The organism is Ramlibacter paludis, from assembly GCF_022012305.1.
GTDB classification, from domain to species: Bacteria; Pseudomonadota; Gammaproteobacteria; order Burkholderiales; family Burkholderiaceae_C; genus Ramlibacter; species Ramlibacter paludis.
In genome coordinates, this window is record NZ_JAKLTM010000005.1 from 1 (window position 1) to 55158 (window position 55158).

Consider the following 55158-nt stretch of genomic DNA (forward strand, 5'->3'; position numbering starts at 1 on the left):
CGCGAAGCCGAACCGCGGCCCCCACCGTAGGCCGGGGTGGCAACCCCGGCTTGCGACGCTTCACCTCAGCGCCACCCACAGGCCATAGGCCAGCGCCGCCACCATCGGCAGCACCAGCGCCGCCCACCGCCAGTGCGGCAAGCGGCGCATGCGCTCGCGCCCGAGTTCCGCCAGGGTCACGCGCTGGCCAGGCTGCAGATGCGCCAGCAGTTCGCGCGACAAGACCTCTTCGTCGAAGATCCAGCGTCCCGGCTTGCGCGCGAAGCCCCCACTGCGGTACTGCACCAGCTCCGTCCCCACCAGCAGGAGGCACGGCGACGCCAGCAGCGTGCCGACATCGGCCTGCGCGCGCTGCCTGCCCTGCCGCCAAAGGGAAATCCGGCCGCTGGCGAGTCGGACGCTCTGCTGGCCGAAGCGCCAGGTGGTCCAGGATCCCGCCAGGCTGACGGCCAGCGCAAGAAGCGACAGCGCCACCATACACCAGCGGAACATGATCGGAGTCTGGCCCCACCGGGGGACGATGCCGACGGCGACAGTGGCAAACAGGGACAGCAGCACGATGGACTGCGCCAGCAGGATACGCCGCACGAACCATTTGCCGGGAAGCAGTTCGAACGACCCGGTCGTCACTGCGCTGCCTTCGGCTTGCGTGCCCTGCGCCCGCGCCGGCCGCTCGCTGAAACGCCACGCCAGCACGCTGCCCACCAGCAGGGTCAGCACCAGGCCTGCCCAGGCGCCCGTCTTCCAGTGCCGCGCCGCCTGCTTCTGGCGAGCCGCCGCCGCCAGCTCCTGCGCGATGCCGCCGCTGCCGAAGGCGCCCAAGTGACGGCCATCGGGGCCTATGCGGTACAGCGCCAGCCCGTCGAAATCGGCCACCACGAGCGCGCCGACAAAGCGCTCGATCACCAGTGGATCCGAGTGCCCGCCCAGGTCGCCCACGGCGGCGATCCGCTGGTCCTTGCCATAGGCCAACACCCATCCGTGCTTCTGGCCTTGCCCCACCGCCAGGGCCCAGAGCCCGTTGCCGTCCTCCCGCAGGGCGAAGTCGGCCGCCTTGCGCGGGATGCGCAACTGCTCCCGGACCTCGAAGCCGGGCAGCGGCCCGGCCACGTCCAGCCAGACGAAGCGGTGGTGGTCGTTGTCGGCCACGACCAGTCGCTCGCCGTCCAGCCGCAACCGGTTCGGGAAGTACAACAGGCCCTCGGGCGTGCTGCTCACGGGCCGCCCGCGCAGGTCCAGCACCCGCAGGCCGCTGCCCTTGGCGTCGGCCACGTAGATGCGGTCGCGCGCCGCATCGACGGCGATGTGCACCGCGCCCGCCAGCCGCTGCACCTTCAGCTGCGGCCCGGCCATCGCCTGCACGCAACCCGCGAGGCGCAAGGGCAGGGCCTGGACGTCGCAGCGGACGACGCGCGGCGTGGTGTCCTCGAACAGCCAGGCCTGCACGCGGCCGGAGGCGTCGGTGGTGAGGTCGAAGTCGGTCGGCTCCTCGGTCAGCGCCAGGTCGGCCAGGGGCTGGCGGGTGACGGTGTTGCCGCTCGCGTCCAGCAGGTGCAGCGCGTCGTTGAAGAAGAAACCGATGAACGGTTGGCCGCCGGCGGTGGAGGCGCGCAAGGCGCCCGGCCGGGGCAAGGTGCTGGCCAGCTGCGTGGCCCACCACAAGGCCAGCAGGCTGGGGAGCAACAAGGCAAAGATGACCAGCGCGCTGCGCCGCTCCCTGGGTGTCATGGACCGCCCTACTCGTGTTTGGGGCGGTTTATACCAGCAGGGGAAGCCGGGGTTGCCACCCCGGCCTACGGGGAAGTGGCCGTCCTCGTAGGCCGGGGTGGCAACCCCGGCTGTACGTTACGCCACCACCACCGGCACCCGCGGCGCCAGCGCGCACATCAACTCGTAGCCCAGCGTCCCCGCGCTCTTGGCCACTTCGTCGATGGCCAGCAGCGCGCCGTTGGACGCCGTGCCCCACAAGGTGACCTCGCTGCCGAAGTCCGCATGCGGCACCGGCGTCAGGTCCACGGCCAGCATGTCCATGCTGACGCGGCCAACCAGCCGGGTGCGCACGCCTTCCACCAGCACCGGCGTGCCGGTGCTGCAATGGCGCGGATAGCCGTCGGCGTACCCGCAGGCCACCACGCCGATGCGCAGCGGCTCGCCGGCGGTGAAGCTGGAGCCGTAGCCCACGGTGTCGCCCGGCTGCAGGTACTGCACCGCCAGCAGCTTGCTGCCCAGGGTCATCGCCGGCCGGATGCCCCAGTGGCCGACGTCGTGCTCCGGATAGTCCGGGGCGCTGCCGTAAACCGCGATGCCGGGCCGGATCCAGTCGCCGCGCACCTGCGGGTCGGCCGCATGGCGCAGCGACGCCGCGCTGTTGGCCAGCGAGCGTTCACCGGGCAGGTCACGCGTCGTGTCCAGGAACACGGACAGCTGGTGGTCTATCCCCCGCTCGCCGTCGGCATCGCTGAAGTGCGTCATCAGCGAGATTTCCTCGACCTGCGGCAAGGCGTCGAGCCGGGTCCAGGCCGCGCGGTAGCGGGCCGGGGCGAACCCGAGCCGGTTCATGCCCGAATTCATCTTCAGGAAAACCCGGTGCGGCACCTGCGTCTTGTGCGCCGCCAGCATCTCGATCTGCTCGTCGCAGTGGATGGTGTGCCACAGGCCCAGGCGCGAACACAGTTCCAGGTCGCGCGGCTCGAAAACGCCTTCCAGCAGCAGGATGGGCCCGCGCCAGCCCAGGGAGCGCACCCGCTCCGCCTCGCCCAGATCCAGCAGGGCAAAGCCGTCGGCGCCCCGCAGGCCGTCGTAGGCCCGCTCGATGCCGTGCCCGTAGGCATTGGCCTTGACCACGGCCCAGACCTTGGCGTCCGGGGTGGCGGAACGCATGCGCGCCAGGTTGTGGCGCAGGGCTTCTACATGGATGGTGGCCTGGATGGGGCGGGGCATGAAGAGGATTTTGTCATTACCTACCGTGATATAACCCCGTGTCGCTTGGAGACAGCAGAAATTTGACGGGATCAGCCAAGCTGATCCTGCGCCCCTACGCACCCGGATGAAGCGCGGTTTCTACACCATCATGGCGGCGCAGTTCTTTTCGTCGCTTGCCGACAATGCGCTGTTCATCGCCGCCGTTGAATTATTGAAGTCATCCCGGGCCCCCACCTGGCAGGCGGCGGCACTGGTGCCGATGTTCGCCCTCTTCTATGTGGTGCTGGCCCCCTTCGTGGGTGCCTACGCGGACGCCATGCCCAAGGGCAAGGTCATGTTCGTCAGCAACTTCATCAAGGTCATAGGCTGCCTGATGATGCTGTTCGGATCGCATCCGCTGCTCTCGTACGCCATCGTCGGCCTCGGCGCCGCGGCTTATTCGCCGGCCAAGTACGGCATCCTCACCGAGCTGCTGCCCCCTTCGCAGCTGGTCAAGGCCAACGGCTGGATCGAAGGCCTGACCATCGCCTCGATCATCCTGGGCATCCTGCTGGGCGGCCAGCTGGTGGGCCACGTGATTTCCAGCCGCATGCTGTCGCTGGACTTCCCCATCATCGACACCGGCATCGACACCGCGCCCGAAGCGGCCATCGCGATCCTGATCTTCATCTACGCGATCGCCGCCTGGTTCAACACCCGCATCCCCGACACCGGCGTCGAGATGCGGCGCCTGCCCAAGAACCTGCTGGAACTGGTGCCCGATTTCTGGAGCTGCAACGCCCGCCTGTGGCGCGACAAGCTGGGGCAGATCTCGCTGGCCACCACCACCCTCTTCTGGGGCGTGAGCGGCAACCTGCGCTACATCATCCTGGCCTGGAGCGCGGCGGCGCTGGGTTACAGCACCACGCAGGCCTCGTCGCTTTCTGGTGTGGTGGCACTGGGCACCGCGGTGGGCGCGATCGCCGCCTCGATGCGCATGCGCCTCGACAAGGCCACCAGCGTCATGCCGCTGGGCATCGCCATGGGCCTGCTGGTCATCGCGATGAACTTCATCCACAGCGCCTGGGTGGCGGCGCCCTTCCTGATCCTGCTGGGGGCGCTGGGCGGCTACCTGGTGGTGCCGATGAACGCACTGCTGCAGCACCGCGGCCACAACCTGATGGGCGCCGGCCGCTCGATCGCCGTGCAGAACTTCAACGAGCAGGCCTGCATCCTGGGCCTGGGCGCGTTCTACAGCCTGTCGGCGGGCATGGGTCTGTCGGCCTTCGGTGCGATCACCGCCTTCGGCATCGTGGTGGCCGGGGTGATGTGGCTGATCCAGCGATGGCACGCCCGCAACTGCATCGTGCACAAGGACGAAGTCGACCACCTGCTGGAAATCGCGCGGCACGACAACATGCATGGTTGACCGGGCCGGCAAGGCGGCGCCGGTGCTGGCGCTGCTGGTCAACGCCTTCGTCTGGGGCGTGTCCTGGTGGCCCTTCCGGGCGCTGCAGGCGCAAGGGCTGCACCCGCTGTGGGCCACCTGCGCGATCTATCTCGTCGCCTTCGCCTGCGCCGCCGCGGCGCGTCCGCGGGCGCTGGCCGGCTTCGCGCGCCAGCCGCTGCTGTGGGGATTGTTCTTCGCCTCGGGACTGACCAACGTCGGTTTCAATTGGGCCGTGACCGTCGGCGACGTGGTGCGGGTGGTGCTGCTGTTCTACCTGATGCCGGCCTGGTCGGTGCTGCTGGCGTGGCTGGTGCTGGGCGAGCGGCCCGTGCCCGCGGCGTTCGCCCGGCTGGCGCTGGCGCTGGCGGGCGTCGCCACCGTGATGCACGAACCGGGCGCCGGCCTGCCCTGGCCGCGCAGCCTGCCCGATGCGCTGGCGCTGGTGGGCGGCTTCTGCTTCGCCCTCAACAACGTGCTGCTGCGCCGATTGCATGCGACGCCCGCCGAGTCGCGCGTGCTGGCGATGTTCGGCGGCGGCGCGGTGCTGGCAGGGAGCGTGGCGGCCTTCGGCGTCGCGCAGGGGACGGTGCCCGGCTGGCCGTCCTTGCCGCCGGCGGGAGTCGCCCTGGCCTTCGGGCTGGCCATGTTCTTCCTGGTCGGCAACCTGGCCTTGCAGTACGGGGCCTCGCGGCTCGCGGCCCACACGACGGCGCTGGTGATGCTGTCGGAAGTGGTGTTTGCCAGCCTGTCGTCCGTGGCGCTGGGTGCGGGGGAGCTCACGCCGCGTGTCTTGCTGGGCGGCGGGCTGATCCTCGCGGCCGCCGCGTGGTCGGCCTGGCCGGCGCGCACGGCGGCGGTGGCCGGGGCACAATGATTCCATGAGCACCGTTTACGACTTCGAGGCGCAGCGCATCGACGGCAGCCGCGCGCCGCTGGCCGACTACCGCGGCCAGGTCCTGCTGATCGTCAACACCGCCAGCGCCTGCGGCTTCACCCCGCAGTTCGGCGGGCTGGAGGAACTGCACCAGCGCTATGCCGCGCAGGGCCTGCAGGTGCTGGGCTTTCCCTGCAACCAGTTCGGCGCGCAGGACCCGGGCAGCAACGAGGAAATCGGCGCGTTCTGCACCAGGAACTACGGCGTGTCCTTCCCGATGATGTCGAAGATCGACGTCAACGGCGCCGAAGCGCATCCGCTCTACAAATGGCTGACCGCCGAGGCCCCCGGGCTGCTGGGCACCAAGGGCATCAAGTGGAACTTCACCAAGTTCCTGGTCGGCAAGGACGGCGCGGTGATCAAGCGCTACGCACCGCAGGACGCGCCCGCTTCGCTCGCCAAGGACATCGAGAAGGCCCTGGCCGCCTAGGAGCGCGCGCCCGAGGGCTACGCGGCCCCGCCCAGGGGGTCAGGCCAAGGCCGCGTCGAGAATCTCGACCCAATGCTTCACCGGCGTCCCCGTCCCGCTCTGCAAATGCTGGATGCAGCCGATGTTCGCCGAAATGATCGCCACCGGCTCGAGCGCCCCCAGGTGCCCCAGCTTGCGGTCGCGCAAGGCATGCGCGATTTCCGGTTGCAGCACCGAATAGGTTCCCGCCGATCCGCAGCACAGGTGCGATTCGTTCAGTGCCACGCGCACCTGGAAGCCCAGCTGGTTCATGAACTGCTCGACCCCGCCGCGCAGCTTCTGCCCGTGCTGCAGCGTGCAAGGCGGATGGAAAGCCAACAGGCCTTCGTCCGGCTTCACCCTGCCCTGCAACGCGGGAACGATCTGCGGCAGCAGCTCGCTCAGGTCGCGGGTCAACTCACCGATGCGGCGCGCCTTGTCGGCGTAGGCGGTGTCGTGCTGCAGCAGGTGCCCGTACTCGCGCACCGTCACGCCGCAGCCCGACGCGTTCATCACGATCGCCTCGACCTCGCCGCTTTCCACGTAAGGCCACCAGGCGTCGATGTTCGCGCGCATCTGCGCGCGGCCGCCGTCCTGGTCGTTCAGGTGGAACTTGACCGCGCCGCAGCACCCCGCCGCCGGCGCGATCACCGACTGGATGCCCGCGGCATCGAGCACGCGCGCGGTGGCGGAGTTGATGTTCGGCAACATCGCCGGCTGCACGCAACCGGCCAGCAGCAGCACCTTTCGTGCATGCGTACGCGTCGGCCAGCGGCCCGCGTCCTGGCGCGGCGGGACCTTCTCGCGCAGCGCCGCCGGAAGCAAGCCGCGCACGGCCTTGCCGACCTGCATCGCGGGTCCGAAGGCGCGCGACGTCAGGCCCTCCTTCAGGCTCCAGCGCAGCGCCTTCGCGCCGGCGCCGCGCGGCACCTTGCGCTCGACGATGGCGCGGCCGATGTCGACCAGGTTGCCGTAGGCAACGCCGCTCGGGCAGGTGCTCTCGCAGTTGCGGCAGGTCAGGCAGCGATCGAGGTGCAGCTGCGTCTTGCGCGTGGGCTCTTCGCCCTCCAGCACCTGCTTGATCAGGTAGATGCGCCCGCGCGGCCCATCGAGCTCGTCGCCCAGCACCTGGTAAGTGGGGCAGGTGGCGGTGCAGAAGCCGCAGTGCACGCACTTGCGCAGGATGGCCTCGGCTTCGGCCCCTTCGGCGGTGCCCTGGAACTCGGGGGAGAGGTGGGTCTGCATCAGGCCTCGGGAAAGAGCCGGCCGCGGTTGAAGATGCCGGCGGGATCGAACTGGCGTTTCAGTTCGCGCTGGATCGCCAGCAGCGCCGGCGCCAGCGGGGCTTGCCGGCCGGTGCTGGCCGCATCCGCGGCCCGAAACAGCGTGGCATGGCCACCGGCCTTCGCGGCCAAGGCGCGCAAGGCGGCACCTTCACTGGCCGGGGCGCGTACCCAGCGCTGCGCGCCATGCCATTCGACCAGCGGCGGTTGCGGCAAGTCCAGCACGGGCGCGGTCTGCGGCACCGACAGCCGCCATAGATCGCGGGCGCCTTCGAACCAGGGCAGGCGCTGCTCGCGGCAGGCGTCCCAGTCGAAGTCCGTCGTGCGTTCCCCACCCAGGCTGCGGCAGGCGGCATCCACTGCCGCCACGGCGCCGCGCAGGCGCAGGAACAGCGTGCCGCCGCCATCAGGCAGCCACAGGCTCGCGTTGAGCGGCAGGGGCTGTCCGCCCCATGCGTTCAACTGGCGCAAGGCCAGGTCCTGCGGCATGGCGAACCGGAGCGTCGCTTCGGCCGGCGCCCGGGGCAGCACCTTGAGGCTCACCTCGGTGATCAGCCCCAGCGTGCCCAGCGCGCCGACCATCAGCCGCGACACGTCGTAGCCGGCGACGTTCTTCATCACCTGGCCGCCGAACACCAGCTGCTCCGCGCGGCCGTTCACCAGCTGCAGGCCCAGAACGTAATCACGGACCGAGCCGACGCTGGCGCGCGCGGGGCCCGACAGGCCCGACGCCACCATGCCGCCGACCGTCGCGCCCGGCCCGAAGTGGGGCGGCTCGAAGGGCAGGCACTGGCCCCGTTCGGCCAGCAGCTCCTCGAGTTCCGCCAGCGGCGTCCCGGCGCGCACGGTCACCACCAGCTCGCTGGGCTCGTAGCTGACGATGCCGCGCAGTTCGCCGGTGGCGAGCGGCTCGCCGCCGGCGGGCTTGCCGTAAAAGTCCTTGGTGCCGCCGCCGCGAATGGCCAGCGGCGTGCCTGCCGCAGAGGCGGCACGTACGCGGTCGACCAGGCGGGCGAGGGCGGGATCCATGCGGGCGATGTTAAGCGGGCCTGTCGTTCCGGGCCGGAACGACAGCACTGATATTTTTTGCGTTCAGTCGATGAAGAAATTGGTGGGCAGCCCTGGCACATCCACCCGCGCCGCCAGCACGCAGCCGGACGCGGGGAATTGGCGCAGCTCCTCCTCGGGCCGGCCATGGCGGGCGCTGGTGAGGTAAAGCGTGCGGCCATCGGCGCCGCCGAAGCACGGCATGGTGGGACAGCGAACAGGCACCTCGAATTCGGCGGCGATACGGCCGTCGGGCGCCAGCCGCAGCAGCCGTCCGCCCTCGTACATCGCGCACCAGTAATGGCCTTCGGCGTCGACGGCCGCACCGTCGGGCCGCCCGCCGTAACCCGGATCGCCGGGCTTCCAGCCAGCCGGCTTGAACGGAAACTGGTGGAAGACGCGATGGTGGCGCAGCGCGTTGGATTCCGCGTCCCAGTCCCACACGCCGATCGCGTGGCTGGGCGTGTCGGTCCAGTACAGGCGATCGCGGGCCGGCGAGAAGGCCAGCCCGTTGGCGGTGGTGACATTGCCCGCCTTCAGCTGCACCACCGGCGCACCTTGGCGCGCATCCAGGCAGTAGAGATCGGCCTTGCGCGCATCCTTCGGCTCGTAGATCGTGCCGGCCCAGAACCGCCCGAGCGGATCGGCCTTGCCGTCGTTGAAGCGCGAGTGCTCCGCGTGGCCGAAGCGCGCCAGCGGCTCGAGCGGGCCGCCCCAGCTGCGCGCGCGGTAGATGCCGTCACGCAGCCCCAGCACCAGGCCACCCTGGGCCGCCGGTGCGATGCAACCGGGCTCCTGCGGCAGGTCCCACGCTTGCAGCACGCCGCTGGCGGGATGCAGGCGCCGCACGCGCCTGCTGCTGATGTCCACCCAGTAGAGCCGCTCTTCCTGCGGATGCCAGAACGGCGACTCGCCGAGCGCATCGGGCGCTGCGACCGCCACGTCCCACTGCATCAGGCGCGCTCCACGCCGATGGTCATCTGCGCCATCGTGCTTTCGCCCGGCTGCAGCACTTGCAGGCCCAGTTCGCCGGCGGTCGCGCCGGTGGCATAGAGATGCACGGCGTTGTTGACGTGGCTGACCGGCTCGATGGCGATGCTGTCGCGCGCGGGTTGGGTGAAGACGACCAGCCGCGCGAGGCTGGAGCTGAGCTTGATGGACAGCTCCTCGTCACGCAGCTGCGCCTGGCCGTTCCAGGCGTCGTAGCAATGGTCGACGTCGAGCACCGCGCAATCGGCCTCGAGGCCGCCGGAGATGCGCCGCACGGTGGGCAGGCGGTCGGCGCCCATCTCCCAGCGGCCGCCGGCGCGAAACGCGATGCGGCTCGCGGGCCGCTTGGGAAACCAAGGATGCCAGCCGAGGCCCGCGGGGGCGGGCTGCTGCGCCTGGTTGGTCAGGGCCAGCGTCAGTTCGAGCGCGTCGGGCCGCAGGCGCAAGGTGTGCGAGCAGTCGAAGGCAAAGGGCCAGGACGCGTCGGCTGCGTGCTCGTACGCGAGCATCACGGAGGCTTCGTCCGAATCGAGGACGGTCCAGGGCCGCTGCCAGCCCACGCCGTGAATCGCATGCGGCTCGTCGCCGTTGTTGCGGATCAGCGGATGCTGCGTGCCTTGCCAGACCAGCGTGGCCTGGCCGATGCGGTTGGAGAAGGGCACCAGTGGATAGCAGGCCGACTGGCGCGCGCCGGTGAGCTGCGCGGCCGGCGTGGAGCGCAGCACGGGCAGCGTGTCGAGCCACAGTCCGGCGATGCTGCCGCCGAGCTCCGGCGCCAGCTCGCAGCGCAAGCGTCCCGCCTTCAGTTCGATCATGGCGTCTCCTGGCTTCTTGTGCGGCCATTGTGCCCGCCCAAAAGAAAAAGGGGCCCGCCAAAGCGGGCCCAACATCCAAAGGAGACCTTGCTCTCGCGCCTGCCGTGGCGTGCCCCACGGCAGGCGTTGCTTCGTTCAGCGGTTGTAGGCAGTTTCGCCGTGGCTGCTGATGTCCAGGCCCTCGCGCTCTTCCTCTTCGGAGACGCGCAGGCCGATCAGGACGTCGACGATCTTGTAGCAGATGAAGGCCACGACGCCGGACCACACCAGCGTGGTCAGCACGCCCTGGAACTGGATCCAGACCTGGCCGCCGATCGAGTACTCGGGGTTCACCTTGTTGGCCACGTAGTCGTAGATGCCCGTGCCGCCCAGCGAGGGTGAAGCGAACACGCCGGTCAGCAGCGCACCCAGGATGCCGCCCACGCCGTGCACGCCGAACACGTCGAGCGCGTCGTCGGCGCCCAGCAGGCGCTTGAGGCCGTTGACGCCCCACAGGCAGACCAGGCCGGCCAGCAGGCCGATGACGATGGAGCCCATCACGCCGACGAAGCCGCAGGCGGGGGTGATGGCCACCAGGCCGGCGACGGCGCCGGACGCGGCGCCCAGCATGGAAGCCTTGCCCTTGGACAGCGCTTCCCCGGCGCACCAGGCCAGCGTTGCGGCGGCGGTGGCGAACAGCGTGTTGGCGAAGGCCAGGGCGGTGACGCCGTTGGCTTCCAGGTTGGAGCCGGCGTTGAAGCCGAACCAGCCCACCCACAGCAGCGCGGCGCCGACCATGGTCAGGGTCAGGCTGTGCGGCGTGAGGGATTCCTTGCCGTAGCCGATGCGCTTGCCCACCAGGTAGGCGCCCACCAGGCCGGCGACACCGGCGTTGATGTGCACCACGGTGCCGCCCGCGAAGTCCAGCGCGCCCTTGGCCCACAGCCAGCCGGCCGCGGCCGTGACGGTGTCGAGCGTCTTGGCGTCCGTGATCGCGTCCGGGCCGTCCCAGTACCAGACCATGTGGGCCATCGGCAGGTAGGCGAACGTGAACCACAGCGCGCAGAACAGCAGCACGGCGGCGAACTTGATGCGCTCGGCGAAGGCGCCGACGATCAGCGCGCAGGTGATGGCGGCGAACGTGCCTTGGAAGGCGACGAAGCTCAGCTCGGGAATCACGACACCCTTGCTGAAGGTCGCGGCCACCGAGTCGGGCGTGATGCCGGACAGGAACAGCTTGCTGAAGCCACCGATGAACGGGTTGCCGCCGGTGAACGCCACGCTGTAGCCGTAGATGGCCCACAGCACGAAGATCATGCAGGCCACGACCATCACCTGCATCAGCACGGACAGCATGTTCTTGCTGCGCACCAGGCCGCCGTAGAACAGGGCCAGGCCCGGCACGATCATCATCAGCACCAGCAGGGTGGCGACCGTCATCCAGGCGGTGTCGCCCTTGTTCGGCACGGGCGCCGGCGCGGCGGCCGCGGCAGGCGCGGAAGCAGCGGCGGCTGCAGCCGGGGCCGCAGCGGCGGCAGCGGCAGGCGCAGCAGCCGCGGGTGCGGCTTCGGTGGTGGTGGCTGCCGGCGCGGACGCCGGTGCCGCGGGCGCCTGTGCGAGGGCGGCCGTGCCGCCGATCGCGAGGCCCAGGGCCAGGCCCAGGGAAGCGAGAAATTTCCTCATGTCAGACTCTCTGTGTGATGGTTTAGAGGGCTTCCTTGCCGGTCTCGCCGGTTCGGATGCGCACGACTTGCTCCAGGTCGTACACGAAGATCTTTCCGTCGCCGATCTTGCCGGTGCGGGCGGCGCCTTCCACCGCTTCGATGACGCGTTCCACGAGGTCGTCGGCCACCGCCGCCTCGATCTTCACCTTGGGCAGGAAGTCGACGACGTATTCCGCGCCGCGGTACAGCTCGGTATGGCCCTTCTGGCGGCCGAAGCCCTTGACCTCGGTGACGGTGATGCCCTGCACGCCGATGCCCGAGAGGGCCTCGCGCACTTCGTCGAGCTTGAAGGGTTTGATGATGGCGGTGACGAGTTTCATGCTCTAGCTCCTCTTGCGGACTGCCTCAGAACGAATACGTGTACTTCAGGCCCAGCACCGCGGTCGCCTTGCCCAGGTCCTTGCCGCTCGGCGACAGGTAGCCGTTGGCGTTGGTGTCCACGTAGGCGAGCGAAGCGGACAGGCCGTTGCCGAAGTCCTTGCCCAGGCCCAGCGACCAGTCGGTGTACGAGAAGCTGGAGTTGTGCGACACGCGCTGGTAGCCGATGTGCGGCACGAAGGTCAGGCCCCAGAAGCCGGTGTCGAACGTGGCGTTCAGGTCGATGTAGTAGCTGTTCTTGCTGTCGGCAAAGCCGAACAGGTTGGTGACCGCGTGCGAGTACTTCAGCGTGGCCGGGCCGTAGGTGCCGGCGACGTACAGCTCGGTGGTGTCGGGATTCACCGGCAGGCTGGAGGACGGGTAGAAGTAGCGCAGCGCGCCGACGTCCACCGCCACCGGGCCGGCATTGAACTTGTAGCCGCCGTACAGGTCGACTTCCATGTTCGCGTCGCCACCCGCATCTTCGATCCACTTGATGCTGGAGCCCCAGGTGCCGATATAGAAGCCGCTCTTGTGGGCGAAGTCGGCGCCGGCCTGCAGGGCGGGCTTCAGGCGCGACTGCGAGATGCCGCGGTAGCGGTAGTCGCTCACGACACCGACGTTCACGGAGGCCGTGTAGTCAGGCTCCGGGGCCGTCGCGGCGGCTTGCGCCAGCACGACGCCGGAGGCAAGCAGGGAGGCAGCGGCGAGGACGGCTTGCTTGAGTTTCATTTCCAGGTTTCTCCGTTCGTTTGTGGGATATCGACGCAACTGATAGCAGGAGGCGTGCCATGCCCCGCCTACCCAATGGAAGGTCGGCGGGCCGCACCTGCTTTCCGTTGAGCGCGGGCGTGCCCGGCAAACGCCGGCCATGCACCTGAATAGGGAGGAAATGCCCGGTGAGGCTTTCTTTGGTGCAGAGCCGCGCCTTGCTGGGGCTGGAAGCGGCGGCGGTCACCGTGGAGGTGCACCTGTCCAACGGCTTGCCCAATTTCCTGCTGGTCGGGCTGGCCGATACCGAGGTGAAGGAAGCAAGGGAAAGGGTCCGCTCGGCCATCCTGACCTCGGGGCTGGAATTCCCGTCCAACCGCCGCATCACCGTCAACCTGGCGCCGGCCGACCTGCCGAAGGACAGCGGCCGCTTCGACCTGCCGATCGCGCTGGGCGTGCTGGCGGCCAGTGGCCAGATCGACGGCACGCAGCTGGCCGGGCATGAATTCGCCGGCGAGCTCTCGCTGTCGGGCGAATTGCGCCCGGTGCGCGGCGCGCTGGCGACCAGCCTGGCGCTGCATGGCAAGAGCAATCCGGCGCGGCTGGTCCTGCCGCCGGCCAGCGCCGAGGAGGCGGCGCTGGTGCCGGGGTCGCACGTGATCCGCGCGCGGCACCTGCTGGACGTGGTGGCGCGCTTCCAGCCGCAGCCCAACACCTGCGACATCGACCCGCAGGGCTGGGTGCGCCTGGCCTGCAGCGCACCGGTGGCCAGCGCGCACTACCCCGACCTCGCCGACGTGAAGGGGCAGGCCGGCGCGCGCAGGGCGCTGGAGATCGCGGCGGCCGGCGGTCACTCGATTCTGTTGGTGGGCCCGCCAGGCGCCGGCAAATCGATGCTGGCGCAGCGCTTCGCCGGGCTGCTGCCGCCCATGAGCATTCCCGAAGCCCTGGAGAGTGCGGCGGTCGCCAGCCTGGCGGGGCGCTTCACCTTGCCGCAATGGAGCTTGCGGCCGACGCGCACGCCGCACCACTCGTCGAGCGCGGTGGCGCTGGTCGGCGGCGGCTCGCCGCCTCGGCCGGGCGAGATCTCGCTGGCGCACCACGGCGTGCTGTTCCTCGACGAGCTGCCGGAATTTCCGCGGGCGGCGCTGGAGGCGCTGCGCGAACCACTGGAGACGGGGCGCATCACCATCTCCCGCGCCGCGAGCCGCTCGGAATTCCCGGCCCGCTTCCAGCTGGTGGCGGCGATGAACCCCTGCCCTTGCGGCTGGCTGGGATCAGGCCGCCCCTGCCGCTGCACGCCGGACCAGGTGGCGCGCTACCAAGGGAAGTTGAGCGGGCCGCTGCTGGACCGCATCGACCTGCATGTGGAAGTGCCGGCGCTGAGTCCGGCCGAGCTGCTGGAAGCACCTGCCGGTGAAGGCACCTCCACGGTGCAGGCGCGCTGCCAGGCGGCGCGCGAGCGCGCATTGGCGCGGCAAGGCAAGGACAACCACGCGCTGCAAGGCCGCGAGATCGACCAGCATGCGCGGCTGGCGGGCGAGGCCGGCAGCTTCCTGCGCAATGCCGCCGCGCGGCTGGGATGGAGCGCGCGCGCCACGCACCGCACGCTGAAGCTGGCCCGCACCATCGCCGACCTGGCGGGTGCGAACGCGGTGGCGGCGTCGCACGTGGCCGAAGCGGCGCAGTACCGCCGCGCCTTGCAGGCCGTCTAGAAGGTGCCCGTCAGGAAAGCCTGCAGGCCGCCGTAACCGAGCTTCAACCGGCCGTTGTAGTTGGAGCGGTCGACGTCGACCCGGGCGTTGAAGTGGCTGTAGCCCAGCCCGACACCGAAGTTGCGCGAGAACATCCAGGTGGCGCCCGCGCGCAGGTCGGTCCAGTGGCCGTCGTAGCCGTCGATGCTGATCTTGAACATCTGCGCCGACGCGTCGAGGTACCAGTTGGGCGCGACCACCCAGCCGCCGCGCACGCCGATCACCGGCAGCGGCGCGGGCAGCGAGCTGGTGCGCGTCTCGAAGGGACGCACCACACCGTTGACGGTGGCCGTGCCGGACAGGCGCAGCGACAGGTCGGTGTAGTGGATGCCGACGGTGCCGGCGATCTCGTAGGTGGGCGCGCGCCAGAAGGCGTATTCGTAGGCCAGCTCGATGACCTCCATCTTCATCTCGGACTCGACGTTGCTGCCCACGTTGTAGGTGGCGTCGCCCCAGTTGATGGTGCGGTCCAGCGTGCGGCTGCGCGTGTTCCTGTCGTTGAAGTACAGGAAGCGCAGATGGTGCTTGGGATTGATCCGCCACAGGGCGTCGATGCGCGCACGGGTGGAATCGGAAGCCTTGCCGAAGGTCTCGTCGAAGTCGACGTCCGGGTTGCGCGTGGACGACCCGTTCAGGGCGGCGTTGACGTCGGTGCCCAGCAGGAAGGCGCCGGCACTGAAGACGAAGCGGTTGTCGAGCAGGGCCTGGGCATTGCCCGAGGTCTGCGCGCCCGCCGCGCTTGCCGCCAGCGCGACCAGGGCCGCCGCGAGCGATTTCGCGGCCTTCGTCGAGGTTCCTGTTTGCATTCGTGTTCTCCTGCGTCCAAATCGTTGGAGCCACGAAAATAGGCCTGTAACCTCAACCGGGACATTGGACCTTGGTCAGGGGTGCGGCAGCAACACATGGGACCAAGGTCCCATGGCGCTCGCAGCGCAACATGACCCCGGCGGCAGGGTCATCAATAATCGCGCTTCCTCCGCCATCCCGTCACCCACGATGAAGCAGGCCCCACCGAAATTCCGCGCCTGGTGGCTGGCCGGGCTGCTGGCGGCGGGCGCGGCGCAGGCGCAGGCGCAGACGGTGCCGGCCAGCCTGGCCGACCTCGACCTCGAGCAGCTCGCCAGCATCCAGGTCACCTCGGTGGGCAAGCGGGTGCAGCGCCTGGCCGACGTGGCCGGCTCGGTCTCCGTGATCACGCAGGAAGACATCCGCCGCTCGGGCGCGCTCGTGCTGCCCGAGCTGCTGCGCCTGGCGCCCAACCTGCAGGTGGCGCGCGCCGACGCCAACCAGTACGCCATCACCGCGCGCGGCTTCAACAGCGTGCTGGCCAACAAGATCCTGGTGCTGGTCGACGGCCGCACGGTCTATTCGCCGCTGTTCTCCGGCGTGTTCTGGGAAGCGCAGGACCTCGTGCTGGAGGACATCGAACGCATCGAGGTCCTGAGCGGCGCCGGCGGCACGCTCTACGGCTCCAACGCGGTCAATGGCGTGGTCAACATCATCACCCGCAACGCGGCCGAGACCACCGGCGGGCTGCTGAAGGCCGGCGGCGGCAACCAGGAAAGCGTGCTGGCCGCGCGCGGCGGAGGCGGCAGCTCCACCGGCACGCCGTGGCGCGCCTATGCCAAGCGCTACACCACCGGCGCCACCACGCTGGAGTCCGGCGGCAGCACCAACGATGCCGGCGAACGCATCCAGGCCGGTTTCCGCCTCGACCAGGCGCGCGAGCGCGACCAGCTCACGCTGCAGGGCGACGTTTACCGCGGCGAATTCGACCAGGCGGCGGGCACGCGCAGCATCTCCGGCGCCAACCTGCTGGGACGCTGGTCGCGCGAGCACGGCGCCGGCCGGCGCACCCAGCTGCAGGCCTGGTTCGATCGCGCGTCGCGCCGCCAGCCGGGCAGCATCGACGACACGCTGGACACCTGGGACGTGGAGCTGCAGCAGGCCAGCCGGCCCGGTGAGGCGCACGAGCTGCTGTGGGGGGCCGGCTACCGGCTGGAACACGACCGCTTGACCAACATCGCGCCGGCGGCCCTGCTGGTCCTGCCCACCGAGCGCTGGCTGCACCTGTGGAACGTGTTCGCGCAGGACGAGATCCACCTCGCCCCAGCATTGCGCCTCACTGCCGGCCTGAAGGCCGAACACAACTCGTACACCGGGCTGGAGTGGCTGCCCAACCTGCGGCTGGCCTGGCAGCCGCTGGCCAACCACCTGTTGTGGGCGTCCGCGTCGCGCGCGGTGCGCACGCCGGCGCGGGTGGATCGCGACGTGAGCGTGCCCGGGCGGCTGCAAGCCAACCCGGCGTTCACCTCCGAGGTGGCGCAGGTGTTCGAGCTGGGCTGGCGCGGCCAGCCGCGCAGCACGCTGTCGTACACGTTCACGCTGTTCCACCACCGCTTCCAACGCCTGCGCTCGGTCGACCAACTGCCCACCTCGGTGCTGTTCGGCAACAACTACCACGGCCGCCTGAGCGGCATCGAAGCCTGGGGCAACTGGCGGCTCGCCCCGCAATGGCGCCTGAACGCCGGCTACACCTGGCAGCGGCTGCGGCTGGACGCGGAAGCAGGCAGCAGCGCCACGCCGGCCAGCGCCGCGCAACTGGGGAACGATCCGCGCAATCGCGGCCAGCTGGGTCTGGCCTGGGACCTGGCGCACAACATGGAGCTGGACCTGCAGCTGCGCCACGTCGGCGCGCTGCCCGATCCCCTCGTGCCCGCCTACACCGCGCTGGACCTGCGCTGGGCCTGGCGGGTGCGGCCCGACCTCGAACTCTCGCTCGCGGGCCGCAACCTCACCGATCCGCGCCATCCCGAGTGGGGCGCGGCCGGCAACCGCGCGGAGATTCCGCGCAGCTTCGTGCTGAAGGCGGTCTGGCGCCTGTGACCATGCCGCAGTCCCGCGCCCCTCGCCTGCCCCGCCGCCTGCTGCTGGCCGCGGCGGCTGGGTGGCTGGCGCCGGGAGTGCTGCGGGCCCAGGCGGCGCCGCCTTCGCGCGATACGCTGGTGAAGGCGGCCTTCCTGCACAAGTTCGCCAGCTTCGTCGAATTTCCGCCCGGCGCCTTTGCCAGGCCGGATTCGCCCTTGCGCATCGGTATCCTCGGCGATGATCTCGTCTACCGCGACCTCGGCGAACTGGCGCGTGACCGCGACCGCGACGGCCATCCGGTCGTGGTGACGCGCCTGGCCGCCGGCGATGCTTTGACCGGCTTCCACATCCTCTACCTCAAGGCCGGCTCGCCGGCCCGGATCACCGACCTGATTGCCACCGTGCCCGAAGGAACCTTGACCGTCGCCGACTCCGATGGCGCGCACCCGCGCGGCAGCGTGCTGAGCTTCTACCTCGACGAAGGCCGGGTGCGCTTCGGCGTCTCGCTCGAAGCGGCGGCCAGGCAGGGCCTGCGCCTGAGCCCGAAACTGATCGCCATCGCGCGTTCCATGGGATGAGCGCGGGCCACGACCGACGCCTCGTCGGCTGGCTGTCGCTCGCGCAGCTGATCACGTGGGGCAGCGTCTTCTACACGTTCGCGCTGCTGCTGGCGCCGGTGGAAAAGGAGCTGGGACTCGGCCGCGCGCAGTCCTCGCTGGCCTTCAGCCTGGCCTTGTTCGCCGAAGGCGTGTTTGCCTTCCCGGTCGGGCGCTGGATCGACCGCGGCCACGAACGCGCCGTGATGACCGGCGGTTCGCTGGTGATCGCGGCGGGCCTGGTGCTGCACGCCTTCGTCGATGGCGCCGCGGGCTTCTACCTGGCCTGGCTGGTGCTGGGCGCGGGCCTCTCGGCCACGCTCTACACGCCGGTCTTCGCGGTGGTGACACGCCGCTTCCCGCAGGACTTCCGGCGCGCCATCATCACGCTCACCTTCCTCGGCGGGCTGGCCAGCAGCGTGTTCATTCCGGTGTCGGCCTGGCTGATCGCGCACCTGGGCTGGCGCAACGCGCTGCTGGTGCTGGCGGCGATCCACCTGCTGGTGTGCGTGCCGCTGCACGCCATCTGCCTGCGCGGCGCCCCGCCGGCGCGCGCGGCCTCCACCGCCGCGTCCGGCGAGCACTCGCCTTCGCAGTTGCTGCGCAGCGCTCCCTTCCTGCTGATCCTGCTCTTCGTGATCGGCATGATGGGCATCACCGCCGCCATTCCGCCGCACCTGGTGAGCCTGCTGCGCGAAGCCGGGCTTTCCGAAGCCTGGGTGATCGCCATTCCCGCCAGCATCGGCGTGATCCAGGTGCTGGGGCGGCTGCTGCTGTTCTTCTTCGAGCACCGCTTCGACCTGCACCTGGCCAACCGGCTGATTCCCTTCCTGATCCCGCTGGCCCTCGCGGCGCTCATCGCGGGCGCCGCGCATCCGCTGGCCGGCCTGCTGTTCGTGCTGCTGTATGGCCTCGGCAACGGCATGCTGACCATCGTGAAAGGCACCGCGATCGCCCAGTACGTGAGCCGCGAACACGTGGCTTCGCTCAATGGCGCGATGGGCTTGCCGTCCGCCGTGGCGCGCGCGGTGGCCCCGGTGCTGCTAGGCGTGATGTGGACCCGCGACGCGGGCTACCGCTGGGGCCTGCTGGTCCTGCTGGGCGTCGGCATCGTCGCCGCCCTCGCCCTCGTCTTCGCCCAGCGCCGCGCCCTGTTGCCGCGCTGAAGCCTGCTCGTTCAAGGCCCGCGCGCAGGCGGCGCCGAACAGCAGGACGGCCGACGAGAAGTAGATCCACATCAGCAGCACGATCAGCGAGCCGGCGGCGCCGTACGCGGACACCACCGCCGCGCCCGCGAGGTAGGCGGCCAGCGCCTGCCGGCCCAGGGTGAAGAAGATGGCGCCCAGGCACGCGCCGGCCAGCAGGTAGCGCGCGCGCGGCTTGGGCCCGCTGGACAGGCGCATCAGGCCCGCGAACAGCACGGCGCAGAAAGCGAAGGCGACCACTTCATTGAGCACTCGCAGCGCCAGCTCCAGCGGCACGCCGCCGCTGGCCCAGCCCGAAAACAGGGAGAGCACGGTGGAGATGACCAGCGACACCAGCAGCAGGAAGCCCAACACCAGGATGTAGCCGATGCCGCGCAGGCGCAGCGCCGCCGCATGGCGCAGTCCGGCCTTGGGCCGCGGCGGCTTGGGATAGGCCCACACCTGCTCGAAGGCCGCCTGCAGTTCGTTGAAGACGCCGGTGGCGCCGAACAGCAGCACCACGAAGCCGATCAGGCTGGCGGTGATGCCCTGGGCCGGCTGCTTGGCGCTGTGCAGGGTTTGCGCCAGCACCGCGGCGCCGCGCTCGCCGATGACCATCGAGAGCTGCCCGAGCAACCCTTTTTCCAGCACCTCGCGGTCGATCCACCAGCCGAGGATGGCGACGATGGCCAGCAGCAGCGGCGCCAGGCTCAGGATGCCGTAGAAGGACATGGCCGCGCTCATGCGCATGCCGCCGGCGCCGTTCCACAGGCGCACGGCGCGCAGGATGGGTGCGACGGGTTCGGCGGCGCGCAGCAGCCAATGCGGGACACGGTCTTTCCAGGCCATGCCCCGCATCATGGGGCGCGAACCCCATGCGTGCCGTCAGACGAAGCTGATGCTTAGACCGGGGTCAGGGTGTTCTTCTGCACCTTGACGACTTCGCCGCTCTTCCAGGCCGGCTGCTTTTCCTGCTCGAAGCTGCGGACCGAGCCGTCCTTCAGCTTGACCTTGGTGACCCAGACTTCCTTGCTGGTGACGTGCTTCTGCACTTCGTTGCCGGCAAAACCGCCGGCCACCGCGCCGCCCACCGTGGCGAGCGTCTTGCCGTTGCCCTTGCCCACCTGGTTGCCGAGCAGGCCGCCGACCGCGGCGCCGCCGATGATGCCGACCGCGCCGCCTTCGCCCTTGCGCTTTTCCTTGACCACGGTCTGCACCGTGCCGCAGTCCTCGCAGGCATGCAGCTTCTTGGCGATGCCGGGCGGCAGGCCGTGGGGGTTGTCGGCCAGGGCGGCGAAGGCTGCGGTGGCGAGCAGGACGGAAACAACGACGTTCTTCATGGAGTTCTCCTCTTGGGACCTCCATTCAACGGTCGAGCTGGAAAGGCGTCTACGCCCCCTGCCCCTCCAACCGTGGCATCCGTCACAGATTGGGTGCAAGCAAGCGTTGCAATTGTTGGATATCCGCCCCACGGCGGGCCGCCTGGTCCTGCAGCTGGTCCTCGCCGATCTTGCCGACGTTGAAGTACGTGCTGTCCGGATGCGCCAGGTAGAAGCCGCTCACGCTGGCCGCGGGCGACATCGCCATCGACTCGGTCAGGCCCATGCCGATCTCCTGCGGCTGCAGCAGGTCGAACATGGCGCGCTTGACGCTGTGGTCCGGGCAGGCCGGATAGCCGGGGGCGGGGCGGATGCCGCGGTACTTCTCGCCGATCAGGGCTTCGTTGGACAAGGCCTCGTCCGGCGCGTAGCCCCACAGGTCCTTGCGCACGCGCTCGTGCAGCGCCTCGGCCAGGGCTTCCGCCAGGCGATCCGCCAGCGCCTTGAGCATGATCGCGGAATAGTCGTCGTGGTCGGCCAGGAAGTAGGCCTCCTTCTTGTCGACGCCGATGCCGGCCGTGACGGCGAAGGCGCCCACGTAATCGGCGGCCACGCCCTGGGGTGCGACGAAGTCGGCCAGGCAGCGGCTCGGGCGCATCACCCCATCGATCACCTGCTTCTCCGCCTGCTGGCGCAGGCCGTACCAGGTGAGCACCGGCTGCGTGCGCGCTTCGTCGGCATAGAGCTGGATGTCGTCGTCGTTGACCGTGTTGGCGGGCCAGAAGCCCAGCACCGCGTTCGCGGTGAGCCAGCGGTTTTCGATCAGGCGCTTCAACATACGCTGGCCGTCCGAGAGCACGCGCACCGCTTCGGCGCCCACGACCTCGTCCTTGAGGATCGCGGGGAAGGCGCCGGCCAGGTCCCAGGTCTGGAAGAAAGGGCCCCAGTCGATGTAGCGGGCCAGTTCGGCCAGGTCGTAGTTCTTGAAGACCCGGCGGCCGATGAACTTCGGCTTCGGCGCCTGGTAGCCGGCCCAGTCGACCGGCGTCTTGTTGGCGCGCGCCTTGGCCAGCGGCCACAGCGGCACCTGCTTCTTGTTGGCGTGCTGCTGCCGCACCTTGTCGTAGTCGGCCTCGACTTCGGCGATGTACCGGGCGGCCTGGTCGGACAGCAGGCTCTGGGCCACGCTCACGCTGCGCGAGGCGTCCGGCACGTAGACCACCGGGCCTTCGTAGTGCGGCGCGATCTTCACCGCGGTGTGCACGCGGCTGCAGGTGGCGCCGCCGATCAGCAGCGGGATCTTCTTCAGGCGGAAGTGCTCGTCCTTCTGCATCTCGCCGGCGACGTACTGCATCTCCTCCAGCGAAGGCGTGATCAGGCCCGACAGGCCGACGATGTCCGCGCCCTCGACCTTGGCCCGCGCCAGGATCTCGTGGCACGGGACCATCACGCCCATGTTGATCACCTCGAAGTTGTTGCACTGGAGGACGACGGTGACGATGTTCTTGCCGATGTCGTGCACGTCGCCCTTGACGGTGGCGATCACGATCTTGCCCTTGGCCCGCACGTCCTCGCCCGCCGCTTCCTGCTGTTTCTTCTCTTCCTCGATGTAGGGAATGAGGTGGGCCACGGCCTGCTTCATCACGCGCGCCGACTTCACCACCTGCGGCAGGAACATTTTGCCCCCGCCGAACAGGTCGCCGACGATGTTCATGCCGTCCATCAGCGGCCCTTCGATCACGTGCAGCGGCCGGCCGCCCTTGGCGAGCAGCTCGCGGTAGACCTCCTCGGTGTCTTCGACGATGTGGTCGGTGATGCCGTGCACCAGCGCATGCGACAGCCGCTGCGCCACGGGCAGCGCGCGCCACTCGTTCTTCCTGCCCTCGTCCTTCGCTGCGCCCTTGGCGCTTTCGGCGATCTCCACCAGCCGCTCGCCGGCGTCGGGGCGGCGGTTCAGCACCACGTCCTCGACGCGCTCGCGCAGCTGCGGCTCCACCTCGTCGTACACGCCGACCATGCCGGCGTTGACGATGCCCATGTCCATGCCGGCCTGGATGGCGTGGTACAGGAAGACGGTGTGGATCGCCTCGCGCACCGGGTCGTTGCCGCGGAAGGAGAAGCTGACGTTGGAGACCCCGCCGCTCACCTTGGCACCGGGCAGGTTCTCCTTGATCCAGCGGGTGGCGTTGATGAAGTCGACCGCGTAGTTGTTGTGTTCCTCGATGCCGGTGGCGATGGCGAAGATGTTCGGGTCGAAGATGATGTCCTCGGCCGGGAAGTCCACCTCGTCGACCAGGATGCGGTAGGCGCGCTCGCAGATCTGGATCTTGCGCTCGTAGGTGTCGGCCTGGCCCTGCTCGTCGAAGGCCATCACCACGGCGGCGGCGCCATAGCGCTTGACCAGCGTGGCCTGGCGCTTGAACTCGGCCACGCCTTCCTTCATGGAGATCGAGTTGACGATGCCCTTGCCCTGGATGCAGCGCAGGCCGGCCTCGATGACGTCCCACTTGGAGGAGTCGACCATGATGGGCACGCGGGCGATGTCGGGCTCGCTGGCGATCAGGTTGAGGAAGCGCACCATCGCGGCCTTGCTGTCCAGCATGGCCTCGTCCATGTTGACGTCGATCACCTGGGCGCCGTTCTCGACCTGTTGCCGCGCCACCGCGAGCGCCTGCTCGAACTGGCCGGCCAGGATCATGCGGGCGAAGGCCTTGGAACCGGTGACGTTGGTGCGTTCGCCGATGTTGACGAACAGGCTTCCGGGGCCGATGGAGACGGGCTCCAGGCCGGAAAGCTTCATGGGCGGGACGTTGGGCTGCTGCATTCACTCACCTCGTTGGGGGTCCGGGTGAGCGCGGTTGATTCCATCTCAAGCCTGACGGACTTGTGGGAGCGCCGCGCGGCGCATGCCGCACGGCCCACAAGTACCGCTGCAGCGCTCCTTGAGCTGCGTCAATTGTACGTGTTGCCCACAGCCCGCCGTTAAGTCAGCCTTAAGCAGGCGCGCCAACACTGGCGTCCGGTTCCACGCAGGAGCGCTTGCCATGAACACCGTCCGCGACCCGATCCCCCGTCCCCTTGTCGCCGAAGCCCGCGACGGGCCGGTGCGCCTGTCGTGCGTGGTCCCCTGCCACAACGAAGCCAGCAACCTCGACCTGCTGCTGCCGCAGCTGTGCGAACTGTTGCCCCGGCTGGCGGCGGCGTGGGAGGTGATCCTGGTGGACGACGGCAGCACCGACCACACGGCGCGGGTGATGCGCGACTGGGCGGAACTCCCCGGCGTCCGCGTGCTGCAGCTGTCGCGCAACTTCGGCAAGGAGGCCGCGCTGACCGCGGGCCTGGAAGCGGCCGCCGGCGACGTCGTCGTGATGATGGACGCCGACCTGCAGCACCCCCCGGCGCTGCTGGCCGACATGCTGGCCCACTGGCGCCGTGGCGCCGACGTCGTCTATGCGGTGCGCCAGGGTCGTTCCGACGAGCCGCTGTTCAAGCGCGCCGGCACGCGGCTCTTCTACCAGCTGCTGAATCGCTTCGACAAGGTGAAGGTGCCGGCGGGCGCGGGGGACTTCCGGCTGCTGGACCGCCGCGCCGTCGACGCCCTGCTGGCCCTGCCCGAGCGCAACCGCTTCATGAAGGGCCTGTACGCGTGGATCGGCTTCCAGAGCGTCGGCCTGCCGTACATGCCGCAGCCGCGCGCCCACGGCCGCAGCCAGTTCAGCCTGGCCAAGCTGGTGGGACTGTCGATCGACGGGCTCACGGCCTTCGCCAACTGGCCGCTGCGCATCGTCGGCGCGCTCGGCAGCGCCCTGGCGCTGGCCGCCTTTGCCTACGGCTTCTGGCTCACGCTGGCCTACATGTTCTACGGGCACCCCATCTCGGGCTGGACCACCATCGTCGTCGTGATGATGCTGTTCTTCGGCATGCAGATGATCTTCCTGGGGATCATCGGCGAATACGTGGCCCGCATCTTCGAGGAGGTGAAGGCCCGCCCGGTTTACCTGGTCAGGCGCGAGTGGGGGCGCGGCCTGGCGGCACGCGGATGATGAAGGCCTGGCTGCGGTCCCCCTGGGCGCCGCTGGCGCTCACCATCGCCTGGCTGGCGGTGACCTCCTGGGCGCGGCCGCTGACCCTGCCCGACGAAGGACGCTACGTCGGCGTCGCCTGGTCCATGCTCACCGGGGGCGACTGGCTGGTGCCGCACCTGAACGGGCTGCCCTACTTCCACAAGCCGCCGCTGTTCTACTGGCTCACCGCCACCGCGCTCTCGGTGCTGGGCGCGAACGAGTGGGCCGCGCGCTTCGCTTCCCTGGCCGGCGCCGCGGGCGGCGCCACCGCGCTGTACCTGTTCGCGCGCCGCTGGATGGGCGAGCGGCAGGCGCGGCTCGCGCTGCTCGCACTGGCGACGCAGCCGCTGTTCTATTTAGGCGCACAGTTCGCCAATCTCGACATGCTGGTCGCCGGCTGTATTGGCGCGACCATCCTCGCGTTCGCGCACGCGGCCTTGTTGCAGGCCGAAGGCCAGCCGGCCCGCGCGGCGCTGGCAGCGGGCTATGTGCTGGCGGCGCTGGGGGTGCTGGCGAAAGGGCTGATCGGGGTGGTGCTGCCGGGGCTGGTGCTTCTGGCATGGTTGCTGGCGCAAAGGCGGCCGCGCGCGGTGCTGGGCTTGCTGTGGCTGCCGGGGGTGGCCCTATTCCTCGCCCTCGCCGCGCCCTGGTTCATCCTGATGCAGCTGCGCTTTCCCGAATTCGCGCACTACTTCTTCGTGGTGCAGCACTTCTCGCGCTTCGCGCAGGGCGGCTTCAACAACGTGCAGCCTGCCTGGTTCTTCCCGGTGGTGCTGGCGGTGCTGGCCCTGCCCTGGTCGGCGTGGCTGCTGCGCGCGCGCGGACGCGATCCCCTGCACCTGCTGCTGTGGATCTGGCTGGCCGCCATCGTGCTGTTCTTCTCGCTGCCGCAGTCCAAGCTGGTGGGCTATGTCCTGCCGGCAACGCTGCCGCTGGCGCTGCTGGCCGCAAGCGCGATGGCCACCGCGAGCCGCGGGTGGCGCGCCTGTGCGCTGGGCGCGGCAGCCACTTGCGTCGTGGCCGCAGGTGTCGCCGCAACGCACTCGCAGGGTTCGGCGCGCGAACTGGGAGCGGCCTTGCGCGCGCGCGCTTTGCCCGGCGAGCGGGTCCTGTTGCTGGAGGGCTCGTACTTCGACCTCGCCTTCTACGGCCGGCTGCCGTTGCCGCCGGTGGTGGTCGATGCCTGGGACGACCCCGCTCTCACCTCGCGCGACAACTGGCGCAAGGAACTGGTCGATGCGGGCCGCTTCGATCCGCAAGCGGCCGCGCGCCTGCTGGTGCTGCCCGATCGCGCCTGCAGCGCGGCTGCGACGTGGGTCGTAGGCAACGCCAAGCTGACGGCGCGCTACCCGTGGCTGCGCGCTGCGCAGCGCGTCGCGAACCAGGGTGACACCGTGCTCTGGCGCCTTGCCACGACCAACGGCTGCCAGGGCGTGCCCAGCCAGAACCCGGTGGGGACCTCGTGACGGCAGCGCCTCGGCGGCTGGCCGTCTGTGTCGACGACTTCGGATTGGGCGAAGGCGTCAACGAGGCAGTCCTCGCCCTGGCCCACCGGGGCCGCATCAGCGCCACCAGCTGCATGGTGGGAGCGGCGCACTTCCCGACCGGCGCGCCGGCGCTTTCCGAGCTGGCGCCTGGCTCGCTCGACGTCGGCCTGCACCTGGACCTGACTGCGTTCCCCTGCGACCTGCGCCTGCGCCGGACCCTGGAGCGATGGATCGTGCTCAGCCACCTGCGCCTGCTGCCGCGCGCTGCCCTGCGGCGCGAGATCGATGCCCAGCTCGATGCTTTCGAACGGGCGTTCGGTCGGCCGCCGTCGCACGTCGACGGGCACGAGCACGTCCACCAGTTGCCCGTCGTGCGGCATGCGTTGCTTGCTGCGCTCGAAGCGCGCTACCGCGATCACCGGCCGTGGCTGCGCAACACGCGTCGGCCGCGCGGAGCCGCGCTGGGGGCGAAGGCCCGGGTGGTCGAGGCCGTCGGAGCAGCGGGCCTGGAACGGCTGGCCACGACCAAGGGATTCCGGCAGAACCGGCATCTGGTGGGGGTCTACGACTTTCGCGGCGACGCGGAACGCTACCTTGCCCTGCTGGCCGCCTGGCTTCGTGCGGCAGGCGACGGCGACCTGCTCATGTGCCATCCGGCCACGCAGTTGGTTTCCGGAGCGACCGGGACGGCGCGCTTGTGGGAATACGAGGTGCTCGCCGGTCCAGCGTTCGGGGCCTTGCTGGCGCGCGAGGGGTTCCGGGTGGTGCCGGGGTTGCCACCCCGGCCTACGGCAGGCAGCCCGTTCTCGTAGGCCGGGGTGGCAACCCCGGCTCTCCCTAGATCGGCAGGTCCGCCTTCTTCATCACCCGCAGCACGAACGAGGACTTGCTGTGGCGGATGCCCTTGATCTTGTACAGCTTCTCGCGCAGCAGCCGCTCGTAGTCGCGCGTGTCCTTCACCGCCACCCGCAGCAGGTAGTCGTATTCACCGGAGACGAGATAGGCCTCGAGCACTTCCGGAATGGTGGCCAGCACCTCGCCAAATTTCTCCAGCGTGTTGTCGGTGTGGCTGTCCAGCGTGAGCTGCACCAGCACCGTGTCGTTCAGGCCCAGCGCCTGCGCGTTCAGGCGCACCGTGTAGCCCTCGATCACGCCGGCCGCTTCCATCTTGCGGATGCGCTCCCAGCAGGGCGAGGCGCTCAGGCCCACGGCCTGGCCGACCTGCTGCAGGCTGGCCCGCGCGTCGGCTTGCAGGACCTTGAGGATTTTCCGGTCGATGGCGTCCATGCCGGAAGGTTATCGGGTCAGGCCGCTTCCTTGTAGAAGAATTCCTTGCGCAGGGAGCGCGTGGCGAGCGGCCGCACGGCGTCGCCGATGGCAGCGATGTGGTCCGGCGTGGTGCCGCAGCAACCGCCGATCAGGTTGACCAGGCCCTCGGCCGCGAACTCACGCAGCAGCCGCGAGGTGTCGGCGGGCGTCTCGTCGAAGCCGGTCTCGCTCATGGGATTGGGCAGGCCGGCGTTGGGGTAGCAGCTGATGAAGGTGTCGCCCGCCACCTTGTGCAGCTCCTGGATGTAGGGCCGCATCAGCGCCGCGCCGAGCGCGCAGTTCAGGCCAATGGCCAGCGGCCGTGCGTGGCGCACGCTGTGCCAGAAGGCGCTGACCGTCTGACCGCTGAGGATGCGGCCGGAGGCGTCGGTGACCGTGCCGCTGACGATCAGCGGCAGGCGCTCGCCCGTGTCGGCGAAGTATTCCTCGATGGCAAACAGCGCCGCCTTGGCGTTGAGCGTGTCGAAGATGGTTTCCACCAGCAGCAGGTCGGCGCCGCCTTCCACCAGGCCTTCGACCTGCTCGTAGTAGGCGGCGCGTAGCTGCTCGAAATCGACGTTGCGCGCGCCCGGGTCGTTGACGTCGGGGCTGATGCTGGCGGTGCGCGGCGTCGGGCCGAGGGCGCCGGCGACGAAGCGCGGATGGTCGGGCGTCGAGAACTTGTCCGCCGCCTGGCGCGCCAGCCTGGCCGCCGCGACGTTCATCTCGCGCGCCAGATGGCCCAGGCCGTAGTCGTCCTGCGCGATCGAATTGGCACCGAAGGTGTTGGTCTCGATGATGTCGGCGCCGGCGGCGAGGTAGCCCTCGTGGATGTCGCGGATCACGTCGGGCCGCGTCAGCACCAGCAGGTCGCCGTTGTTCTTCAGGTCCTTGGGATGGTCCTTGAAGCGTTCGCCGCGGTAATCGGCCTCCGTCAGCTTGAAGCGCTGGATCATGGTGCCCATGGCGCCATCGAGGATCGCGATGCGCTTGGCCAGCAGGTCCGGCAGGGCCTGGCCACGGGTATAGATCACAGGTTTCATGGTCCTCGAATTCTAGGGACAAAGCGTTGGATACCTGCGCTCAGGGACAATCATGGACTTGGCAAACGCTCTCTCCATCCTCAAGGACGTCTTCGGCTACGGCGCCTTCCGCGGCCCGCAGGCGGACATCGTCGACCACGTCGTCGCCGGCGGCGACGCATTGGTTCTCATGCCCACCGGCGGCGGCAAGTCGCTGTGCTACCAGATCCCGGCGCTGGCGCGCCAGCAGGCGGGGCACGGCATCACCATCGTCGTCTCGCCCCTGATCGCGCTGATGCACGACCAGGTCGGCGCGCTGCACGAGCTGGGGGTGGAAGCCGCCTTCCTGAACTCCACGCTGAGCATGGAGGAAGCCAACGCGGTCGAGCGCAAGATGATGCGCGGCGAGCTGACCATGGTCTACGCCGCACCGGAGCGCATCACCACGCCGCGCTTCCTGGACCTGCTGGACACGCTGCAGGCCAAGGGCCAGCTGAGCCTGTTCGCCATCGACGAGGCGCATTGCGTGAGCCAGTGGGGCCACGACTTCCGCCCGGAATACCGCGCCCTCGCCTTGCTGCACGAGCGCTATGCCGGCGTGCCGCGCATCGCGCTCACCGCCACGGCCGACGGCACCACCCGCGCCGACATCGTGCAGCACCTCCAGCTGCAGGAGGCGCGCCAGTTCGTCAGCAGCTTCGACCGCCCCAACATCCGCTACGCCATCGAGGAAAAGAAGGACGCCTCGCTGCAGCTGCTGCGCTTCATCGAGCGCGAGCACGCCGGCGAAGCGGGCATCGTGTACTGCCAGTCGCGCAAGCGCGTGGAGGAAGTGGCGGCCATGCTGTGCAAGGAAGGCATGGACGCCCTGCCCTATCACGCGGGGCTGGACCCCGAAGTGCGGCAACGCCACCAGGACCGCTTCCTGCGCGAGGAAGGCGTGGTGATGACCGCCACCATCGCCTTCGGCATGGGCATCGACAAGCCGGACGTGCGCTTCGTGGCCCACCTCGACCTGCCGAAGAACATCGAGGGCTACTACCAGGAGACGGGCCGCGCCGGCCGCGATGGCCTACCTTCCGACGCCTGGATGGCCTACGGCCTGCAGGACGTGGTGAACCAGCGCCGCATGATCGACGAGAGCCCGGCGCCCGACGAATTCAAGCAGGTGCTGCGCGGCAAGCTCGACGCGCTGCTGGCGCTGGCCGAGGCCACCGATTGCCGGCGCGTGCGTTTGCTCGGCTACTTCGGCGAGCCTTCGCAGCCCTGCGGCAACTGCGACAACTGCCTGCAGCCGCCGGCGGTGTGGGACGGCACCGAGGCCGCGCGCATGCTGCTGTCGACGATCTACCGCGTGCAGCAGGCCAACAACCTGCACTTCGGCGCCGGGCACGTCATGGACATCCTGCGCGGCAAGGTCACCGACAAGGTCAAGCAGTTCGGCCACGAGTCGCTGTCGACGTTCGGCATCGGTGCCCACTTTTCCGAGCAGCAGTTGCGCGGCGTGCTGCGGCAGTTGATCGCGACGGGCGCGCTGGCGGTCGATGCGTCGGCCTTCAACACGCTGCACCTCACGGCGGGCTCGCGCGCGGTGCTCAAGGGCGAGCAGCCGGTGCAGCTGCGCGAGTCGATCAGCCAGCCGGCCGGGCGCGCGCGGCGCGAGCGCGGCAGCGGCAAGTCGGCGCCTTCGGCAGCGGCGGCCAGCCTCACCGCGGACGGGCAGGAGCGCTTCGCCGCGCTCAAGGCCTGGCGCACGGGGGTGGCGAAGCAGCACAACCTGCCGGCGTACGTCATCTTCCACGACGCGACGCTGGCGGCCATCGCGGCGCTGGACCCGAAGTCGCTGGGCGAGCTGGAAGGCGTCAGCGGCATCGGCGCAGCGAAGCTGGACAAGTACGGACCAGGCGTGCTCGACGCGCTGCAGGCCCTGGCTTAGTCGGCGTAGTCGAGCGGCAGCTCGGTCGTTGCCTTGAGCACTTCCATCGCGAAGCCGGAGCTCACGTCCTGCAAATCGACCGCGGCGATCAGGCGCTTGTAGACCTTGTCGTAGCCCGCGATGTCGGGCACCACCACCTTCAGCAGGTAGTCGACGTCGCCGCTCATGCGATAGATCTCGATGATCTCGGGAATGTCCCTGGCCGCGCGCACGAAGCGCTTCATCCAGGCGTCGCTGTGCTCGCCCGCGCGCAGCGAAACGAAGACGGTGACCGGCACATTGAGCTTGCGCGGATCGCACAGCGCCACCTGCTTCTGGATCACGCCCGATTCGTACAGCTTCTGCACGCGGCGCCAGCAGGGCGTGGACGAGAGGTTCACCGCCTGCGCGAGCTCGGCCAGCGGGGTGGCCGCGTTCTTCTGCAGGAGGGCAAGGATTTGCAGGTCTTTCTTGTCCATGGCGAGCATTTTCCACGGATTGATGAAACCGAAGCAATCATTGCTCTTGGGTGGCGCGGGCGGCGCGCGATTTCGCAAGCAATTTCCACTGGACCTTGCCTAGACTTGGCGGCCATGAAGCCCTTGATCGCACCGTTCACCGCCCATCCGCGCAGCGTGGGCGAAAGCTACTGGGAGCACATGGGTGTGTCGCTCTCGTTCGCGGGCACCATGCTGCTGGCCGCCGGGGCGGCGCTGGTGCATGCGGTGCTGCCCTTCCTCTTCGTGCGCACCGGCAGCGGCATCATCGACCGCCTGCACCAGCGCATGGTGGCGCAGCGCGCGCGCCGCTGAACGGCCCTTATTGCAGGAAGCCGATGCCGCGCGATTCGCGCACTTCGGGCTTGATCCGGTGCTCCGCTTCCAGCTGCTCGAGGAATTCCTCGGGCGTGAAGCTCGCAGCCAGGATGTCGACCTGGCGCTTCACCGCGGCGAAGTCGCCGGGACAAAGCTGGTCGAGCTTGTGCAGGCGCTCCGCCAGTGAAGGAGTGAGTGCGGCGGCATCGCCATCCAGCGCCTCGGTGGCGAACATCCGCTCGCGCTGCTCCACCGTCAGCGGCCGGAACCTGATCTTGAAGGCAAAGCGCCGCAGCGCCGCCTGGTCGATGCGGTCCATCAGGTTGGTGGTGCAGACGAAGATGCCGTTGAAACGCTCCATGCCCTGCAGCATCTCGTTGACCTCGGTCACCTCGTAGGTGCGCTGGGCGCCGCGCCGGTCCTGCAGGAAGGAATCGGCCTCGTCCAGCAGCAGCAGCGCCTTTTCGGCCTCGGCCTCGCGGAACATGGCGGCCATGTTCTGCTCGGTCTCGCCGACGAACTTGCTCATGAGGTCGCTGGCCTGCTTGACCAGCAGGGGCCGGTCCAGGCTGCGCGCGATGTGTTCGGCCAGCGCCGTCTTGCCGGTACCCGGCGCGCCGTAGAAGCACAGCGTGCCGTGGCCGCGCGCCTTGAGCGCCTCGACGATGCGCGGCACCTCGAAGCGCGACTCCACGTTCAGCATGCCGAGGTCGTAGGTCGTGACGCTGCGCCGGGCGCCGGCGTCGCTGCGCGTGCCCAGCGCCTGGTCGGCGTTGCGCAGCTGGCGCTCGATCAGGCCTTCCATCGCCAGCTCGCCCTCCGCCTGCGCCAGCCCGGCGAAGCGCACCGCGGTGCGGATCTGCGCCGGCGTCAGGCCCTTGCGCGAGGTGAGCTTGGCGACGAAGGCGTCGGACACCGCCACGCCTTCCAGCGTCTTGCGGACGATTCCTTCGCGCGCGCCGGGCGGCGGCGACTTCAGTTCCAGGTGGTAGGCGAAGCGGCGGCGGAACGCCGGGTCGATCTGTTCGATGCGGTTGGTGACCCACACCGTCGGCACCGGGTTGGATTCCAGGATCTGGTTGACCCAGGCCTTGCCGCTGACGCTGCCGGAAGGCGGCGCCACGATCTGCTCGGCGCGCGCCATCATCTGCGCTGCTTCGCTGGAGATCGGCGGGAAGACGTCCTCCACCTCGTCGAACAGCAGCGCGGCCTGCGCGCTGCCTTTCAGGAACACCTGGGCGATCTGCAGCGAGCGGTAGCGATCGCGTCCCGACAGCGAGTTGCCGTCGCGGTCGGCGTATTCGACTTCGAACAACTCCAGCCCCGCAGCTTGCGCCACCACCTTGGCGAGCTCGGTCTTGCCGGTGCCCGGCGGGCCGTACAGCAGCACGTTGACGCCCGGCTCCTTGCGCTCGATGGCATTGCGCAGCAGCGCGCGCAGCACCTTGGCATCGTCGGCCACGAAGCCGAAGTCGTCGAGCGTGAGCGTGCTCTTGGCCGAGGGCCGCGTGAACACCGCCATCAGCTCGCTCTGGTCGCGGTACTCGCGCATCAGCACCGGCGGCAGCTTTTCGCTGACCTTCATCAGGTCCGCCAGGTCGGTGATGTTGTGCTCGGAGATCAGGTTCTCGACCAGCCCGATGCGTTCCAGCCGCGAGCCGGCGCGCAGGGCCTCGCCGACTTCGGCGGCGTTGACGCCGGCCACTTCGGCAATGGCGGCATAGGCCTCGGGCGCGTTGTTCACCTTGAATTCGACCAGCAGGCTGCGCAGGTCGCGCTGGTAGCGCGCCAGCGTTCCGTAAAGCAGCAGCGCCCGCTCCGCCTTGTTCAATTGCAGCAGGCTGGCCAAGGCGTCGATGTTCTTTTCGACCAGGGTCGAGTGCTTCTTCAGCGCATGCGTCAGCCACTCGCCGGTGACGGTGAGCACCGACAGCAGGTCCTTGGGCTGGTCCTTGGCGTATTCGTCCAGGTAGAAGAACAGCGTGCCTTCTTCGTAGGGGCCGCGCCAGACGCCGTGCCGGTCGAGGAATTCACGCGTGGCCAGCTGCTCGTGGCCGCGCCAGAACTCGTTGTCCTTGCAGCGGCGGCCCAGGAACTCGCGCAGGCGCTCCAGCGACGGCGCCGGCCAGGCCAGGTGGCGGCCGGCCAACGACAAGAGGCCATTGAGGTCGCGGCGCACGTTGAACTTGGCGCCTTGCTTGGCCGCGAGGGTCAGCACGAAATGCGAGCACATCAGGTCCAGGACGGGAGCATCCTTGAGACCCGGTGAGGGCAGCACCTGCAGATCCAGCGAACGCTTGGCCAATCGACCTCCGTGGAGCAACGCGCCTGAACGATAACGCGGCTTGATGCTACATGGAAGACACGGCGCGGGGGACCATCCCGACCCCCCATTTCGCGGGGCGTGCAGAATTGCCGGATGATCGGCCTTCCCGAAATCCGCCAAGCCGCCCGCCGCCTGCAGGGGCAGGTGCTCGACACACCCTGCGTGGAGTCGCGCACCCTCTCGCAGATCGCGGGCTGCCAGGTCTTCCTGAAATTCGAGAACCTGCAGTTCACCGCCTCCTTCAAGGAGCGGGGCGCGTGCAACAAGCTCGTCCAGCTCAGCGATGAGGAAAAGAAGCGCGGCGTGGTGGCCATGAGCGCCGGCAACCACGCCCAGGGCGTGGCTTATCACGCGCAACGCCTCGGCTTGCGCGCGGTCATCGTCATGCCGCGCTTCACGCCGGGGGTGAAGGTCGAGCGCACCCGCAGCTTCGGCGCGGAAGTCGTGCTGCACGGCGACACGCTGGAGGAGGCCCGGGCCCACGCGATGGAACTGGCCGATCGCGAGAAACTGACCTTCGTCCACCCTTACGACGACGAAGCCATCATCGCCGGGCAGGGCACCGTTGGCATCGAGATGCTGGAAGCCGTGCCGCAGCTGGACACCCTGGTGGTGGCCATCGGCGGCGGCGGGATGATCAGCGGCGTGGCGGCGGCCGCCAAGGCGCTGAAGCCGGGCATCCGGGTGATCGGCGTGCAGACGGTGCGCTTTCCCAACATGTACAACGCGGTCAAGAAGACCGCGCTGCCGCAGGGCGGCTCGACCATTGCCGAGGGCATTGCCGTCGGCAAGCCGGGCGCCATCACCCAGAAGATGATCGAGCGCTACGTCGACGACATCGTCCTGGTCGACGAGGGCGACATCGAGCAGGCCATCGTGATGCTGCTGGAGATCGAGAAGACCCTGGTGGAAGGCGCCGGCGCGGCCTCGCTCGCTGCGATGGTGAAGGAGCCGGCGCTCTTTGCGGGCCGCAAGGTCGGGCTGGTGCTTTCGGGCGGCAACATCGACCCGATGCTGCTGTCGGCCATCATCCAGCGCGGCCTGGTGCGCGCCGGCCGGCTGACGCGGGTGCGGGTCTGCGCCCGCGACGTGCCCGGCTCGCTGGCGCGGATCACCGCGGTGGTGGGCGAGGCCGGCGCCAACATCGACGAAGTACACCACCAGCGCCACTTCACCTTGCTGGCGGCGCAGAACGTGGAGATCGAGCTGGTGCTGCAGACGCGCGGACGCGACCACATCCAGTCCGTGCTGGAGGCGCTGCGTGCCGCCGGCTTCGAGGCGGAGGAGCAGAAATGACGGACACCCGGACCCTGGACGCGGCCCTGGCCGAATATTTCGCCCCGTGGGTGCAGGAGCTCGGGTTGCGGGCCGAGGCGGTCGACGCCGAAAGCGCGACCCTGCGCCTGCCCCAGGGCGACCGCCTGTCGCGCGTGGGCGGCATGCTGTGCGGCCAGGCCATGATGGCGGCGGCCGATACGGCGATGGTGATGGCGCTGATCAACCAGTTCGGCGAGTTCCGGCCCTGCACCACGGTGCAGATGAACACCACGTTCCTGAAACCGCTGTCGGGCCAGGACGCGCTGGTGCAGGCGAAGATCGTGCGCGCCGGCAAGAGCCTGGCCTTCGGCGAAATCGACATCCGCGGGGCGCAGGACGGCAAGAGCGTGTGCCGGGCGAGCGTGACCTACGCCCTCTTGTAAAATACCCGGAACCGTCCTAGAGGAAAGCCATGTCCAGCCCGAACGAACCGCACAGCCATTACGAATCCCATGACCCGGTGGAGTCGGTCGTCCCGGCGATCCCCGTGGTGCTGCCGCTCGTGGGCGGCGCCCTGATGTTCCTGCTGGCTTTCATCGCCATCTACATGGCCTGAGCGCCCCGGTTCCACATTCCCAAGAATGCCCCCTGGCTGACCGGCCAGGGGGCATTTTGTTTTTCAGCGGCCCGGTCCAGCCCGTCCGCATAAAGTCATGCATCTTTTGCATGGCTTTCGCATGGCCCAGCAGGGGTTCTTCCTAAAATAAGCGCTCCAGCCGACCCGCATTCCAGCGTCCGCCGACTGCCAAGCCTGTTTCCAAAAGGGCGCCTGCGGCTCGCGTTCCCCGCCACAAGCTCCTTTTTGAAAACACGTTTTCAAACTCAGGAGCTTTTTCGATGAACTCTCCCGTGATGCAGGGACTGAACCTGCAGGCCCCGGCCTTCGTGAAGAACGCGAAGCTGATTGCCTGGGTGGCCGACATGGTCGCCCTGTGCAAGCCCGAGCGCGTCTACTGGTGCGACGGCAGCCAGGAGGAATACGACCGCCTGTGCCAGCTGCTGGTCGACGCCGGCACCTTCAAGAAGCTGAACCCGGCCAAGCGCCCCAATTCCTACCTGGCCTGGTCCGACCCGACCGACGTGGCCCGCGTCGAGGACCGCACCTTCATCTGCTCGCGCAACAAGGACGATGCCGGCCCGACCAACAACTGGGTCGCGCCCGATGAAATGCGCGCCACGCTGCAGCCCCTGTTCGACGGCTGCATGAAGGGCCGCACGATGTACGTCGTGCCCTTCTCGATGGGCCCGCTCGGCTCGCCCATCGCGCACATCGGCATCGAGCTTTCCGACAGCCCGTACGTGGCCGTCAACATGCGCATCATGACCCGCATGGGCAAGGCCGTGTACGACGTGCTGGGCGTCGACGGCGAGTTCGTGCCCTGCGTGCACACCGTGGGCGCGCCGCTGAAGGCCGGCGAGAAGGACCAGACCTCCTGGCCTTGCAACAAGACCAAGTACATCGTCCACTACCCCGAGACGCGCGAGATCTGGTCGTACGGCTCCGGCTACGGCGGCAACGCGCTGCTGGGCAAGAAGTGCTTCGCCCTGCGCATCGCCTCCAACATGGGCCGCGACGAAGGCTGGCTGGCCGAACACATGCTGATCCTGGGCGTGACCAAGCCGGACGGCAAGAAGTACCACGTGGCTGCCGCCTTCCCCTCCGCCTGCGGCAAGACCAACTTCGCGATGCTGGTGCCGCCGGAAGGCTTCGAAGGCTGGAAGGTCACCACCATCGGCGACGACATCGCCTGGATCAAGCCCGGTGCCGACGGCAAGCTGTACGCGATCAACCCGGAAGCCGGCTACTTCGGCGTCGCCCCGGGCACCAACACGCTGACCAACCCGAACTGCATGGCGAGCCTGGACAAGGACGTCATCTTCACCAACGTGGCGCTGACCGACGACGGCGACGTGTGGTGGGAAGGCATGAGCGACGCCCCCGCCCACTGCATCGACTGGCAGGGCAAGGACTGGACGCCGCAGATCGCCAAGGAAACGGGCGCCAAGGCCGCCCACCCGAACGCGCGCTTCACCGTCGCCGCCACCAACAACCCGGCGCTCGACGATGCCTGGGACGACCCCAAGGGCGTGGCGATCGACGCCTTCGTGTTCGGCGGTCGCCGCTCCAACACCGTGCCGCTGGTGAGCGAAGGCCGCAACTGGACCGAAGGCGTGTACATGGCCGCGACCATGGGCTCCGAAACGACGGCCGCGATCGTCGGCCAGGTCGGCGTCGTGCGCCGCGACCCCTTCGCCATGCTGGCTTTCGCCGGCTACAACATGAGCGACTACTTCCAGCACTGGCTCGACCTGGGCAAGAAGCTGGAAGCCAAGGGCGCCAAGCTGCCGAAGATCTTCACCACCAACTGGTTCCGCAAGGGTCCGGACGGCAAGTTCGTCTGGCCCGGCTACGGCGAGAACATGCGCGTGCTGAAGTGGATGATCGACCGCATCGAAGGCAAGGTGCCCGGCACGCAGCACGCGTTCGGCATCAGCCCCTCCTACGGCGAAGTGAACTGGAAGGGCCTGGACTTCACGGCCACCCAGTTCGAGCAGGTCACCAGCATCGACCGCGAGGCCTGGGCCAAGGAGCTGCAGCTGCACGAAGAGCTGTTCCAGCAGCTGGCCACGCGGCTGCCGGCGGAGCTGAAGAGGACCAAGGCGCAGATCGAGCAGCGCCTCGGCTGATGGAAACAAGGCCCGCCACCGCGGGCCTTTTCATTTCAGCAGCGGCAGCACTTCCTCGGCCGGCCGGCACAGCTTCGTGCCGCGCGCGGTGCGCACGATCGGGCGGTTCATCAGGATCGGATGCTGCTGCATGAAGTCGAGCAGCTGGTCGTCCGTCCACTTCGTGTCGGCGAGGCCCAGCTCGCCGTAGACCGCTTCCTTCTCGCGCAGGAAGGAGCGCAGCGGCTGGCCCGACTCGGCGACGATCTTGCGCATCGCTTCTTTCGACGGCGGCGTCTTCAGGTACTCGACGACGTGCGGCTCGATGCCGGCCGCGCGGATCAAGGCCAGCGTGTTGCGGCTGGTGCCGCAGGCGGGGTTGTGGAAGATGGTGACTTCGGCCATGCGCGCATTGTCCCCGCCAAAGCAAAAGGCCACCCGGAGGTGGCCTTGCTGCGGTGCGATCTCAGTCGCGCCAGGGCTTGAGCTTGTACTGCGAAAGCAGCGGGACGGCGGGCGGGGTCGCCGGCGCCTTGCGCGCCAGCCAGGCTTCCTGCCGCTGCAGCTGGCGGGACACCGCGCGGCGGTGCGACCAGCGGTCCAGGCTGCGCAGCAGCGGACCGGGCAGCAGCTGGAGCAGTCCCGCTACCAGGGAGCTGGGAGCGAGGGTGCCCATGTCGGTGCTCAGTAGTAACCGCGGACGTCGCGGGCGGCGTCACGGCTCATCGCGCGGCTGAGGTCAGCCATCACGCGGGCGTCGGTCAGCGCGACGTTCCACAGGCGCTCGTCTTCACGGCGGGCGCGGCGGGCGTCGGCCTGCTTCTCGAGCACGGCGCCAACCTTGGCGGCGGCGCGGCGCAGCGGCGCGCCGATGAAGGCCAGCGTGGCCAGGACGGCGTGCGTGGTGCTGAAATTCCCCAGGGCTTCGACGCCGCGGGAAACGCGGGTGATGCCCGGGTGTTGAATGCTGAGTTCGCTGTTGACGAAACGTGCCATTTTTCTTACCCCTTCTCAACGCTTGTGGCGGTATTGCCGGGTGCGTGGAGTGAAATATAGGGGTTACCCTGATATTTGGCCACTTTTGATTAGTGATGCCTATCATTCACTAAACGTATGACGACCAACTTCCGGACCCTGGACCTGAACCTGCTGCGGGTGTTCGACCAGGTCATGGCCGAACGCAACCTGACCCGCGCCGCCCGCAACCTGTCGATGACCCAGCCGGCCGTGAGCAATGCCTTGAACCGGCTGCGGGAGGCGCTGGGCGACCGGCTGGTGGCCCGCAGCGGCTATGGCGTCGAGCCCACGCCGCGCGCTCTGGCGCTGTGGCCCTCGATCGCCGACGCGCTGCGCCAGCTGGAAGCCTCGATCACGCCGGGCCAGTTCATCGCCTCCGAGGCCACCACCACCTTCAACCTGGCGATGGCCGACGCCACGGCAGCCGCCCTGATGCCGGGCCTCGTCGAGATCCTGGAAGCCGACGCGCCCGGCGTGTCGATGCGCACCGTGCCCCTGACCACGCGCGACCCGCGCCGGCTGCTCGACGAGGGCCAGATCGACGTCGCGGTCGGCTTCTTCCCGGCGGTGCTGGCGGCCCTGTCCGCGCAGGGCGAAGGCGCGGGCATGGCCGCCTTCGACCACCAGCGCCTGTACGACGGCGAATATGTCTGCGTGATGCGCGTCGACCACCCGCTGGCCAAAGGCCCCATGACGCTCAAGCGCTACCTCTCGGCGCGCCACCTGCTGGTGAGCTTTTCCGGCCGGCCCTTCGGCTTCATGGACGAAGCGCTGGCGTCCCTGGGCAAGAAGCGGCGCGTGGTGCTGACGGTCAACCAGTTCTTCACCGCCGGCCGGGTGGTCGCCAACTCGGATCTGCTCACCGTGCTGCCGCGGCACTTCGTCGGCGCCACCGCGCGGTCCGAGCAGCTGGCGCTGCGCGAGCTGCCCTTCGAGGTGCCGCCGGTGCACGTCGACGCGCTCTGGCACCGCCGCCAGGGCCAGCGCAGCGACCATGCCTGGCTGCGCCTCGCGCTGGCCGCCGCCGCCCGGAAGGCCTTCGACCACTAGCCGCGCGGCGGGCTTGCCGCGGGCATGGCCCTTGCGTACGCTGGGGGCACATCTTCGCGAGGAACTCCCATGGCCAGCCGCCACCATTCCACCCGCCGCCGCTTCCTGCAGGCCATGAGCGCCGGCGCCGCTGCCGCGTCCCTGCCCGCCTTTGCCGCCTGGCCGGACCGGCCGATCAAGATCGTCGTCACCTTCCCGGCCGGCGGCGCCAGCGACATCGTGGCGCGCCAGCTGGGCGAGCAGCTGGCGCAGAAGCTGGGGCAGGCGGTGGTGATCGACAACCGGCCGGGCGCAGGCGGCAGCGTCGGCGGGCTGGTCGTGCACACCGCGGCGGCCGACGGCTACACGCTGATGCTGTCGAACTCCACGCCGATCTCGATCGGGCCCTTCGCGCTGGAAAAGCAGCCTTACGACCCGGTGGAAGGCTTCACCCACATCGCCCTCATCGGTTCGGCGCCCTGCGTGGTGATGGCCAACCCGAAGGCGCCGTTCCGGACCATTCCCGAACTGGAAGCCTTCGCGAAGAAGAACGGCCGGCTCGACTTCGGCTCCGGCGGGCCCGCGTCCATCGGTCACATCTACGGCGAGCTGATGAAGACCAACCTGGGCGTGAACATGGTGCACGTGCCCTACCGCGGCGGCGCGCCGATGACGACCGACCTGATCGCCGGCGTGGTACCCGTGGGCATCGACGTGGTGACGGCCTTCGTGCCTTACTTCAAGTCGGGGCAGATCGTGCCGCTGGCCGTGACCTCGGCCAACCGCTCGCCGCTGGTGCCCGACGTGCCCAGCGTCGTCGAATCGGGCCATCGCAAGCTGGTGCTCGACAACTTCTTCGGGCTGTCGGGGCCGCCGAAGATGCCGGCGGACGTCGTCGCGCGCCTGAACGCCGCCACCAACGAGATCCTGGCTTCGGCCGACTTCAAGAAGAAGCTGGTCGACCTGGGCATCAGCGCGTCCCCGGTCAGCCAGCCGGCCTTTGCCGGCTTCGTGAAGGAGCAGGTCGCGCAACTGGCGCCCACGGTGAAAGGCGCCGGCGTCCGGCTCTGACGCACCCGGGGCCACCCGCACAATAGGCGGGTGAAATTCCAGCTGATGTCCGACCTCCACCTGGAGTCGCACCCGAATTACCGACCCCGCCCCGCGCCCGGCGCCGACTTGCTGGTGCTGGCGGGGGACATCGGCTCCTACCAGCGCGGCTCGCGCCTGGACGATGAGGAGTTCGGCTTGGCGCGCGTGGCGCCGCGCCACGGCTGGCCGGTGCCGGTGCTCTACGTGCCGGGCAACCACGAATACGACAACCTCGACTTCGACGCCACCCACGCGCGGCTGCGTGCCACCTGCGAGCGCCTGGGCATCACCTGGCTGGAGCGCGAAGAGCTGGTCATGCAAGGCGTGCGCTTCCTCGGCACCACCCTGTGGTCGGACTTCGATGCGCTCGCGCTCGCGCCCGGCCAGCCCGAGCCGACGCTCGGCCAATTGCTCAAGGCGCGCAACAAGGCTTTCCGCGCCGCCAACTACTACCTGGTGAAAGCGGCGGCGCACCGGCATGGCCAGCCCATGCTGGCCGAAGCCTGGCGCGAACAGGCGCTCGCCTGCCAGGCCTGGCTGAAGGACGCACTGGCGCGGCCGTTCGATGGCAGCACGGTAGTCATCACGCATTTCGCGCCCAGCCTGCGCAGCGCCGACCCGCGCTACGGCCTCACGCCCGGCACCGCCGGCTTCTGCAATTCGCTCGATCCGCTGCTGGCCCAGACGCAGCTGTGGGTCCACGGCCACCTGCATTGCCAGCACGATTACCTGGCCGAAGGCTGCCGCGTGGTCGCCAACACCCTGGGCTACGCGGCCAAGGGCGAGCAGGCCGATTTCCGCGAGGACTGCGTGGTGGAAGTGCCGGTGCGCACCGCGGCGTGCTAGCCTGCGGCGGCAACCACCAAGGAGGCTCCATGAAGATCCTGCTAGCCGTCGACGGCAGCGAGTACACCCGCAAGATGCTCGACTACGTGTGCACCAACCGCCCGCTGTTCGACCCCAGCCACACCTTCATGCTGTTCAACGCGCAGGCACCCTTGCCGCCGCACGCGCGCTCGGCGCTGGGTGCGAACGTGGTGAATGACTACTACGCGGACGAAGCGAGGAAGGTGCTGGAGCCGGCGATCGCCACGCTGGCCGCGCAGGGCATCCAGGCGCAAAGCCAGTGGAAGGTGGGCAACGTGGGCGACACCATCGCCGCCTTCGCCAAGGAAGGCCGCTACGACATGATCATCATGGGCAGCCACGGCCATGGCTCGCTCGCGCGGCTGGTGATGGGATCCGTCACCACGCAGGTGCTCGCGCAATGCGGCGTGCCGGTGCTCCTGATCCGTTAATTGCGCACGGGCGCGTTGCGCCATCCTTACCGCCGCAAACAAATGCGGCGGCTACTTTACGATTCCGATGTGCGCGCGCAGCGCACCTCACCGACACTGGGAGCGTTCATCACCTGATGCCGGGAGCGCCTGCCATGAAACCGCTGTGGATCCAAACGCTGGTCTGGGTCGCCGCCGTGGCTGTCGCCCTGCTGTTCGCATTCGCCGGCCCCGACGGCACGGACTTCAAGGCGCCGCAGGGCGCCGCCGTCCCGCGCTGAGCTTCTTCAGGCCAGCGCCTGCGACGCCGCGGCCGTGAGCGCCGCGCTCAGCTGGTCCAAGACTTCCGACTGCAGGTTCCAGCAGTGCCAATACAGCTGGATCGGTAGCGCCGCCTGCGGCGCCAGGTTCACCAGCTCCCCCTGCGCGATCAAGCCGCGCACCAGCAGTTCCGGCACCACGCTCACGCCCCAACCCGCCAGGACCGCGCGCACCTGGCCTTCCGAGCTGGGCACGAAGATCTGGTTCAGCGCGACGCGCCGCAGGCCGAAGGCCTTGCCGACGAACTCGGACTGCATGTCGTCCTTGCGGTTGAAGGCGATGAAGGGCGCGTCGCGGAAGTTGTGCGCGGTGAGCCCTTCGGGGAAATGCTCCTTCGCGTAACCGGGCTGCGCGATGGCGATGTATTCCATCGCGCCCAGCGGCACGACCTTGCAGCCGCGCAAGGCCTGCTTCAGCGTGGTGATGCAGCCCAGCACTTGCCCTTCGCGCAGCCACTCGTCGGTGAAGTCCTGGTCGTCGGTGATGATCTCCAGCGGGAGGCCTTGCCTCGCCAGGTCGTTCAACGCGGGCAATGTCCAGGTTGCGAGGCTGTCGGCGTTGACGGCAATGGAGATGCGTTCCTCTTCGCGCGCGCCGCCGGTGGAGCTGGGCGCCAGCTCGCGCAGGTCGCGCTCCAGGTCGGCGCGCAGCAGCCGGACCTGCTTGGTGTGCTTCAGCAGCAGGTTGCCGGCCGAGGTCGGCCGCAAGGGACGGCTGCGCACGATGAGCACGGTGCCCACCTGCGCTTCCAGGGCGCGCAACCTCTGCGATACCGCCGATTGCGTGATGTTGAGGCGCTGCGCCGCGCGCTCGAAACCGCCTTCTTCCACGATGGCGGCGAGGCATTCCAACGCGGCCTGGTCATAGGTACTCATATAAGCATTGCTGATGGAGCCCGAGACAGTTTAATTCGGCTTTTGAAAATCGGCGATCCGGACCAAACTGGGAAGCATGAAAACCTTGGTACTCGGCGCCGGCATCATCGGCATCAGCACCGCGTGGCACCTCGCCGAACGCGGCCATGAAGTCATCGTTGTCGACCGCCAGCCGGGCGCCGCGCTCGAGACCAGTTTTGCCAATGCCGCGCAGATCTCGGTGAGTTACTGCGAGCCGTGGGCCAACAAGCACGCGCCCGCCAAGCTGCTGAAGTGGATGTTCCGCAACGACGCCCCGCTGCTGTTCCGCCCGCAGCTGGACTGGCAGCAATGGCGCTGGGGCCTGCAGTTCCTGGCCCAGTGCAACGACAGCGCCTTCGAGCGCAACGTGCAGCAGCTGGTGGCGCTGGGCAACTACAGCCACGCCGCGCTGAAGGACGTCGTCGCCGCCACCGGCATCGAATACAACCGCCTGGAAAAGGGCATCGCGCACTTCTACACCGACCAGAAGGCCTTCGACGACGCCGGCGACGCCGCCGCGCTGATGCGCAAGTACGGCGTGGACCGCAAGGTCGTCAGCCGCGACGAGCTGTTCGCGATCGAACCGGCCTTCCGCAACTTCGACCGCATCGTTGGCGGCACTTACACCGCCAGCGACGAGAGCGGTGACGCCCGCGTCTTCACGCAGAAGCTGGCAGAGCTGTGCAAGGCGCGCGGCGTGGTGTTCCTGTACGGCCACGACATCGCCCAGCTGGAAACCGCCGGCGGCGCGATCGAGGCCGTGCGCATCCGCGACCGCGAATCGGGCGCCATGCAGCGCCTGGCCGCCGACCAGGTCGTCGTGGCCTGCGGCTCCTACACCGCGCCGCTGCTGCGCCAGGTGGGCGTGTCGCTGCCGATCTACCCGGGCAAGGGCTACAGCGCGACCTTCAAGCTGAAGGACGCGGCCGCCGCGCCTTTCGTGAGCACCATCGACGACGAAGTGAAGGTGGCGATGAGCCGCCTGGGCGACGAGCTGCGCGTGGCCGGCACCATCGAGCTGTCGGGCTACGACGCGACGCTGGACACCACGCTGGCGCAAGCGCGCTGCCGCATGCTGGCCGAGCGCATCGAGAAGGTGCTGCCGGGCGTGTGCGACACCCGCATGCCGGAAGAAGGCGGCCAGCCGAACTTCTGGACCGGCCTGCGCCCCGCGACGCCGACCAACATCCCGTACATCGGCCGCACCAAGGTGCAAGGCCTGTGGGTCAACGCCGGCCACGGCACGCTGGGCTGGACCCACGGCGCCGGTTCGGGCAAGGCGATGGCGGAGCTGATCAGCGGCCGCCTGCCGCGGATGGCGTTCAACTTCTACGGCTACGAGAAGAACGAGCGCGGCTTCGAAGAATCGGAGCTGTCGCTGAACACCTGAGGCGCCTGGCCTCCGGCTTCACGCCGCGTTCAACCACTCCCACACCTTCGGCGCCGTCAACGGCATCTGCAAGGTCGGCGCGATGTGCGGCTTGCCCGCCCGCGCCAGCGCATCGGCCACCGCGTTGACCACGCTCGGCGCCGCACCGATGGTGCCGAGCTCGCCCACGCCCTTCACGCCGAGCGGATTGTTCTTGCAGGGCACCGTCTCGTTCATCTCGGTCAAGAACTCGCAGGCCACGATGTCCGCGCGCGGCGCGGCGTAATCCATCAGGCTGCCCGTGAGCAGCTGGCCGCTTTGCGGGTCGTAGACCATCGCCTCGCACAGCGCCTGGCCGATGCCCTGCACCGCGCCGCCATCGAGCTGGCCGCGCACGATCATCGGGTTCACCACGCGGCCGATGTCGTTCACGCTCGAATACTTCACCACCTGCACCTCGCCCGTCGCCGGATCGAGCTCGACCTCGCTGATGTGGCAGCCGTTCGGCCAGCTGGGCCCCGCCACCGTGCTCGTGTGGTCGGTGAAGATGCGCCGCTCCGGCTGGCGCGCCGCCACCTCGAACAGCGAGATGCCGACGTCGGTGCCTTTCACCGAGAAGCGCCCGGCCGCGTAGTCGAGATCGGCAGGCGACGCTTCCAGCGCTTGGCCGGCCAGCTGGCGCGCGGAGTCCAGCGTCTTCTCCGCGCCCAGGTGCAGCGAGGAGCCGCCGGTGAACAATGAACGCGAGCCCGCGCTGCCGAAGCCGTCGCCACGATCCGTATCGCCCAGGACCACCCGCACCTGCTCCAGCGGCACGCCGAACACGTCGACCACCAGCTGCGCCAGCGTCGTCGCGATGCCCTGCCCCATCTGGTTGACCGCGGAGAACACCTCGATCACGCCGTCGGCCTTGACGTCGACGGTGACGCGCTCTTCCAGCACGTTGCCGCCGGTCCACTCGAGGAAGGTGGCGATGCCCAGCCCGCGCAGCTTGCCCGCTGCCTTGCTTTGCGCGGCGCGCTGCGCGAAGCCGCTCCAGTCGGCCAGCGCCAGCCCCTGGTCCATGATCTTCTCGAACTCGCCCACGTCGTAGACCTGCCCCATCGGGTTCTTGTAGGGCATCTGCGCCGGCTGGATGAAGTTGCGGCGGCGCAGTTCGACGCGATCGATGCCGGTCTGGCGCGCCGCTTCGTCCATCAGCCGCTCCATGATGAAGATGGCTTCCGGCCGGCCGGCGCCGCGGTACGCACCCGTCGAAGCTTCGTTGGAAAGCACCGCCTGGAAGTGGTAGTCCACCACCGGCACGTGGTACACGCTGGTCTGCACCCACGGCCCGATCAATAAGGGGATCAGCATGCCGGTGGCGGTGGCATAGGCGCCGACGTTGGCGCGCGAGCGCAGCCGCAGGCCGAGGATCTTGCCGTCCTGCGCCAGCGCCAGCTCGGCCTGCGCGCGCTGGTCGCGGCCATGGAAGGACGAGAGGAATTCCTCGCTCCGATCGGCGATCCATTTCACCGGCGCCTTCAGCGTCCAGGCCGCCCAGGCGACCGCGGCGTCTTCCGGATAGATGCCGGTCTTCATGCCGAAGCCGCCGCCGACGTCGCCCACCGTCACCCGCACTTGCGCAGGCGGCAGGCCCAGGATGTCGTTGGCCAGCGAGTTGCGCACGCCCGAAGGCATCTGGCTGCTCATGCGCAGCGTGAGGCGGCCATCGTCGGCGGTCCAGGCCAGCACCGAGCGCGGCTCGATGGAAACCGCGGCTACGCGCTGGTTGGTGATGTCCAGCTTCACCACGTGCGCGGCCTGCGCGAAAGCCGCATCGGTCGCCTTCGCATCGCCATGGCGCAGCTGCGCGGCGATGTTGCCGGTGGCTTCCTCGTGCACCAGCGGTGCGCCCTCCGCGCTGGCCGCGTCCACGCCGGTGACCTGCGGCAGTTCCTCGTACTCGACCCAAACTGCCTCGGCGGCATCGCGCGCCTGCTGCAGGGTGTCGGCCACGACGAAGGCCACCGGCTCGCCCACGTAGCGGACGCGCTCGTGCGCCAGCACGCGGCGGGGCGGGGTCCTCGGCTTCGAGCCGTCGGGCAGCGCCGGCAGGCCGGGAATCGGCTTGACGCCGGCCGCCGCCAGCTCGGCGCCCGTCACCACCTTGTGCACGCCCGGCATGGACGCCGCATTGGCCGTGTCGATGGCGACGACGCGCGCATGCGGATACGGCGAGCGCACGAACACCAGCCGTAGCTGGCCCGCGGGAGCGAGATCATCGGTGTACTGGCCGGTGCCCTTGAGCAGCCCTTCGTCCTCGATCCGCTGGACGGACTGGCCGCTGCCGAAACGTTGCGCGATGGTGGTCATGGCGCGCAGTCTCGCCGATTTCCCGGCCGCTTGCAGGCAATCAGCGCGCCACGGCGCCTTCGCTCGAGAGACGCGCCGACATCCAGCGCTGGAGGTCGATCCACATCTGCCGCATTTCGGAATCGAGCGGCGTGCGCATGGAGTTGGGCAGCTCGATGGTGACGACCGGCACGCCCTTGTGCACGCCGCCGTAGTTGCCGAGCGAGCCCGGGAAGATGCCGACCTGGTCCAGGTAGAGCCGGCCCAGGCGCGAAGGCGGCACCGAAGGACCGTCGAAATCGAGCACGCCGTACGGGGCGTGGATCGACACGATCAGGTGCGGCTTGTAGCTCTGCATCTGGTCGTGCAGGAAGCGCGACTCCGGCTCGGAGATCGGCTTGGGTCCGGGCCAGCGGCGCGGGTCCTTGCCGGTGCGCTTCTGCCAGTAGATGGCCGAGTCGCGCTCCCAGTTGGGCGTGGGGAAGTTGCGGTTGAGGTCGACGCCGCGCGCATTGGTGCGCTTGGGCGGCTGCGCCAGCAGGCCGTCGGGGTTCAGCACGGGCACAAAGCGCCAGTGCACGGTCTGCGGCAGGTCGAGCTTCTCGTCGGCCGCGAGGCGGATCCAGTGCATGGCCACCGAAGCGGAAGACAGTTCGTCGCCGTGGATCGCGCCGATCACCAGCACGCGCAGCCTGGCGTTGTCCTCGCCGACGTCACGCATGTAGAGCGGCGTGCCTTGCACCGAGCGCGCGCCACTGTCGACCAGTTCGGCTTGCTGGCACAGCGGTTTGCCCATGTTGGGCAGCTTGTGGACGAAGCGGTCGCAGGCCGTCGGCGCGACCATGGGCTCCGCCGAGGCTCCCAGCCCCAGGCCCAGCAAGGCCAGCGCGCACAGCAGCTTGTTCTTCACGCGTCCTTCTCTCCCGCTTCGTACAAGGTCTCGCGGCCCATGCGATCGAGCACCAGCTCCGCCGTCCAGGGCAGCATCAGCGCGCCGCAGCGGCTGTCGCGGTACAGCCGCTCCAGCGGCAGGTGCTTCATCATGCTCTGGCCGCCGCAGGTGCGGATGGCCAGCCGGGCGATGTCGTTGGCGCCTTCCATCACCGTGTAGTGGGCAGCGTACAGGCGCATCTTCTCGTCCTTCGTAGGATCGGGCCGCGCCTCCAGGATCGCCCGCAGGAAGATGCTGCGCATCTGCTCCAGCTGGATGCGCATCTGCGCCACCGCGATCTGCTTGGTCGGGTACATGCGGCGCTTGACCGGCGGCTCGCCCGGCACCTCGCCGCGCAGGTACTGCACCGTGAAGTCGTAGGCCGCGTTGGCAATGCCGAGGTAGGTCGGCGCCAGCGTGAAGAACATCGCCGGCCAGGTCTGCGCGCCCTTGAAGTAGACCCCGCGCGGCATGAGCTGCTCGTCGTCGCTGACGAACACGTCCTTGAACGTGAGGTTGCGGCTCACCGTGCCGCGCATGCCGAGCGGGTCCCATTCGCCGCTGATGGCAAAGCCTTCGCTGCTGGCCGGCACCGCGAGGTACAGCGTGTCGCGCGCGTCGGGATGCTGGTCGCCCTTGTCCTCGGTGCAGAGCACGCCGTAGTAGTCGGCGGCGCCCGAGAGCGAAGCGAAGATCTTGCGGCCGTTGACGAGCCAGCCGCCCTCGACCTTGCGCGCCGTGGTGCCGAAGGGCGCACGGCCCGCCGCGGCGGCGCTACCTTCGGAGAAGGGTTGCGCGTAAACGGCGCCGTCGCGCACCACGCGGCGGAAGTGCAGCTCGCGCCGGCGCGCATGCTCGCTGCGCTGCTGCTCGGTCATGGGGATGCCGTCGGCCAGCACGCCGGTCCACATCGTCGAACAGATGTGCATGTTGTAGGTGAGCGCAGTGGCGCCGCAAAAGCGCCCGATCTCGGCGCCCACCATCATGTAGGTGGCGTAGTCGGCGCCCAGGCCGCCATGGCTCTCCGGCACGCACAGCGCCAGCAGGCCGGCCTCGCGCAGGTCGTCGTAGTTGGCGAAGGGGAAGCTCGCTTCCCGGTCCCATTGCGCTGCGCGCGGCGCGAACTTGTCGCGTCCGAGCCGGTGGGCCAGCGCCAGCAGCGAGCGCTGCTTCGCGCTCAGCGCGTGGTCGCCGATGGCCGGCGTGAAGCCCAGGTCGGGCATGGCATCCATCTGATGTTTCCTCTCAATCGATTGCGCCGCCGAGCGAGCGCAGCACGCCGCGCCAGAGCGCCGCGCGTTCCTGGCTGGGCAAGGGATCCTGCTGGGCGCTGGGTTGCTGCCAGGCCGACGTCAGCACCATCACGATGCCGCTCGCGGGCTGCACGAACAGGCCCTGGCCGTAGATGCCTTGCATGGCGAAAGTGCGTTCGCGGTAGTTCAGCAGCCAGAACTGGTAGCCGTAGCCGACGTTGCGTGTGGCACCGGGACGAAACGCTGAAGGCTGCTTGGCCACATCGGTGGCTTCCAGCAGGTATTCGCGCGGCACGACCTGGCGCTCGCCGACGCGCCCGTCTCGCGCCAGCAGCAGGCCCAATCGGGCCCAGTCGCGCAGCGTGGCGTTGAAGAAGCCGTGCGCGCCTTCCTGGCCGTCGCGGCCGACGCGCCAGAATGCGTCGCGCTCCGCGCCCATGGGCTCCCACAGCCAGTCGTGGGTGAGCGCGGCGATGCTGCGCCCGGTGGCACCCACCAGCACCCGGCCCAGCACGTCGGTTTCGGCGCTGGCATAGCGGAACACGGCGCCGGCGGGGTCGTGCCTCTCCTGCACGCCGCGCAAGACCGGCAAGGTGCCCTGGGGCTCGGTGGCGAAGGCCAGCGTCATGCGGGCGATGTCGTCGTTGCCGTCGTAGCGCTCGGTGAAGGTCAGCCCCGAGGACATGCGCAGCAGGTGGCGGATCGGCGTCTCGCCATACGGCGTGCCTTGCAGTTCCTTCGCGTACTTCTGCGCCGGGTCGTCCAGCGACGCGATGGCGCCCTGCGCCTGCGCGACGCCGACCAGCAGCGAAGTGACGCTCTTCGCCATCGAGAAAGAGAGGAAGCGCGCGTCCGGCTGGCGGCCGTAGCGATAGCGTTCCGCCACCACCTGCCCGTCCTTCAGGATCAGCAAGCCGGTGGCGCGCTGCCGCTCGAGGTAGTCGTCGAGCGTGTAGTCGAGGTTGCGGAAGCGGTAGCGAATGGCCGGTGCGTCCGCCATGCGCGGCAGCGGCTGGGGCGCGGTGGAGGCATCGACGCGGCGCACGACGATGCCAGGCACCTGGTCGAGCGCGGAGAACGAGCCCACGCGATAAGGAACCTGCGCCCAGGTGGTGGCGCCGCCCAGCGGGTAGCCGCGCGCTTGGCCGAGCTGGGCCGCGTCAGGTTCGGCGTGCGCGCAGGCGCCGACCAGGAAGCCAACCAGCAGCAACGCACGCATGCGCATGGCTCAATGCAGCAGCGGCGCCGGCAGCGCCAGGAAATTGAGCAGCAGGCCGTCGAAGTCGTCCGGCGCTTCCAGGTTCTGCAGGTGGCCGATGCCCTTCATCTCGAGGAAGGTGCCGTACGGGATCGCCTCGGCCATCTTCTTCATCACGGCAGGCGGCGCGTTGCGGTCCTGCTCGCCGGCGATCAGCAAGGTGGGCACGGTGATGTTCGCCAGGTTGGCACGGCGATCGAAGGTGACCAGGCATTCGAGCGCGCGTCGATACGTAGCCGGCGGCACCATGCCCATGCAGTGCGTGGCCAGGCGCACGCCTTCGGGCAGGGAGCCGCTGCCGATCATGCGCGGCACCAGCGTCTCGGCCAGCTGCGCCATCGTCTGCCCCGCATCGAGCGGTGCGGTCCGTTCGGCGATGAAGGCGCGCTGCCAGTCGCCATCGGGCTTGCCGAAGGACGGCGAGGTGCCGCACAGCACCAGGCGCTTGACCAGGTCCGGGCGCCGCGCGACGACTTCCTGCGCCACCATGCCGCCCATGCTGTGGCCCAGCAGGATCACGTCCTCGCATTGCAGGGCTTCGATCAGCGCGATGCAGCTCTGTGCCAGGCCCTTGAAGGTGTAGGGCTCGATCGGCGCGCTGTGGCCGTAGCCGGGCATGTCCCAGGCGACGGCGCGGTAGCCGGCATTGGCCAGCGTCTCGACCTGCGGCGCGAAGGCCAGGTGGCCGCCGCCGATGCCGTGCAGCATCAGCACGGTGGGGCCGCCGCCCAGCGTCGTGAACGCGGGAACGATGCTCATGCGACGACCTTGCCCTGGTCGACGACCGTCGCGCCATCGAGCTGCACGGTGCAATGGCGCAAGGGCAGGTCGAAGTGTCCCGGCGTGTGGCGGCCGGCGACTTCGTTGGCGCCTGTGCTGTACAGGAAGTTGCCGGCAAAGGCGCGCAGCTCGGTGCCGTTGAAGTCGCGCTTGTCGTACAAGGCCATGCTGTCCCAGCGCGCCCGCGCGTTGAGGCCGTAGCCGACGTGGCTGACCGCATAGGCTTCGCGGTCGCCCCAGGCGGCGATGTAGCTGCGCATCAGGTCCGCGTCGACGCCCGCGCCTTCGATGCGGGTGACATAGTCGTTCTCCACGCGCAAGGTGACGGGCCGCTCCAGGTAGCGCTTGAAGGTGAGGTTGACGTCGCCCTCGGCCAGCACCAGGGTGCCGTTGACGCTGCCCGCGGCCGGAAAGGCCAAGGCCAGGCCACCGGGCCAGTGCGTCACCGTTCCGGGGCGGGTGGTGTAGCCCCAATTGCCGCCGCTGACGGCGTTCTGGAGCGACACGGTGAGGTCGCTGCCCGCGGGTGAAGTCACGCGCATCTCACGCGCGCCGCGCAGCCGCTTCACGTGGTCCTTTACCAGCGGCTCCAGCTTGTCGTCCGGCAGCAGGCGCACCAGCGCTTCGGGATGTTCGTTGCTCACGTAGAGGACGCGCGCGCCGCCCTTCAGGATGGCGGGCAGTTCCGGCGCATGCATGAGGCCTTCGACGGTGCAGTCCACCACCAGTGTGCTCCCCGCGAGGGCGGCGACCACGGGCGCGATCCCGCGCAGCACGGGCGAGGCGCCGGTGGAGCGGGCCACCGGCAGATCGGGACTGAATGCGCTGGGCAGGACGAGGCTGAAGGCCTCGGCGCCGAGCCGGGCCGCGGCCAGCCGCGCCAGTTGCGGCAGCACCGGCCGGCTCTGGCTTTCGCTCAGGATGGCGACGGTATCGCCGCGCTGCACGCCGCAGCGGCCAAGCACGGCCTCGAACGCGTCCAGCCACGCGGGTTCCAGGGTTTCCTGCAGCATTCCGTTCGAGCTCCGGGGTTGATTCATAATACATGAAATTTCATGCAATCCGGCTTCCCATGAACCCGCCGCTTCGCGCGTCCCCGCCCAGCTTCTCGAGCCAGGAGTTCCGCGCCGCGCTCGGCATGTTCGGCACCGGCGTGACCATCGTGACCGCCCGTTCGGCCGAGGGCCAGCTGGTCGGCCTGACCGCCAACTCCTTCAACTCGGTGTCGCTGGCGCCGCCCCTGGTGCTGTGGAGCCTGGCGCGCGCGGCGGCCTCGATGGCCATCTTCAGCGCCGGCTCGCACTACGCGATCAACATCCTGGCGGCCGACCAGAAGCCGCTGGCCGAGCGTTTCGCGCTCAAGGGTGCGGACCGCTGGAACGGCGTCGGCTGGGACATGGGCGCCGGCGGCGCGCCGCTGCTGCACGGCGCGGCCGCGACCTTCGAATGCTTCAACCGCAGCCGCTACGAGGAAGGCGACCACGTCATCTTCGTCGGCGAAGTCGAGCGCTGCGCGCACCGCGCCGGCGCGACGCCGCTGCTGTTCCACGGCGGCCGCTATTTCACGGAGCTGCCGCTGTGAGCGCGCGGTTCGTCGACGGCTATCTCGGCTACCTGCTGGGCCAGGCGAACCACGCGCTGTACAAGGACTTCGACAGCCAGGTGCGTGCCGCGGGGCTGAGCATGATCGAGTGGCGCGTGCTGGCGACGCTGCACGACAGCCCGCCGCTGACGGTGAGCCAGCTGGCGCAGGAGGTGCTGTCCAAGCAACCGACGGTGACCAAGCTCGTGCAGCGGATGGCCGACCAGGACTGGCTGGACCTGCTGGCCGATCCCATGGACCAGCGGCGCACCCTGGTGACCGTGGGCGCGGCCGGCCGCAAGCTGGTGCGCCCCTTGCTGGAGAAAGCACGCACGCACGAAGCGCAGATGCTGCGCACGCTGGAGGTGTCGGAGCAGGCGGCGTTGAAGAAGCTGCTGGCGAAGCTGGCGGGTATCGCCTCTTAACTCGCTACGATGGCTGGATGCAGGAAAGAAAAGCCCACCTCGACACCCTCGCCGTCTCCCTGCTCCTCGCCTGCTGCCTGTTCTGGGGCTTCCAGCAGATCCTGATCAAGGCCACCGTGGCCGAAGTGCCGCCGCTGTGGCAAGCCTCGATCCGCTTTGCCGGCGCCACGGCGCTGCTGTGGCTGTGGTGCGCGTGGCGCAAGGTGCCCCTGTTCGCGCGCGACGGCACGTTGCGCGCCGGACTGCTCGCGGGTGCGCTGTTCGCCACCGAGTTCGCCTGCATCTACCTGGGGCTGCGCGACACCGCGGCCTCGCGGCTGACGGTCTTCCTCTACACCTCGCCCTTCGTCGTGGCGCTGTTGCTGCCGCGCTTCGTGCCGGCGGAGAAGCTGCGGCCCGTGCAATGGACCGGCCTGGTGATCGCCTTCGTCGCCGTCGCCTTTGCCTTCAGCGAGGGCTTTGCCGGCCACAGCACGCCCAAGCAATTGCGCGGTGACGCGCTCGCGTTGGCGGCAGGCGTCTTCTGGGGCTCGACGACCCTGGTGATCCGCGGCTCGGCGCTCGCCACCGCCAGCGCGGAGAAGACGCTGTTCTACCAGGTGGCCGTCACGGCGGTGGTCGCGCCGCTGCTCTCCCTGCTGCTCGGCGAAGCGTGGTCACTGGATTATTCCGGCCAGGCCTGGAGCTCCCTGGCCCTGCAGACCGCCATCGGCGCCTTCGCCAGCTACCTCGCCTGGATGTGGATGCTGCGGCACTACGCGGCCACGCAGCTGTCGTCCTTCACCTTCCTCACGCCCATGTTCGCGCTGCTGTTCGGCGTGCTGGTGCTGCACGAAGCGTTGACGCTGCAACTCGTGCTGGCGCTGGCGGGCGTGGCCGTGGGCATCGTGCTGGTGAACCGCAAGAGCCTCAGGCCGGCATCCCGGCCTGGTGCGGCGGCCGCACCGGGATCCTGACGTCCACCGCCTGCGTCGCCGCTTCGGCCTGCTCCTGCGCCACCAGCTGCGAGAACACGCGGCGGAAGTGGGATAGCGCCGCGTCGGCGACCACCGCCACCATCTCGAACTGCGGGTCGGCGTCCAGCACCTTCTGCTGCGCTTCGATCAGGTGCTTGTCCTCCATGAAGCCTTCGATCAGGCTCTGGTGCAGCGAGCGCGAGATGTTGTGGTCCTCGCCTTCGTAGTTGTTCAGGTAGGTCCAGAAGAAGTGCGTGGTGCGGCGCGTCTCCGGCGTCATGAACTGGCAGTTGCGGTACTCGCGGCTGCCTTCGCGGTTGCCCTTCTCGGAGCCGCTGCCGGCCGGCGAGAACATCGATTCCAGGAAGAAGATGCCGGGGATGTGCATGTGGCCGATGTTGCGGCGGTCGACGTGCCTGTCCTTCTCCGCGGCGGGCAGCACCTTGCGGTGGAACGGCGGCGGCGCCGCGTCCATATGCCAGCGCTCGACGCGGAAGCCGCGCGGCAGCCGCTCCACGTTGACCGGCTTGGTGACGTACGCGTACTCCTCCGAGCCGCCCAGCGTCTTGGTGTGCACGAAGGCCAGGTGCGCGAAGTCGCTCAAGTTGTCGACGATCAGCAGCCAGTTGGCCTCGTAGTGCATGTAGTCGGGCACGCCCTTCCACTGCGGGTCACGCAGGTAGGGGAAGTCGATGATCTGCGCGGGGTCGGCCTTCTGCGGGTCACCCATCCAGATCCAGACCAGGTGGTCCTTCTCGACCACCGGGTAGCTCTTCACGCCCAGCTTGGCCGGGATCACGTCCTGGCCCGGGATCTGCACGCACTTGCCCGTGGGGTCGAACTTGAGCCCGTGGTACATGCAGCGCACGCAGTCGCCCTCGCGGCGGCCCAGGTGCAGCGGCACGCCGCGGTGGCAGCAGCGGTCGCGCAGCGCGACGACCTTGCCGCTCTCCGACTTGTAGAGGAGCACCTCCTCTTCGAGGATGGTGCGCGGCAGCATCCTGCCGTCGATCAATTCGTGGTCCCAGGCGGCCACGTACCAGCAATTCTTCAGGAACATGAGGAGGCTCCGGTGGATGGGACAATCGTACGGAGCCCCGCGCGGGCGGGCAATGGCGCGCCGTGGCCGCTGTGTTCCGAATCCTGAACAATGAACTGGGACGACTTCGACGCTTTCTGCCAGGTGGTGGACCACGGCGGCTTCACGGCTGCGGCGCGCGCGCTCGACCGCCCGAAGTCGAGCCTGAGCGCATCGGTCGCGCGGCTGGAAGGCGAGCTGGGCACGCGGCTGCTGGAGCGCACCACGCGGCAGCTGCGCCTGACCGACGCCGGCGAGACGCTCTACCGCGACATCTCG

The 55158-nt window shown here is 69.1% G+C and carries 52 protein-coding genes, 2 pseudogenes and 1 riboswitch (1 of these 55 only partly in view); of the genes and pseudogenes, 26 read left to right on the forward strand and 28 right to left on the reverse strand.

Annotated features, from left to right (window positions below; all coding sequences use genetic code 11):
• Positions 1 to 60: 60 nt before the first annotated feature.
• Entirely contained in the window at positions 61 to 1728 is a 1668-nt protein-coding gene (locus tag LZ009_RS16980) for an NHL repeat-containing protein (protein ID WP_275699151.1), read from the reverse strand.
• 117 nt (positions 1729 to 1845) lie between these two features.
• A complete protein-coding gene (gene alr, locus LZ009_RS16985) occupies positions 1846 to 2940 on the reverse strand; it encodes an alanine racemase (protein WP_275699152.1) in 1095 nt (364 codons plus the stop codon).
• A 106-nt stretch (positions 2941 to 3046) separates the two neighbouring features.
• On the opposite strand from alr, the gene lplT reads away from it, so the two are divergent.
• Genes lplT through LZ009_RS17000 form a run of 3 tightly spaced genes read left to right on the forward strand, consistent with a single transcriptional unit; the run spans position 3047 to position 5715 of the window.
• Positions 3047 to 4330, forward strand: a complete 1284-nt coding sequence (gene lplT / locus LZ009_RS16990; RefSeq protein WP_275699153.1) for a lysophospholipid transporter LplT — start codon at positions 3047 to 3049, stop codon at positions 4328 to 4330.
• Positions 4323 to 5225: a DMT family transporter gene (locus tag LZ009_RS16995; RefSeq protein WP_275699154.1), complete on the forward strand. Its 903-nt coding sequence runs from the start codon at positions 4323 to 4325 to the stop codon at positions 5223 to 5225. The genes lplT and LZ009_RS16995 overlap by 8 nt, the downstream gene beginning before the upstream one ends.
• Positions 5226 to 5229: 4 nt before the next feature.
• Complete coding sequence (locus tag LZ009_RS17000; protein WP_275699155.1) at positions 5230 to 5715, forward strand: glutathione peroxidase; 486 nt, start codon at positions 5230 to 5232, stop codon at positions 5713 to 5715.
• A 39-nt stretch (positions 5716 to 5754) separates the two neighbouring features.
• On the opposite strand, the gene glcF is transcribed toward LZ009_RS17000, so the two are convergent.
• The 7 genes from glcF to LZ009_RS17035 all read right to left on the reverse strand — a co-directional run bounded on the left by glcF (position 5755) and on the right by LZ009_RS17035 (position 12660).
• On the reverse strand, positions 5755 to 6978 hold the full coding sequence (glcF, locus tag LZ009_RS17005) for a glycolate oxidase subunit GlcF (RefSeq protein ID WP_275699156.1): 1224 nt from the start codon (positions 6976 to 6978) through the stop codon (positions 5755 to 5757).
• Positions 6978 to 8045: a glycolate oxidase subunit GlcE gene (gene glcE, locus LZ009_RS17010; protein WP_275699157.1), complete on the reverse strand. Its 1068-nt coding sequence runs from the start codon at positions 8043 to 8045 to the stop codon at positions 6978 to 6980. The genes glcF and glcE overlap by 1 nt, the downstream gene beginning before the upstream one ends.
• Before the next feature lie 63 nt (positions 8046 to 8108).
• Complete coding sequence (locus LZ009_RS17015; RefSeq protein ID WP_275699158.1) at positions 8109 to 9017, reverse strand: SMP-30/gluconolactonase/LRE family protein; 909 nt, start codon at positions 9015 to 9017, stop codon at positions 8109 to 8111.
• Positions 9017 to 9868, reverse strand: a complete 852-nt coding sequence (locus LZ009_RS17020; RefSeq protein ID WP_275699159.1) for an aldose 1-epimerase — start codon at positions 9866 to 9868, stop codon at positions 9017 to 9019. The genes LZ009_RS17015 and LZ009_RS17020 overlap by 1 nt, the downstream gene beginning before the upstream one ends.
• Before the next feature lie 135 nt (positions 9869 to 10003).
• Positions 10004 to 11530, reverse strand: coding sequence for an ammonium transporter (locus LZ009_RS17025; RefSeq protein ID WP_275699160.1), 1527 nt, complete (start codon positions 11528 to 11530; stop codon positions 10004 to 10006).
• A gap of 22 nt (positions 11531 to 11552) precedes the next feature.
• A complete protein-coding gene (glnK, locus tag LZ009_RS17030) occupies positions 11553 to 11891 on the reverse strand; it encodes a P-II family nitrogen regulator (protein ID WP_187080279.1) in 339 nt (112 codons plus the stop codon).
• Between the two features lie 25 nt (positions 11892 to 11916).
• Positions 11917 to 12660, reverse strand: a complete 744-nt coding sequence (locus tag LZ009_RS17035) for a TorF family putative porin (protein ID WP_275699161.1) — start codon at positions 12658 to 12660, stop codon at positions 11917 to 11919.
• Between the two features lie 167 nt (positions 12661 to 12827).
• On the opposite strand from LZ009_RS17035, the gene LZ009_RS17040 reads away from it, so the two are divergent.
• Complete coding sequence (locus tag LZ009_RS17040; RefSeq protein ID WP_275699162.1) at positions 12828 to 14354, forward strand: YifB family Mg chelatase-like AAA ATPase; 1527 nt, start codon at positions 12828 to 12830, stop codon at positions 14352 to 14354.
• On the opposite strand, the gene LZ009_RS17045 is transcribed toward LZ009_RS17040, so the two are convergent.
• Complete coding sequence (locus tag LZ009_RS17045) at positions 14351 to 15199, reverse strand: hypothetical protein (protein ID WP_275699163.1); 849 nt, start codon at positions 15197 to 15199, stop codon at positions 14351 to 14353. The two genes, LZ009_RS17040 and LZ009_RS17045, sit on opposite strands and share 4 nt — an antisense overlap.
• 190 nt (positions 15200 to 15389) lie before the next feature.
• Between LZ009_RS17045 and LZ009_RS17050 the strand changes: the two genes are divergently transcribed.
• The 3 genes and pseudogenes from LZ009_RS17050 to LZ009_RS17060 form a co-directional block, all read left to right on the forward strand.
• Positions 15390 to 17279, forward strand: coding sequence for a TOL_0244 family TonB-dependent receptor (locus LZ009_RS17050; RefSeq protein ID WP_275699164.1), 1890 nt, complete (start codon positions 15390 to 15392; stop codon positions 17277 to 17279).
• A 2-nt stretch (positions 17280 to 17281) separates the two neighbouring features.
• Entirely contained in the window at positions 17282 to 17839 is a 558-nt protein-coding gene (locus LZ009_RS17055) for a TOL_0243 family YfiR-like periplasmic protein (protein ID WP_275699165.1), read from the forward strand.
• Positions 17836 to 18618 (forward strand): annotated as a pseudogene (locus LZ009_RS17060) (MFS transporter); the annotation flags it as partial. The gene LZ009_RS17055 and the pseudogene LZ009_RS17060, both read left to right, overlap by 4 nt.
• 282 nt (positions 18619 to 18900) lie before the next feature.
• Here LZ009_RS17060 and LZ009_RS17065 read toward each other — a convergent pair.
• From LZ009_RS17065 to metH, 3 genes are all read right to left on the reverse strand, one after another.
• Positions 18901 to 19890 (reverse strand): YihY/virulence factor BrkB family protein, encoded by a 990-nt coding sequence (locus LZ009_RS17065; protein ID WP_275699166.1) that lies wholly within the window; start codon positions 19888 to 19890, stop codon positions 18901 to 18903.
• A gap of 53 nt (positions 19891 to 19943) precedes the next feature.
• The gene (locus LZ009_RS17070; protein ID WP_275699167.1) at positions 19944 to 20381 is read right to left on the reverse strand and encodes a glycine zipper 2TM domain-containing protein; all 438 of its coding nucleotides are present in this window, start codon (positions 20379 to 20381) and stop codon (positions 19944 to 19946) included.
• 82 nt (positions 20382 to 20463) lie between these two features.
• A complete protein-coding gene (metH, locus tag LZ009_RS17075) occupies positions 20464 to 23184 on the reverse strand; it encodes a methionine synthase (RefSeq protein WP_275699168.1) in 2721 nt (906 codons plus the stop codon).
• Positions 23185 to 23203: 19 nt separating this feature from the next.
• Positions 23204 to 23310: riboswitch (S-adenosyl-L-homocysteine riboswitch) on the reverse strand.
• 94 nt (positions 23311 to 23404) lie between these two features.
• On the opposite strand from metH, the gene LZ009_RS17080 reads away from it, so the two are divergent.
• Genes LZ009_RS17080 through LZ009_RS17090 form a run of 3 tightly spaced genes read left to right on the forward strand, consistent with a single transcriptional unit; the run spans position 23405 to position 26723 of the window.
• Positions 23405 to 24403, forward strand: a complete 999-nt coding sequence (locus LZ009_RS17080) for a glycosyltransferase family 2 protein (RefSeq protein ID WP_275699169.1) — start codon at positions 23405 to 23407, stop codon at positions 24401 to 24403.
• Positions 24400 to 25890, forward strand: a complete 1491-nt coding sequence (locus LZ009_RS17085; RefSeq protein WP_275699170.1) for an ArnT family glycosyltransferase — start codon at positions 24400 to 24402, stop codon at positions 25888 to 25890. Before LZ009_RS17080 ends, LZ009_RS17085 begins: the two co-directional genes overlap by 4 nt.
• Complete coding sequence (locus LZ009_RS17090; protein ID WP_275699171.1) at positions 25887 to 26723, forward strand: ChbG/HpnK family deacetylase; 837 nt, start codon at positions 25887 to 25889, stop codon at positions 26721 to 26723. Before LZ009_RS17085 ends, LZ009_RS17090 begins: the two co-directional genes overlap by 4 nt.
• A 25-nt stretch (positions 26724 to 26748) precedes the next feature.
• Here the strand turns inward: LZ009_RS17090 and LZ009_RS17095 are convergent, their stop codons facing one another.
• Positions 26749 to 27198, reverse strand: a complete 450-nt coding sequence (locus LZ009_RS17095; protein WP_275699172.1) for an Lrp/AsnC family transcriptional regulator — start codon at positions 27196 to 27198, stop codon at positions 26749 to 26751.
• 17 nt (positions 27199 to 27215) lie between these two features.
• Positions 27216 to 28262, reverse strand: coding sequence for a homocysteine S-methyltransferase family protein (locus tag LZ009_RS17100; protein WP_275699173.1), 1047 nt, complete (start codon positions 28260 to 28262; stop codon positions 27216 to 27218).
• 58 nt (positions 28263 to 28320) lie between these two features.
• Between LZ009_RS17100 and recQ the strand changes: the two genes are divergently transcribed.
• On the forward strand, positions 28321 to 30177 hold the full coding sequence (gene recQ / locus LZ009_RS17105) for a DNA helicase RecQ (protein ID WP_275699174.1): 1857 nt from the start codon (positions 28321 to 28323) through the stop codon (positions 30175 to 30177).
• Here recQ and LZ009_RS17110 read toward each other — a convergent pair.
• Entirely contained in the window at positions 30174 to 30635 is a 462-nt protein-coding gene (locus LZ009_RS17110; protein WP_275699175.1) for an Lrp/AsnC family transcriptional regulator, read from the reverse strand. The genes recQ and LZ009_RS17110 overlap by 4 nt on opposite strands.
• Before the next feature lie 114 nt (positions 30636 to 30749).
• Here LZ009_RS17110 and LZ009_RS17115 point away from each other — a divergent pair, with 114 nt between their 5' ends.
• Positions 30750 to 30968: a DUF6356 family protein gene (locus LZ009_RS17115; RefSeq protein WP_275699176.1), complete on the forward strand. Its 219-nt coding sequence runs from the start codon at positions 30750 to 30752 to the stop codon at positions 30966 to 30968.
• Positions 30969 to 30975: 7 nt separating this feature from the next.
• Here the strand turns inward: LZ009_RS17115 and LZ009_RS17120 are convergent, their stop codons facing one another.
• Positions 30976 to 33276, reverse strand: coding sequence for an ATP-binding protein (locus tag LZ009_RS17120; protein WP_275699177.1), 2301 nt, complete (start codon positions 33274 to 33276; stop codon positions 30976 to 30978).
• Between the two features lie 114 nt (positions 33277 to 33390).
• Between LZ009_RS17120 and LZ009_RS17125 the strand changes: the two genes are divergently transcribed.
• The 4 genes from LZ009_RS17125 to LZ009_RS17140 all read left to right on the forward strand — a co-directional run bounded on the left by LZ009_RS17125 (position 33391) and on the right by LZ009_RS17140 (position 37302).
• Complete coding sequence (locus LZ009_RS17125; protein ID WP_275699178.1) at positions 33391 to 34593, forward strand: threonine ammonia-lyase; 1203 nt, start codon at positions 33391 to 33393, stop codon at positions 34591 to 34593.
• Positions 34590 to 34997: a PaaI family thioesterase gene (locus LZ009_RS17130; RefSeq protein WP_275699179.1), complete on the forward strand. Its 408-nt coding sequence runs from the start codon at positions 34590 to 34592 to the stop codon at positions 34995 to 34997. Before LZ009_RS17125 ends, LZ009_RS17130 begins: the two co-directional genes overlap by 4 nt.
• A 29-nt stretch (positions 34998 to 35026) precedes the next feature.
• Complete coding sequence (locus tag LZ009_RS17135) at positions 35027 to 35170, forward strand: hypothetical protein (protein ID WP_275699180.1); 144 nt, start codon at positions 35027 to 35029, stop codon at positions 35168 to 35170.
• A gap of 281 nt (positions 35171 to 35451) precedes the next feature.
• Entirely contained in the window at positions 35452 to 37302 is a 1851-nt protein-coding gene (locus LZ009_RS17140; protein ID WP_275699181.1) for a phosphoenolpyruvate carboxykinase (GTP), read from the forward strand.
• Between the two features lie 36 nt (positions 37303 to 37338).
• On the opposite strand, the pseudogene arsC reads toward LZ009_RS17140, so the two are convergent.
• The 3 genes and pseudogenes from arsC to LZ009_RS17155 all read right to left on the reverse strand — a co-directional run.
• Positions 37339 to 37686 (reverse strand): annotated as a pseudogene (arsC, locus tag LZ009_RS17145) (arsenate reductase (glutaredoxin)); the annotation flags it as partial.
• A gap of 61 nt (positions 37687 to 37747) precedes the next feature.
• Positions 37748 to 37957, reverse strand: coding sequence for a hypothetical protein (locus LZ009_RS17150; protein ID WP_275699182.1), 210 nt, complete (start codon positions 37955 to 37957; stop codon positions 37748 to 37750).
• An 8-nt stretch (positions 37958 to 37965) separates the two neighbouring features.
• Complete coding sequence (locus LZ009_RS17155; protein ID WP_275699183.1) at positions 37966 to 38277, reverse strand: hypothetical protein; 312 nt, start codon at positions 38275 to 38277, stop codon at positions 37966 to 37968.
• A gap of 117 nt (positions 38278 to 38394) precedes the next feature.
• On the opposite strand from LZ009_RS17155, the gene LZ009_RS17160 reads away from it, so the two are divergent.
• The 5 genes from LZ009_RS17160 (at position 38395) to LZ009_RS17180 (ending at position 41977) form a co-directional block, all read left to right on the forward strand.
• Entirely contained in the window at positions 38395 to 39348 is a 954-nt protein-coding gene (locus tag LZ009_RS17160; RefSeq protein WP_275699184.1) for a LysR family transcriptional regulator, read from the forward strand.
• Positions 39349 to 39417: 69 nt separating this feature from the next.
• A complete protein-coding gene (locus LZ009_RS17165) occupies positions 39418 to 40398 on the forward strand; it encodes a Bug family tripartite tricarboxylate transporter substrate binding protein (RefSeq protein ID WP_275699185.1) in 981 nt (326 codons plus the stop codon).
• Positions 40399 to 40428: 30 nt separating this feature from the next.
• Positions 40429 to 41265 (forward strand): metallophosphoesterase, encoded by an 837-nt coding sequence (locus tag LZ009_RS17170; protein ID WP_275699186.1) that lies wholly within the window; start codon positions 40429 to 40431, stop codon positions 41263 to 41265.
• A 29-nt stretch (positions 41266 to 41294) separates the two neighbouring features.
• Positions 41295 to 41717 (forward strand): universal stress protein, encoded by a 423-nt coding sequence (locus LZ009_RS17175; RefSeq protein WP_275699187.1) that lies wholly within the window; start codon positions 41295 to 41297, stop codon positions 41715 to 41717.
• A 134-nt stretch (positions 41718 to 41851) separates the two neighbouring features.
• Complete coding sequence (locus LZ009_RS17180) at positions 41852 to 41977, forward strand: hypothetical protein (RefSeq protein WP_275699188.1); 126 nt, start codon at positions 41852 to 41854, stop codon at positions 41975 to 41977.
• A gap of 6 nt (positions 41978 to 41983) precedes the next feature.
• Here the strand turns inward: LZ009_RS17180 and LZ009_RS17185 are convergent, their stop codons facing one another.
• Positions 41984 to 42892, reverse strand: coding sequence for a LysR family transcriptional regulator ArgP (locus tag LZ009_RS17185; RefSeq protein WP_275699189.1), 909 nt, complete (start codon positions 42890 to 42892; stop codon positions 41984 to 41986).
• Between the two features lie 76 nt (positions 42893 to 42968).
• Between LZ009_RS17185 and LZ009_RS17190 the strand changes: the two genes are divergently transcribed.
• Positions 42969 to 44303, forward strand: a complete 1335-nt coding sequence (locus LZ009_RS17190) for a D-amino acid dehydrogenase (protein ID WP_275699190.1) — start codon at positions 42969 to 42971, stop codon at positions 44301 to 44303.
• A gap of 18 nt (positions 44304 to 44321) precedes the next feature.
• Here the strand turns inward: LZ009_RS17190 and LZ009_RS17195 are convergent, their stop codons facing one another.
• Genes LZ009_RS17195 through LZ009_RS17220 form a run of 6 tightly spaced genes read right to left on the reverse strand, consistent with a single transcriptional unit; the run spans position 44322 to position 51851 of the window.
• A complete protein-coding gene (locus LZ009_RS17195) occupies positions 44322 to 46637 on the reverse strand; it encodes a xanthine dehydrogenase family protein molybdopterin-binding subunit (protein WP_275699191.1) in 2316 nt (771 codons plus the stop codon).
• Between the two features lie 40 nt (positions 46638 to 46677).
• Entirely contained in the window at positions 46678 to 47526 is an 849-nt protein-coding gene (locus LZ009_RS17200; protein ID WP_275699192.1) for a M14 family murein peptide amidase A, read from the reverse strand.
• Positions 47523 to 48779: an acyl-CoA dehydrogenase family protein gene (locus tag LZ009_RS17205; RefSeq protein ID WP_430300387.1), complete on the reverse strand. Its 1257-nt coding sequence runs from the start codon at positions 48777 to 48779 to the stop codon at positions 47523 to 47525. Before LZ009_RS17205 ends, LZ009_RS17200 begins: the two co-directional genes overlap by 4 nt.
• 13 nt (positions 48780 to 48792) lie before the next feature.
• Entirely contained in the window at positions 48793 to 50019 is a 1227-nt protein-coding gene (locus LZ009_RS17210) for a serine hydrolase domain-containing protein (protein ID WP_275699193.1), read from the reverse strand.
• Positions 50020 to 50028: 9 nt separating this feature from the next.
• Positions 50029 to 50817 carry an alpha/beta fold hydrolase gene (locus LZ009_RS17215; protein WP_275699194.1) on the reverse strand — a complete coding sequence of 263 codons (789 nt, stop codon included), beginning with the start codon at positions 50815 to 50817 and terminating at the stop codon, positions 50029 to 50031.
• On the reverse strand, positions 50814 to 51851 hold the full coding sequence (locus tag LZ009_RS17220; protein WP_275699195.1) for a 2,5-dihydroxypyridine 5,6-dioxygenase NicX family protein: 1038 nt from the start codon (positions 51849 to 51851) through the stop codon (positions 50814 to 50816). Before LZ009_RS17220 ends, LZ009_RS17215 begins: the two co-directional genes overlap by 4 nt.
• A 59-nt stretch (positions 51852 to 51910) precedes the next feature.
• Between LZ009_RS17220 and LZ009_RS17225 the strand changes: the two genes are divergently transcribed.
• From LZ009_RS17225 to LZ009_RS17235, 3 genes are read left to right on the forward strand one after another with little or no spacing between them, the layout of a single operon-like run.
• Complete coding sequence (locus tag LZ009_RS17225) at positions 51911 to 52420, forward strand: flavin reductase family protein (protein ID WP_275699196.1); 510 nt, start codon at positions 51911 to 51913, stop codon at positions 52418 to 52420.
• A complete protein-coding gene (locus LZ009_RS17230; protein WP_275699197.1) occupies positions 52417 to 52845 on the forward strand; it encodes a MarR family winged helix-turn-helix transcriptional regulator in 429 nt (142 codons plus the stop codon). The genes LZ009_RS17225 and LZ009_RS17230 overlap by 4 nt, the downstream gene beginning before the upstream one ends.
• A gap of 17 nt (positions 52846 to 52862) precedes the next feature.
• On the forward strand, positions 52863 to 53801 hold the full coding sequence (locus LZ009_RS17235; protein WP_275699198.1) for a DMT family transporter: 939 nt from the start codon (positions 52863 to 52865) through the stop codon (positions 53799 to 53801).
• Here the strand turns inward: LZ009_RS17235 and LZ009_RS17240 are convergent.
• Positions 53755 to 54861, reverse strand: a complete 1107-nt coding sequence (locus LZ009_RS17240; RefSeq protein WP_275699199.1) for an aromatic ring-hydroxylating dioxygenase subunit alpha — start codon at positions 54859 to 54861, stop codon at positions 53755 to 53757. The genes LZ009_RS17235 and LZ009_RS17240 overlap by 47 nt on opposite strands.
• Positions 54862 to 54951: 90 nt before the next feature.
• Between LZ009_RS17240 and LZ009_RS17245 the strand changes: the two genes are divergently transcribed.
• On the forward strand, positions 54952 to 55158 hold the 5' portion of the coding sequence (locus LZ009_RS17245; RefSeq protein ID WP_275699200.1) for a LysR substrate-binding domain-containing protein. The gene runs 684 nt beyond the window's last position; only the first 207 of its 891 coding nucleotides appear in the window; its start codon is at positions 54952 to 54954; its stop codon lies beyond the right edge, outside the window.

Coding starts and splice junctions, on each gene's coding strand:
- LZ009_RS17235 (WP_275699198.1), top strand. CDS start 52,863: ATGCAGGAAAGAAAAGCCCACCTCGACACCCTCGCCGTCTCCCTGCTC.
- metH (WP_275699168.1), bottom strand. CDS start 23,184: ATGCAGCAGCCCAACGTCCCGCCCATGAAGCTTTCCGGCCTGGAGCCC.
- LZ009_RS17035 (WP_275699161.1), bottom strand. CDS start 12,660: ATGAAACTCAAGCAAGCCGTCCTCGCCGCTGCCTCCCTGCTTGCCTCC.
- LZ009_RS17135 (WP_275699180.1), top strand. CDS start 35,027: ATGTCCAGCCCGAACGAACCGCACAGCCATTACGAATCCCATGACCCG.
- LZ009_RS17080 (WP_275699169.1), top strand. CDS start 23,405: ATGAACACCGTCCGCGACCCGATCCCCCGTCCCCTTGTCGCCGAAGCC.
- LZ009_RS17020 (WP_275699159.1), bottom strand. CDS start 9,868: ATGATCGAACTGAAGGCGGGACGCTTGCGCTGCGAGCTGGCGCCGGAG.
- LZ009_RS17050 (WP_275699164.1), top strand. CDS start 15,390: ATGAAGCAGGCCCCACCGAAATTCCGCGCCTGGTGGCTGGCCGGGCTG.
- LZ009_RS17175 (WP_275699187.1), top strand. CDS start 41,295: ATGAAGATCCTGCTAGCCGTCGACGGCAGCGAGTACACCCGCAAGATG.
- LZ009_RS17065 (WP_275699166.1), bottom strand. CDS start 19,890: ATGGCCTGGAAAGACCGTGTCCCGCATTGGCTGCTGCGCGCCGCCGAA.
- LZ009_RS17185 (WP_275699189.1), bottom strand. CDS start 42,892: ATGAGTACCTATGACCAGGCCGCGTTGGAATGCCTCGCCGCCATCGTG.
- LZ009_RS17160 (WP_275699184.1), top strand. CDS start 38,395: ATGACGACCAACTTCCGGACCCTGGACCTGAACCTGCTGCGGGTGTTC.
- LZ009_RS17165 (WP_275699185.1), top strand. CDS start 39,418: ATGGCCAGCCGCCACCATTCCACCCGCCGCCGCTTCCTGCAGGCCATG.
- LZ009_RS17115 (WP_275699176.1), top strand. CDS start 30,750: ATGAAGCCCTTGATCGCACCGTTCACCGCCCATCCGCGCAGCGTGGGC.
- LZ009_RS17150 (WP_275699182.1), bottom strand. CDS start 37,957: ATGGGCACCCTCGCTCCCAGCTCCCTGGTAGCGGGACTGCTCCAGCTG.
- LZ009_RS16980 (WP_275699151.1), bottom strand. CDS start 1,728: ATGACACCCAGGGAGCGGCGCAGCGCGCTGGTCATCTTTGCCTTGTTG.
- LZ009_RS17220 (WP_275699195.1), bottom strand. CDS start 51,851: ATGCTGCAGGAAACCCTGGAACCCGCGTGGCTGGACGCGTTCGAGGCC.
- alr (WP_275699152.1), bottom strand. CDS start 2,940: ATGCCCCGCCCCATCCAGGCCACCATCCATGTAGAAGCCCTGCGCCAC.
- LZ009_RS17140 (WP_275699181.1), top strand. CDS start 35,452: ATGAACTCTCCCGTGATGCAGGGACTGAACCTGCAGGCCCCGGCCTTC.
- lplT (WP_275699153.1), top strand. CDS start 3,047: ATGAAGCGCGGTTTCTACACCATCATGGCGGCGCAGTTCTTTTCGTCG.
- LZ009_RS17125 (WP_275699178.1), top strand. CDS start 33,391: ATGATCGGCCTTCCCGAAATCCGCCAAGCCGCCCGCCGCCTGCAGGGG.
- glcF (WP_275699156.1), bottom strand. CDS start 6,978: ATGCAGACCCACCTCTCCCCCGAGTTCCAGGGCACCGCCGAAGGGGCC.
- LZ009_RS17190 (WP_275699190.1), top strand. CDS start 42,969: ATGAAAACCTTGGTACTCGGCGCCGGCATCATCGGCATCAGCACCGCG.
- LZ009_RS17225 (WP_275699196.1), top strand. CDS start 51,911: ATGAACCCGCCGCTTCGCGCGTCCCCGCCCAGCTTCTCGAGCCAGGAG.
- LZ009_RS17095 (WP_275699172.1), bottom strand. CDS start 27,198: ATGGACGCCATCGACCGGAAAATCCTCAAGGTCCTGCAAGCCGACGCG.
- LZ009_RS17110 (WP_275699175.1), bottom strand. CDS start 30,635: ATGGACAAGAAAGACCTGCAAATCCTTGCCCTCCTGCAGAAGAACGCG.
- glnK (WP_187080279.1), bottom strand. CDS start 11,891: ATGAAACTCGTCACCGCCATCATCAAACCCTTCAAGCTCGACGAAGTG.
- LZ009_RS17205 (WP_430300387.1), bottom strand. CDS start 48,779: ATGGATGCCATGCCCGACCTGGGCTTCACGCCGGCCATCGGCGACCAC.
- LZ009_RS17025 (WP_275699160.1), bottom strand. CDS start 11,530: ATGAGGAAATTTCTCGCTTCCCTGGGCCTGGCCCTGGGCCTCGCGATC.
- LZ009_RS17055 (WP_275699165.1), top strand. CDS start 17,282: ATGCCGCAGTCCCGCGCCCCTCGCCTGCCCCGCCGCCTGCTGCTGGCC.
- LZ009_RS17130 (WP_275699179.1), top strand. CDS start 34,590: ATGACGGACACCCGGACCCTGGACGCGGCCCTGGCCGAATATTTCGCC.
- LZ009_RS17070 (WP_275699167.1), bottom strand. CDS start 20,381: ATGAAGAACGTCGTTGTTTCCGTCCTGCTCGCCACCGCAGCCTTCGCC.
- LZ009_RS17000 (WP_275699155.1), top strand. CDS start 5,230: ATGAGCACCGTTTACGACTTCGAGGCGCAGCGCATCGACGGCAGCCGC.
- LZ009_RS17155 (WP_275699183.1), bottom strand. CDS start 38,277: ATGGCACGTTTCGTCAACAGCGAACTCAGCATTCAACACCCGGGCATC.
- LZ009_RS16995 (WP_275699154.1), top strand. CDS start 4,323: ATGGTTGACCGGGCCGGCAAGGCGGCGCCGGTGCTGGCGCTGCTGGTC.
- glcE (WP_275699157.1), bottom strand. CDS start 8,045: ATGGATCCCGCCCTCGCCCGCCTGGTCGACCGCGTACGTGCCGCCTCT.
- LZ009_RS17210 (WP_275699193.1), bottom strand. CDS start 50,019: ATGCGTGCGTTGCTGCTGGTTGGCTTCCTGGTCGGCGCCTGCGCGCAC.
- LZ009_RS17015 (WP_275699158.1), bottom strand. CDS start 9,017: ATGCAGTGGGACGTGGCGGTCGCAGCGCCCGATGCGCTCGGCGAGTCG.
- LZ009_RS17240 (WP_275699199.1), bottom strand. CDS start 54,861: ATGTTCCTGAAGAATTGCTGGTACGTGGCCGCCTGGGACCACGAATTG.
- LZ009_RS17180 (WP_275699188.1), top strand. CDS start 41,852: ATGAAACCGCTGTGGATCCAAACGCTGGTCTGGGTCGCCGCCGTGGCT.
- LZ009_RS17215 (WP_275699194.1), bottom strand. CDS start 50,817: ATGAGCATCGTTCCCGCGTTCACGACGCTGGGCGGCGGCCCCACCGTG.
- LZ009_RS17085 (WP_275699170.1), top strand. CDS start 24,400: ATGATGAAGGCCTGGCTGCGGTCCCCCTGGGCGCCGCTGGCGCTCACC.
- LZ009_RS17045 (WP_275699163.1), bottom strand. CDS start 15,199: ATGCAAACAGGAACCTCGACGAAGGCCGCGAAATCGCTCGCGGCGGCC.
- LZ009_RS17195 (WP_275699191.1), bottom strand. CDS start 46,637: ATGACCACCATCGCGCAACGTTTCGGCAGCGGCCAGTCCGTCCAGCGG.
- LZ009_RS17100 (WP_275699173.1), bottom strand. CDS start 28,262: ATGAAACCTGTGATCTATACCCGTGGCCAGGCCCTGCCGGACCTGCTG.